Origin of the sequence: Okeania sp. SIO1H4, from assembly GCF_010672695.1 — a bacterium.
Classification (GTDB): domain Bacteria; phylum Cyanobacteriota; class Cyanobacteriia; order Cyanobacteriales; family Microcoleaceae; genus Okeania; species Okeania hirsuta.
In genome coordinates, this window is record NZ_JAAHGB010000037.1 from 1 (window position 1) to 57,671 (window position 57,671).

General features: G+C 34.7%; 45 protein-coding genes, 1 tRNA gene and 5 pseudogenes. 26 read left to right on the plus strand and 25 right to left on the minus strand.

The annotated features are described in order from the left end of the window. Window positions 1-11: 11 nt before the first annotated feature. Both F6K06_RS20935 and F6K06_RS20940 read right to left on the minus strand, forming a co-directional pair. Window positions 12-242, minus strand: a pseudogene (locus tag F6K06_RS20935) (IS1 family transposase); the annotation flags it as partial. Between the two features lie 859 nt (window positions 243-1,101). Further along, entirely contained in the window at window positions 1,102-2,727 is a 1,626-nt protein-coding gene (locus tag F6K06_RS20940) for a hypothetical protein (protein WP_287242942.1), read from the minus strand. A 64-nt stretch (window positions 2,728-2,791) separates the two neighbouring features. Between F6K06_RS20940 and F6K06_RS20945 the strand changes: the two genes are divergently transcribed. Beyond that, window positions 2,792-2,953, plus strand: a complete 162-nt coding sequence (locus F6K06_RS20945) for a hypothetical protein (RefSeq protein WP_161564476.1) — start codon at window positions 2,792-2,794, stop codon at window positions 2,951-2,953. Window positions 2,954-2,986: 33 nt separating this feature from the next. On the opposite strand, the gene F6K06_RS20950 is transcribed toward F6K06_RS20945, so the two are convergent. The 7 genes and pseudogenes from F6K06_RS20950 to F6K06_RS20980 all read right to left on the minus strand — a co-directional run bounded on the left by F6K06_RS20950 (window position 2,987) and on the right by F6K06_RS20980 (window position 8,975). Then, entirely contained in the window at window positions 2,987-3,454 is a 468-nt protein-coding gene (locus F6K06_RS20950) for an RNA-guided endonuclease TnpB family protein (RefSeq protein ID WP_287242944.1), read from the minus strand. A 412-nt stretch (window positions 3,455-3,866) separates the two neighbouring features. Then, window positions 3,867-4,145, minus strand: coding sequence for a CpeR family transcriptional regulator (locus tag F6K06_RS20955; protein ID WP_287242945.1), 279 nt, complete (start codon window positions 4,143-4,145; stop codon window positions 3,867-3,869). Window positions 4,146-4,216: 71 nt separating this feature from the next. Continuing rightward, the gene (locus tag F6K06_RS20960; protein ID WP_124143967.1) at window positions 4,217-4,837 is read right to left on the minus strand and encodes a chromophore lyase CpcT/CpeT; all 621 of its coding nucleotides are present in this window, start codon (window positions 4,835-4,837) and stop codon (window positions 4,217-4,219) included. A 412-nt stretch (window positions 4,838-5,249) separates the two neighbouring features. Next, window positions 5,250-5,967 (minus strand): annotated as a pseudogene (locus tag F6K06_RS20965) (IS1 family transposase). Window positions 5,968-6,299: 332 nt separating this feature from the next. Next, window positions 6,300-6,842, minus strand: a complete 543-nt coding sequence (locus F6K06_RS20970; RefSeq protein WP_124143968.1) for a phycobiliprotein lyase — start codon at window positions 6,840-6,842, stop codon at window positions 6,300-6,302. A 233-nt stretch (window positions 6,843-7,075) separates the two neighbouring features. Next, on the minus strand, window positions 7,076-7,837 hold the full coding sequence (locus F6K06_RS20975; RefSeq protein ID WP_124143969.1) for a phycobilisome rod-core linker polypeptide: 762 nt from the start codon (window positions 7,835-7,837) through the stop codon (window positions 7,076-7,078). A gap of 268 nt (window positions 7,838-8,105) precedes the next feature. Continuing rightward, window positions 8,106-8,975: a phycobilisome linker polypeptide gene (locus tag F6K06_RS20980; RefSeq protein WP_124143970.1), complete on the minus strand. Its 870-nt coding sequence runs from the start codon at window positions 8,973-8,975 to the stop codon at window positions 8,106-8,108. A gap of 417 nt (window positions 8,976-9,392) precedes the next feature. On the opposite strand from F6K06_RS20980, the gene F6K06_RS20985 reads away from it, so the two are divergent. Continuing rightward, entirely contained in the window at window positions 9,393-9,560 is a 168-nt protein-coding gene (locus F6K06_RS20985) for a hypothetical protein (protein WP_192901072.1), read from the plus strand. Between the two features lie 143 nt (window positions 9,561-9,703). Here F6K06_RS20985 and F6K06_RS20990 read toward each other — a convergent pair whose 3' ends face one another. Then, a complete protein-coding gene (locus F6K06_RS20990) occupies window positions 9,704-9,931 on the minus strand; it encodes a hypothetical protein (protein WP_192901073.1) in 228 nt (75 codons plus the stop codon). 161 nt (window positions 9,932-10,092) lie between these two features. Here F6K06_RS20990 and F6K06_RS20995 point away from each other — a divergent pair, with 161 nt between their 5' ends. Both F6K06_RS20995 and F6K06_RS21000 read left to right on the plus strand, forming a co-directional pair. Continuing rightward, window positions 10,093-10,524, plus strand: coding sequence for a hypothetical protein (locus F6K06_RS20995; RefSeq protein WP_124143971.1), 432 nt, complete (start codon window positions 10,093-10,095; stop codon window positions 10,522-10,524). Window positions 10,525-10,750: 226 nt separating this feature from the next. Continuing rightward, window positions 10,751-12,352: an MBL fold metallo-hydrolase gene (locus tag F6K06_RS21000; RefSeq protein WP_124143972.1), complete on the plus strand. Its 1,602-nt coding sequence runs from the start codon at window positions 10,751-10,753 to the stop codon at window positions 12,350-12,352. A gap of 119 nt (window positions 12,353-12,471) precedes the next feature. On the opposite strand, the gene F6K06_RS21005 is transcribed toward F6K06_RS21000, so the two are convergent. The 5 genes and pseudogenes from F6K06_RS21005 to F6K06_RS21025 form a co-directional block, all read right to left on the minus strand. After that, window positions 12,472-12,786, minus strand: a complete 315-nt coding sequence (locus tag F6K06_RS21005; protein WP_124143973.1) for a DUF6679 family protein — start codon at window positions 12,784-12,786, stop codon at window positions 12,472-12,474. Window positions 12,787-12,914: 128 nt separating this feature from the next. Further along, window positions 12,915-13,055: a hypothetical protein gene (locus F6K06_RS21010; protein ID WP_161564400.1), complete on the minus strand. Its 141-nt coding sequence runs from the start codon at window positions 13,053-13,055 to the stop codon at window positions 12,915-12,917. 454 nt (window positions 13,056-13,509) lie between these two features. After that, a pseudogene (locus tag F6K06_RS21015) lies at window positions 13,510-13,770 on the minus strand (IS1 family transposase); the annotation flags it as partial. Between the two features lie 143 nt (window positions 13,771-13,913). Beyond that, window positions 13,914-14,060, minus strand: a complete 147-nt coding sequence (locus F6K06_RS21020; protein WP_124143974.1) for a hypothetical protein — start codon at window positions 14,058-14,060, stop codon at window positions 13,914-13,916. A gap of 79 nt (window positions 14,061-14,139) precedes the next feature. Beyond that, on the minus strand, window positions 14,140-14,298 hold the full coding sequence (locus tag F6K06_RS21025; protein ID WP_161564401.1) for a hypothetical protein: 159 nt from the start codon (window positions 14,296-14,298) through the stop codon (window positions 14,140-14,142). 389 nt (window positions 14,299-14,687) lie between these two features. On the opposite strand from F6K06_RS21025, the gene F6K06_RS21030 reads away from it, so the two are divergent. The 5 genes from F6K06_RS21030 to fba all read left to right on the plus strand — a co-directional run bounded on the left by F6K06_RS21030 (window position 14,688) and on the right by fba (window position 21,035). Beyond that, complete coding sequence (locus F6K06_RS21030; RefSeq protein ID WP_124143975.1) at window positions 14,688-16,445, plus strand: CapA family protein; 1,758 nt, start codon at window positions 14,688-14,690, stop codon at window positions 16,443-16,445. A 112-nt stretch (window positions 16,446-16,557) separates the two neighbouring features. Beyond that, window positions 16,558-16,815 (plus strand): hypothetical protein, encoded by a 258-nt coding sequence (locus tag F6K06_RS21035; RefSeq protein WP_287242947.1) that lies wholly within the window; start codon window positions 16,558-16,560, stop codon window positions 16,813-16,815. A gap of 610 nt (window positions 16,816-17,425) precedes the next feature. Next, complete coding sequence (locus F6K06_RS21040) at window positions 17,426-18,298, plus strand: aldose epimerase (protein ID WP_124143976.1); 873 nt, start codon at window positions 17,426-17,428, stop codon at window positions 18,296-18,298. A 993-nt stretch (window positions 18,299-19,291) separates the two neighbouring features. Next, a tRNA-Lys gene (locus tag F6K06_RS21045) sits at window positions 19,292-19,363 on the plus strand. A gap of 592 nt (window positions 19,364-19,955) precedes the next feature. Continuing rightward, window positions 19,956-21,035 carry a class II fructose-bisphosphate aldolase gene (gene fba / locus F6K06_RS21050; protein ID WP_124143977.1) on the plus strand — a complete coding sequence of 360 codons (1,080 nt, stop codon included), beginning with the start codon at window positions 19,956-19,958 and terminating at the stop codon, window positions 21,033-21,035. 510 nt (window positions 21,036-21,545) lie between these two features. Here the strand turns inward: fba and F6K06_RS21055 are convergent. Together F6K06_RS21055 and F6K06_RS21060 are read right to left on the minus strand one after the other, a co-directional pair. Then, window positions 21,546-23,693 carry a pentapeptide repeat-containing protein gene (locus F6K06_RS21055; RefSeq protein ID WP_124143978.1) on the minus strand — a complete coding sequence of 716 codons (2,148 nt, stop codon included), beginning with the start codon at window positions 23,691-23,693 and terminating at the stop codon, window positions 21,546-21,548. Window positions 23,694-24,181: 488 nt separating this feature from the next. Continuing rightward, entirely contained in the window at window positions 24,182-24,520 is a 339-nt protein-coding gene (locus F6K06_RS21060; protein ID WP_124143979.1) for a hypothetical protein, read from the minus strand. 1,062 nt (window positions 24,521-25,582) lie between these two features. On the opposite strand from F6K06_RS21060, the gene F6K06_RS21065 reads away from it, so the two are divergent. The 12 genes from F6K06_RS21065 (at window position 25,583) to F6K06_RS21120 (ending at window position 42,918) form a co-directional block, all read left to right on the plus strand. Then, the gene (locus F6K06_RS21065; RefSeq protein ID WP_124143980.1) at window positions 25,583-27,397 is read left to right on the plus strand and encodes a fatty acyl-AMP ligase; all 1,815 of its coding nucleotides are present in this window, start codon (window positions 25,583-25,585) and stop codon (window positions 27,395-27,397) included. Window positions 27,398-27,428: 31 nt separating this feature from the next. After that, a complete protein-coding gene (locus F6K06_RS21070; RefSeq protein ID WP_124143981.1) occupies window positions 27,429-29,231 on the plus strand; it encodes an acyl-CoA dehydrogenase in 1,803 nt (600 codons plus the stop codon). Further along, a complete protein-coding gene (locus F6K06_RS21075) occupies window positions 29,203-29,610 on the plus strand; it encodes an acyl carrier protein (RefSeq protein WP_124143982.1) in 408 nt (135 codons plus the stop codon). Before F6K06_RS21070 ends, F6K06_RS21075 begins: the two co-directional genes overlap by 29 nt. A gap of 535 nt (window positions 29,611-30,145) precedes the next feature. Continuing rightward, the gene (locus F6K06_RS21080) at window positions 30,146-31,603 is read left to right on the plus strand and encodes an MBOAT family protein (RefSeq protein ID WP_124143983.1); all 1,458 of its coding nucleotides are present in this window, start codon (window positions 30,146-30,148) and stop codon (window positions 31,601-31,603) included. A gap of 1,105 nt (window positions 31,604-32,708) precedes the next feature. Continuing rightward, window positions 32,709-33,953 carry an NAD(P)/FAD-dependent oxidoreductase gene (locus tag F6K06_RS21085; protein ID WP_124143984.1) on the plus strand — a complete coding sequence of 415 codons (1,245 nt, stop codon included), beginning with the start codon at window positions 32,709-32,711 and terminating at the stop codon, window positions 33,951-33,953. 206 nt (window positions 33,954-34,159) lie between these two features. Further along, window positions 34,160-36,034 carry an HTTM domain-containing protein gene (locus tag F6K06_RS21090; protein ID WP_287242952.1) on the plus strand — a complete coding sequence of 625 codons (1,875 nt, stop codon included), beginning with the start codon at window positions 34,160-34,162 and terminating at the stop codon, window positions 36,032-36,034. Between the two features lie 483 nt (window positions 36,035-36,517). Continuing rightward, window positions 36,518-37,999 carry an MBOAT family protein gene (locus tag F6K06_RS21095; protein ID WP_287242953.1) on the plus strand — a complete coding sequence of 494 codons (1,482 nt, stop codon included), beginning with the start codon at window positions 36,518-36,520 and terminating at the stop codon, window positions 37,997-37,999. A 364-nt stretch (window positions 38,000-38,363) separates the two neighbouring features. After that, window positions 38,364-38,795, plus strand: coding sequence for a hypothetical protein (locus F6K06_RS21100; protein WP_124143986.1), 432 nt, complete (start codon window positions 38,364-38,366; stop codon window positions 38,793-38,795). 39 nt (window positions 38,796-38,834) lie between these two features. Then, complete coding sequence (locus tag F6K06_RS21105; RefSeq protein WP_124143987.1) at window positions 38,835-39,587, plus strand: hypothetical protein; 753 nt, start codon at window positions 38,835-38,837, stop codon at window positions 39,585-39,587. Between the two features lie 26 nt (window positions 39,588-39,613). Beyond that, window positions 39,614-40,864, plus strand: a complete 1,251-nt coding sequence (locus tag F6K06_RS21110) for a hypothetical protein (protein WP_205127286.1) — start codon at window positions 39,614-39,616, stop codon at window positions 40,862-40,864. A 304-nt stretch (window positions 40,865-41,168) separates the two neighbouring features. After that, window positions 41,169-42,137 (plus strand): glycosyltransferase family 2 protein, encoded by a 969-nt coding sequence (locus tag F6K06_RS21115; RefSeq protein ID WP_124143988.1) that lies wholly within the window; start codon window positions 41,169-41,171, stop codon window positions 42,135-42,137. A 115-nt stretch (window positions 42,138-42,252) separates the two neighbouring features. Next, window positions 42,253-42,918, plus strand: a complete 666-nt coding sequence (locus F6K06_RS21120) for a TVP38/TMEM64 family protein (RefSeq protein ID WP_205127287.1) — start codon at window positions 42,253-42,255, stop codon at window positions 42,916-42,918. A 353-nt stretch (window positions 42,919-43,271) separates the two neighbouring features. On the opposite strand, the gene F6K06_RS34610 is transcribed toward F6K06_RS21120, so the two are convergent. Next, a complete protein-coding gene (locus F6K06_RS34610; protein ID WP_192901262.1) occupies window positions 43,272-43,571 on the minus strand; it encodes a hypothetical protein in 300 nt (99 codons plus the stop codon). A 391-nt stretch (window positions 43,572-43,962) separates the two neighbouring features. Between F6K06_RS34610 and F6K06_RS21130 the strand changes: the two genes are divergently transcribed. Continuing rightward, window positions 43,963-44,964 carry a glycosyltransferase family 2 protein gene (locus F6K06_RS21130; protein WP_287242955.1) on the plus strand — a complete coding sequence of 334 codons (1,002 nt, stop codon included), beginning with the start codon at window positions 43,963-43,965 and terminating at the stop codon, window positions 44,962-44,964. Window positions 44,965-45,227: 263 nt separating this feature from the next. Here F6K06_RS21130 and F6K06_RS21135 read toward each other — a convergent pair whose 3' ends face one another. The 3 genes from F6K06_RS21135 to F6K06_RS21145 form a co-directional block, all read right to left on the minus strand. Next, a complete protein-coding gene (locus F6K06_RS21135) occupies window positions 45,228-46,349 on the minus strand; it encodes an alkene reductase (protein WP_287242956.1) in 1,122 nt (373 codons plus the stop codon). A gap of 857 nt (window positions 46,350-47,206) precedes the next feature. Further along, window positions 47,207-48,688: a 2-succinylbenzoate--CoA ligase gene (locus F6K06_RS21140; protein WP_240038843.1), complete on the minus strand. Its 1,482-nt coding sequence runs from the start codon at window positions 48,686-48,688 to the stop codon at window positions 47,207-47,209. Window positions 48,689-49,661: 973 nt separating this feature from the next. After that, window positions 49,662-50,624, minus strand: a complete 963-nt coding sequence (locus F6K06_RS21145; protein WP_124143991.1) for an o-succinylbenzoate synthase — start codon at window positions 50,622-50,624, stop codon at window positions 49,662-49,664. 716 nt (window positions 50,625-51,340) lie between these two features. Between F6K06_RS21145 and F6K06_RS21150 the strand changes: the two genes are divergently transcribed. Then, complete coding sequence (locus F6K06_RS21150; protein WP_124143992.1) at window positions 51,341-51,901, plus strand: EF-hand domain-containing protein; 561 nt, start codon at window positions 51,341-51,343, stop codon at window positions 51,899-51,901. 11 nt (window positions 51,902-51,912) lie between these two features. Here F6K06_RS21150 and menH read toward each other — a convergent pair whose 3' ends face one another. Next, on the minus strand, window positions 51,913-52,743 hold the full coding sequence (menH, locus tag F6K06_RS21155; RefSeq protein WP_240038844.1) for a 2-succinyl-6-hydroxy-2,4-cyclohexadiene-1-carboxylate synthase: 831 nt from the start codon (window positions 52,741-52,743) through the stop codon (window positions 51,913-51,915). Between the two features lie 180 nt (window positions 52,744-52,923). Beyond that, a complete protein-coding gene (locus tag F6K06_RS21160) occupies window positions 52,924-53,100 on the minus strand; it encodes an anacyclamide/piricyclamide family prenylated cyclic peptide (protein WP_287242959.1) in 177 nt (58 codons plus the stop codon). Window positions 53,101-53,136: 36 nt separating this feature from the next. Here F6K06_RS21160 and F6K06_RS21165 point away from each other — a divergent pair. Beyond that, window positions 53,137-53,910, plus strand: a pseudogene (locus F6K06_RS21165) (RNA-guided endonuclease InsQ/TnpB family protein); the annotation flags it as partial. Between the two features lie 221 nt (window positions 53,911-54,131). Here F6K06_RS21165 and msrB read toward each other — a convergent pair. Both msrB and menA read right to left on the minus strand, forming a co-directional pair. After that, entirely contained in the window at window positions 54,132-54,530 is a 399-nt protein-coding gene (gene msrB, locus F6K06_RS21170) for a peptide-methionine (R)-S-oxide reductase MsrB (RefSeq protein WP_124143994.1), read from the minus strand. A gap of 336 nt (window positions 54,531-54,866) precedes the next feature. Continuing rightward, entirely contained in the window at window positions 54,867-55,763 is an 897-nt protein-coding gene (menA, locus tag F6K06_RS21175) for a 2-carboxy-1,4-naphthoquinone phytyltransferase (protein ID WP_124144017.1), read from the minus strand. A 452-nt stretch (window positions 55,764-56,215) separates the two neighbouring features. On the opposite strand from menA, the gene F6K06_RS21180 reads away from it, so the two are divergent. Further along, the gene (locus F6K06_RS21180) at window positions 56,216-57,217 is read left to right on the plus strand and encodes a transposase (RefSeq protein WP_240038845.1); all 1,002 of its coding nucleotides are present in this window, start codon (window positions 56,216-56,218) and stop codon (window positions 57,215-57,217) included. Between the two features lie 12 nt (window positions 57,218-57,229). Continuing rightward, window positions 57,230-57,367: pseudogene (locus F6K06_RS21185) on the plus strand (zinc ribbon domain-containing protein); the annotation flags it as partial. Between the last annotated feature and the right edge of the window lie 304 nt (window positions 57,368-57,671).

The following is a 57,671-nucleotide window of genomic DNA, read 5'->3' on the forward strand; positions in this document are numbered from 1 at the left end:
ACCTGTCGTCACCATCGGATGACGGTGGTATGATGAATTCCTGTTACCCGTTCTATCCCACGAAAACCCATACCATTGACATACATTTTTAGACAAATGAGACGAGCATCGTCACTGTATCCTAGTTAAGTTTGAGGATTCGATACAAATTGGCGACCGCAATTGACACAAATGTGGTTCTGCTGGCCGCGTCTGCGACCGTTCTTACGGATATGTTTAGATTGGCACTCTGGACATTCCACATTTTTTCCCTTTGACTTGCTCTGTCCCAACCTATCATTCATCCCGCAAATCTGCAACGCCTGCAATTTATTTGGGCTTTGGATAAAGTGTAAAATTATCAACAATTAAGCTTTGGTCAAATTGTCATTAAAATAGAAAATTAACTATATTAGTAGACATATCCAAATCTGCCAATTTTGTAATGGTGACGTCAGGGCTTGAGAACCGTTTTTCGAGATTTCTAGTAGGTAGACAAAAATTATTTGTATATTTGCTACTCGTAAGAAATTCACTTTACTAAAATAATATTCAAAAACGAAAGTTAAGATTTCTGCCTAGAGATGATTTAGGCATCTAAATAATATTATGTCCGGTTGAATAGTTATAAATAACGAGAAGAGTAGTCAGGAAGACTGAGTCATGAAGACCGAGTCAGGAGGGAAGAAAAAGAGGATAAATTTTTTTCATCAGTAATTATCCGGACATGATTTAATTAGTTTATTAAACTCTATTTAATATTCAGATATATTTTTTGATACCTTTTTTTCATTTTATAGCAATAGCCAGAGCAGTGAGGACATACACTAATGATGAATCACTAGACAATGTTTTTCCCAGTGTTCCATGTTCCCTGTTCCCTGCTATAAATATTTCACTATTTACCCGATCATGATAAACCATTATGCGACTTGGATTCTCTCCGCTCTTCCTTGTGGAATACAAAGATTTAATCTCTACATTCATCAATTAGCAATTAGCGGAGAGCATTTGTCGCTTGGGAAATAAATAATTACCTTTTTCTCCCTGATTTGTTTTGAATTTTCCCAACTGAAAATTTCAAATTTTGGAATTAATCAAAAGAATCATATTTCTTTGATTTTATCTAGAAAAGGTACGATTTTGCCATCTATTAAGAATGTGATTTTCTGCAATCATAGATGTAGTTTGTAACTCAGAAATTTGCTTTCTTGAAGCCTGTATTGTCTCGACTTGATCGTGAAATTCTTGTTGCAATTTAGTCAGTTTATTTTGATAATCTGTAATTATTTGTTTCTGCAATTCTGACTGTTTTTCTAAAGCTTCATAAGTTTCCTGTGATACCATTGAACCAACTATAGATTCAAGATATTGCAACTTATTGAGTTGCTCCTGTAACTGGTGCTGCAAAGCTTCATAATTTTCTTTTGACACCATTAAATCAGTCTGTTCTTCGAAACTTCGCAACTTATTTTGCTGTTCTTCTGACTGACGCTGCAAAGTCTCATAAACTTCTCTAGAAACCATTGTGGTAATTTGTGCTTCTAGATGTTGCAACTTATCTTGTTGTTTTTCTGACTGATTTTGCAGGGTCTCATAACTTTCCCGCAATACCATTGAAGCTATTTGAGATTCTAGTTTTTGAAGTTGAGCTATTTGCTCTTGTGACTCTTGCTGAAGATTCTGATAAACTTCCTTTGATACCATTGAAGCTATCTGAGATTCTAGTTGCTCAACTTGAGCAATTTGCTCCTGTGATTTGTCTTGCAAAGAATCATAAACTTCCCTAGATACCATCAAAGCAATTTGCTCTTTTAATTGAGCCATTTGCTCTTGTGACTCTTGCTGAAGATTCTGATAAACTTCCTTTGATACCATTGAAGCTATCTGAGATTCTAGTTGCTCAACTTGAGCAATTTGCTCCTGTGATTGGTCTTGCAAAGAATCGTATACTTCCCTAGATACCATCAAAGCAATTTGCTCTTTTAATTGAGCTATTTGCTCTTGTGACTCTTGCTGAAGATTCTGATAAACTTCCTTTGATACCATTGAAGCTATCTGAGACTCTAGTTGCTCAACTTGAGCAATTTGCTCCTGTGATTGGTCTTGCAAAGAATCGTATACTTCCCTAGATACCATCAAAGCAATTTGCTCTTCTAGTTGTTTTAGTTGAGCTAGTTGTCCTTGAGATTCTTGCTGGAGAGTTTTATAACTTTCCTGAGATACCATCAAAGCTACTTGCTCTTCTAGTTGTTTAAGTTGAGCTAGTTGTGCTTGAGACTCTACGATTACTTTTTTATCTTCTTCTAATTGCTTCTGTAAAGTTTCATAACTTTCTCTTGACACCATCGCAGTCATTTGGTCTTCCAAATGTTTAATCTGTGCCATCTGAGATGCCAACTCTTGTTGTAAAGTTTGATAACTTTCCGATAACTGATTTTGTACTTCTACAGAGTCAACTAATGGTTCTGGAACTGTTACTATATCCAATTTTTCATCAGATACTTCATTTGTCTTCAGAGCATTATTTTCTGTCTCCGATTTATTGTCCAAATTTACTTGGATCTGTGCCGCCTCTCTCAAAATTGCAAGGTCTCCTCTAGCAATGCGCTCAATTAACTCAGACCTAGATAGACCAAGTTCAGTTGCTACGTCCTTTAGCCTCTCAGCGCTAGTGGGAGTCAGAGACACACCGACTTTAACCTTGCTTTCTGAATATGAGGTGGCACCATTACGTTTTTTTGCCATTATAAATCTCCTTGGCCACCATAATGTTTCTAGTATACCCTTGAATGGTATTCCTTAAGTAATTATGGTATTCCGCTCTATTAAACTGACCCAAAACTCAGCAAATCTAGACTTAACTGGACGTTATGTAGTTTTGGTGTTAACTTCCTGTTTCAACGTGGCTTTAGTTTGGCAACTAAAGGGTTTGTCCACTCCGCAGGCCATCCCCGTAGAGCTTACCGTTTGACTTGGTAGAGTCGGATGGGAATATTCCTTCAAACTATCGTTCTATATTCTTGCTGGCATTTAAATCTTTGTCCTCAATGTGACCACAATCAGGGCAAATATAAACGCGGTTTTTTAATGGCATCTGATGACGATGATTCCCACAATTAGAGCAAATCTGTGAACTTGGAAACATTCTATCTACAAGCACTAATTGACTTGAGAATTTCTCAGTTTTATATTCTAATTGGCATCTAAATTCATACATCCCACAATCTGCAATTGCACCTGCTAATTTGTGATTTTTTAAGAATGCCTTAATTTGTAAATCTTCTATCTTTATTATGCTGTGGTTTTTAGCAAGATAGGTAGTTAGTTTATGGATAGCGTCTTTACGAATATTAGCTATCCGAGCGTGGATTTTTGCTAGTAGGGATGGCCCTCGGAGCGGCTCTGTCAAAAGCTGGTCTCCTCGCTGGCCGACCATCGACCAAGAGAAGAAAAAATTTTCATTATTAGTCAATCCTCTTATTTTCCAGGAGAGGTAATTATTAATTAGCGCTTGCTGGTTAAATATCAAAGCATTGACTGATATTGGTTTTAGCCTTTTTATGGCCTTTAAAAAGTGCGCTTGTTTCAGTCTAGAACGCTCAAAAAGTTAGTATTTTAGGCGCATAGTTGGGCAGAAAAATCAAAGGATAATTCTTATTCCTACCTCCTCGCCATTCCCATTTCTCCTGTCTCCTGTCTCCTACTATAAAGACTTTTTCAGCAAACCCTAATTATTAATTATCATTTTCTTTGTGGGTTTAATACCCCACCGTCAACGGGGGTGTTCACGCATTACTTGGGGGAGCGAATCCCCATGTAATTTTCCTCCTGTCTCCTGTCTCCTGTCTCCTGTCTCCTTCTTCAATAATTATTAATTGTTGAATCTAACCCCGTTCATCAAACCTTGTATAAAAACCGCCGTTTTTGATCCAGTATTGTTTCAAATCGTGGTGAGGTGTATGGAGACTTGCTCTTGCTTGATAAAGAACTACTTTTCTATGATTACCAATCCAAATTTTCTTAATAGGTTTAACAGATATCAAACTCCCGCCCAATGTTTGAACACATTCTGCAAACCTATCAACAGTAGAATACTCTACTGTCTCAAACAAGAAAAAGTTTCCTGAACAGATTAAATGTCTGCTTCTAATCCAGCTTTGCATTTTTTTTTCTGCTACTGGTGGCAACATTTTCTATTAGTCCTCCCTCAAGACTTTTTGATAATTTGTCACCTTCAATTTTCTATCGGTAATTCATCAGCAAAACTTGTTTGTTTTTCAAACTTTAAACGTCCCGCTTTTGAACCCCAAACCTGTTCGTGTGTATTAACATCCCTTCCTATATCTAAACTTTCCCATGTTTGCTCAGTTAATTCTACTTCACTAACTAGATAAGTCTCACATCCTCTCTTATTGATTAAACATTTATTTCCCGGTTCAACACTCCCTAAAAATTTTTCTCCATCTCGTTTAAAAACCATTGAGCAATGATAACGACGTTCTATATTTTCTGGAGTAATAGTATGTAGAATATCAAGTTCTCTTGCTGCTCCTGCATAGAGAATAGGGTCTTTGAGACTATAATTTTCTATGTAAATATGGTCGCCTTTATCTATAAGTTGATGAACTCCTTGACGATATGGACTCCAAAGGTCATAGTCATAAACTTGCTCTGAATAAAAACCTATACCAGAAAAAAATTGATATGGTAAAGGTCGGAAATAAATATAAATATGAGCATAAAGAACTCGATTGGCAGAAGCTTGTTTTTGGTTACTAAAGCACCCTGCCATCCAACTAGCTAGAGTAATTATATCCTTTGATTTTGTCTGATTTTCTGTATGGGAAATAGTCATATTTTACCTTCCCTTTTTTTATTGATAATTCTTTTTTTTTATTTGATCGTCAGTTTTGACTAACTGAGTCAAATTATATTTTTTTAAAGTATGTATAATCTAGGTTAGGTAAGGTAAATGATAAAAATTTTAGACTAATTGTTCTATCTAATTTGACATTTTGTACCTGATCTGAACAAAATAAGATTATAGACATTTAAAGATTAAGTATCTGGGCAAATTTAATTACAAATGACTTTTGGGAAAACCTTAAAAACTTAGGTAGATTTTGGTTAAATCTATTTTGCTAACCTACCTTATTCTGGTTTTTAGCCACTTATATCATGTCCGGATAAGAGCGTGATAGAACTCCCTTCCGCTTACGCGACCAAAAAACTTTGGTAGTCCTGTATATGCAGTGATAAAATGGTGGTCAGGCGATCGCTTCATTATAATGATCAATAAAATACGCGCGTAGCTCCTAAATGGTTTTCTATCTTTTTAGAAAAGGATAAAGTTTTTCTGACCAACCGAGAAATTCTTTGAAGTCAAGTCTTATTTAATCTTTCTATATAAGATGTTAAACCTGTTTCTTTCCCCACTGATTTATGTCTTGAATTAGGAAAAACAAGATCATCAGCTTACCAAAAATCTGTATAACAAACTGCACAGTGTCTATAGATACCTGGTCATGAATTCCACAATCCTAATGCCCCTTTTTCTCCTCTTTCCCCTAAGTAAAAACCCACAATTTATTTACTGTCTATATCCAGAGCTAACCAGAGCCATTGTTTGTGATTTTTATTACCTACAAATGACCACATTTCATCACATTTGATAGTGAGTTTACCTATTTTTTTTGTACATTTAATAGAGTGTGAAATATGAGTATACTTATTATTGACCTAATTATGGAGCCATTTTTATGACACACCTGTTACTGGAATTATACCAGCCAAACTAATTTTTTCTTGTAATAACTGATCAATCAGTTCTTTGGTTTCATGACTAATATAATTTCTGTGACTATTTTCGACAAATTTTCAGAGACTATTTTGACATTGATATTTTTGTTTTTTGTTGTGAATAGTCCCATTTTTGGCAATATAATTACTACCACAACTAGGACAGATTAATTGATGATTTGACATCTGAATTATAGAGATTTTTTTATTATTACTGTCATAGATAATAGCATACTTTTTTTCAGGGTACTTGGGGTTGATTTCTGATATTTTTATCTCTGATAATATGTAGCGATCGCCGAGACAATAATTTTGATTTTTTTTGAGCAGGAAAAACTTAATATTTTCAATATTAATATCAAAAACTAATAATTTATATTGACTTATCACTACATATACAGGACTACCAAAACTTTCTCCTTTTCCTCCTCTTCTTTCTTCCCTCCTGAGGACTGACTCCTCAGTTGTTTATTTATTAAGTATTCAACCGGACATGATATTACCGTGATAGATAAGACTCATGATTTTTCTTCCATTGACAAAGAACGAATTTCTGATGAAAAAGAGGCAGTTAATACACCATTACCATCACTCGTTTTAATCAAGGATACTCGAAACCTCAGATTGGGAGTACCAAACCAAATTTTTTCTTCTGCAGCAGCACGGTCATACTCTGTATGTAGAACAAAAGTACCATCTTCAGTAATCTGATATTCTCCCACAGCAGCAATAGTTTCTGCATAACCTTGGGAACGTAATAATTTTCCTTTTTTGAGATTATCCAGGTCGGGTATTGGTACTAATACACAACTACCTTCAATAACTTCATCATTATCCCAGTCAGACTCCCCTTGCCAACTCATCTGAAAAGGAGAAACAGCTTGAGCAATATCTACTTCACTAGACTTACACAATTCTATAACTTCTGGAGCCGTTTTTGGTAAAGAGACAATATCTATCGTGGACCGAACTTCCTCAAAATGACTAAATGCTAAATTATGGCCACTACGTTGCGATCGCCAGCGTCCTATAGAGCATTCAACAAATTCTACAACATCCATTATTCCTATCTTGAATAATATTTAATCAGGAACCTGTTAGTTTAAAACAGGTCCCTCTTAAAATAGCAATTAGCAGTCAGCGGTCAGCGGTCAGCTCTCAAGGCATAATATGGGAGATACTCAAGAGAAGTCGCTCCTGGTCTACAAACCCCTAGAACACCCACACCACTAATTTTTCAAATAAGCGTGGAGGACACCGAACCCGCCGATTTTAGCTGATAGCTGATAGCTTGTTAACCAACTTCAGTAATTTTCAGGATTTTACCACCTGTTCTCTGAATGCTGTTAATTTTTGAAGTTAGCTGCTCGTAAGATACTGTATAAGTTGTTTTACTCAGTTTTACAGTAGGACCAATACCAGTTTTAGTCACTAAGATTTGGAAACGTTTGACTGTATTGCTATAAGGTCCACTTAAATATGCAGGTGGAACAATTTTCGTAGCAAGGTTAGTAGCTAAATCTGAAGTAAGTCGGGAAGATTTGTTTCTGTCACTTGTAGCATTTCCTCGTTCCAGAGCAAACATCCGATTGAAGGCCACGTTTTTCATTCCAACTAGACTGCTATTACCCCGTGGGTATGGAACAATGTTTTCCCCAAAGTTTTCAGTATACTCTTCGCTGTATATATAAGAATCAATTTCTGCCTCATATCCTTGTTCATTGTATATAAGGGTATGTTCAGAAATTTCTGCTTGGTCTTCGGGAGGGCGACCTAATAAATGCTTAAAGTTTAGTTCTATGAATCCATAAGGAGAAGATGATTCAAAAAACAAGGTGAAATATAGATCGGATTTAGCAACCATACTAACAAATTGACGGACAGAAATATCCCCATTTCGGAGTAATGATTCCCCGCTAGTTAGACGTTGACTCTCCATTACATGGATATTTCCCAAAACTTGCTTATAAACAGCTCTAATCACTGCTTGTATTTCATCTTCTGTAGCATTAGAACGTAGTTCTATTGGATCTATTGTATCTACCCAAAGTGACATTCTTAACTCCTCTAATTAAAAGATTTTGATTTTTTCTATTGATTATGATTGCAGTTTTCATGGTTAATAGCCATTAATTTAACAAGTATAAACATCATAGCCATTAACCATGAATCACTGCAAAATTATTGAAAATTTTTACCCTTGATTTATCCTTAATATTGCTAAATTAGCACTATTAAGTTGTGATAATTTAACTTTTAGTTATTAGGAATCTAGCAACTAAGCTATTCATGGAAAAGAGTAAATAATTTTCTAATTTTAAGCCCTAGCTAACAGGAGTAATACTGGAAATTACACCACCCTGCTGATGAATCCTTTGGTACTCTTGGGAAAGTTTATCAAAAGGCACCAAAAATACTTGATTGCTACGGCGGAATCTGGAAACACGATTTACTACTTTTGAGCGGTAAGCTGTTACTTCAATGCGGTAAACTTTACCACCAGAATCAGCTCCTACTCCCTGTCTAGTTCTAGCACCTAAAGGTGTATCTTGGAATGACCAACCATCTGAACCACCAGAAGGAGGAACTACCGCTAAAGGTGTTTCCTGAATCACATATTTATTCAAAGCAGGGCTTTTTCCAGACAAACTTCCTTTTAAGTCGCTGCTGGAAGCACCTCGTAATAGTTGGAACATATGAGTAAAACCAACCATTTTTTTGCCGGTTTGGGTTTTATAGCCTCGATAATAAGGAACTATATTTTCCCCATAAGCACTATCATATTCCTCACTATCAATGTAGGAATCAATATCAGCTTCAAAACTTCCTTCATCAAGGACATTGCTATGAAACTTCATATCATCGTAACCATTGGGAGCTCGACCTAAAAAGTGCTTGAAGTTTAATTCAATTGCACGATAGCGGGGGCAACTTTCAAAGAACCGAGAACGATACAAGTCAGAGCGTCCAACTTGACGTACAAATTCACGGACAGTAATTTCGCCTTCTTTGAGTTGGGACTCTGGTACAGAGAGTCTTTCACTCTCCATGACGTAAGCATTGCCCAGAACTTGCTTATAGACAGCTCGAATCACAGTTTCTTTTTCTTCTGATGAGCTTCCGGGCAACAGTTCCACGGGTTCTGTATCTTCAAAAAGGCTAACCCCTAATTGAGATGCTGGTCCAAAAACCATTTGAACTATCTCCTAGGTAAAATCTGGTTTGCTGAAAAAATGTATTTTTTAGTTACAAAACTGAAAAATTTTGGCTCATTGCTACAATCTACTCCTGAACCAGGAACTTAGATTGTATAAATTTATGAGCTTATTTCTTTAAGTTTTCTACTTTTTTGGAATATACACTGCTAGCAAGCTCTTAATTATAAAGAATTATAAACTTTTGTAAATCTACAGAAATATATACTAGATTTCTTCTCATTCAAGTTAAGCTAGCAATAATAATTAAGCTCAAAAATTGTTCAGGAGGAATATATCAAAACTTTTTAACTATTAGCAATGAAATATACATACCAATATCGTATATATCCAGAAACTAGCCAGAACTTAACACTAAACAACTGACTTCGGGTTTGTCGGTATTGGTACAACAGAATGTTAGGAGAACGTTTTAACTGGTGGGAGCAAGACAGATGTCCTATCAATGCTTATCCTCTGATTTCTCATTTACCTGAATTAAAAGACAAACCAAATTATTACAACCAGAAGAAGCAATTACCAGAACTGAAAAAGGCTACAGTAAAAGTCAAGCATAGTAGTTAATATCTGGATTTTTCCCAACTTTACTCAACAGTTTTGCAGGATGTCTGTAAAAGAGTAGAAACAACATTTTCTAGATTTGTAACAGGTGATAGTAATACAAAAGAAGCGGTAAAACTAGGTTTAAAAGTAAATCTAGATATCGTTCATTGAACTTTCAAGAGTTCTAATGATTCTTGGTTAAAATTTTCATCAATCAATGGTAAATGGTTATATATTTTAATCCCTAAAATAGGTTTGATTAAGGTCATAACCCATAGAGCAATACCTGAACTAACCCAAATCAAACAAGTTTCACTAACCAAAGAAACTGATGGCTGGTTGATAAATTTAAGTTTAGAGGATAAATCAATCCCTGAGTTGAAAACTGACAATATTTAACCGACTTGGGAAAACTCTATAGGTTTAGATGCTGTGTTAGACAAAGACATTTATTTAGCCACTTCATAAGGTAATTTATTTCCTTCTCTCAAACCTTTAAGAATAAATCAAGATAAACTAACCAAAGTATCCCAACGCAAGAACAAACGTAAAAATGGCAGTAAAGCCAGACGCAAAGCACGCAAAACGCGAAGGCAAAATCCATCAAAAAATAGCTAGAAGTCGTCAATATTTCCAGTATAAAACAACTTATAAATTAACTCGGACAGGTAAAAAAGTATTTTTCATAGAAAAGTTAAATCTAGTAGGATTAACTTGCAGAAATCAAACCAAACAAGATGAAAATGGAAAGTATTTACCTAATGGTCAATCGTCCAAGTCTAGGTTAAATAAATCTTGGTTAGATGCTGCATTTAATCAATTCTTTCAAATACTAGGTCAGGTAGCCGAAAAAGCTTTTCATGTCGCGAAGCGAAACGCTAGAGTGATAGAATGTAAATCAAATTATACATCTCAATTACTTTCTTATCCTACTTATCCTATCGGAAATAGTGTTTATAGATTGCAGTATCAGAGAATATTTTGATATTGAGGCTACTTTTTAAGTTATTTAATAATAATAACACGTTTTTTTGACTACGGGTTAAAACCCGTCGAGTCGTTTCCATCCACCGCTTAAAAGACGGTGGTTTCCCACTTAACCTATTTTTTATGATGAAGTACTCTACTGATAAGTCTTGCAGTTCAAGATCGCCAAATTTTCAAATTCTTGATAATCAAAATATTCCTGAATGTAAGCAGTTAACCTTGTCATGAATTTAGAATGTTTAGCTTACAGCGTAGGTCATGGAGATGATGGAATATGTATGCTGGTCCGAATAGGTTCACACCGGATTTTATTAGACTGTGGTATTGCAGATATTTCATTATTAACTAGTACTAATGAAAATAAACAACAGGTCCCAGCAGATATTGTCCTATGTACTCACGCACATTCAGACCATGCTCAAGGACTACTTGCACTTCATCAAGCTTTTCCACAGTTACCAATATACGCTAGTGAAGCAACAACTAAACTTTTACCTCTCAATTGGTCAAAATTTACTGTTTCTGAAATCCCTGACTTATGTCAACCTTTACCTTGGCACTCACCAATAGAACTTTGTAGTGATCTAACTGTAGAGCTTTTTCCTGCTGGTCATTTACCTGGGGCAACAGTTTTTCTTCTGACTTATACTGCTGAAGATAATCGAACCTATAAGCTTTTATACACAGGAGATTTATTTTTATCCAATAGTCGTTTAGTTGAAGGTTTACCTTTAGGAGATTTACGAGGACTAAAACCAGATGTTTTAATAATTGAAGGTAGTTATGGTACAGCTCGTTATCCACATCGACGACAGTTAGAAAATCACCTTGCAGAAAGAATATATCAAGCTATTACTTCTGGAATGTCGGTTATTTTGCCTACCCCTGCTTTAGGATTAGGACAAGAATTGTTAATGCTTCTGCGCAGTCATCACTATTTCACAGGTCGCGATCTGGACATTTGGGTTGAGGAACAAGTTGCCCAAGTTTGTGACCTTTATTTACAACTATTATCCCAATTTCCTCCAGCAGTTAAAAATTTTGCTCAACATCAACCTTTATTTTGGGACGAAAAGGTCAGACCGCGCGTGCTTAGGCAGTTGCCAGGAAAATTTCCTTCTGGAGAAAAGCCATATATTCTCATTGCGGACCGGGATACTGATTTGAGTCAATATGTTATGAATCAAGATAATTCTTTTATTGTGTTAGTACCTGAAACACCAGGAAAAATTTCACAAGAGTTGAATTTTGTTCATACTGAAACATATCTTCTGACCGAGCATTGTGATGGACTGGGAACAACACAGTTAATTCACAACCTACGTCCTCAACATATAGTTTTTGTTCATGGCAGTCCTAGTTATATAGCTGACCTGACTAATCTTGAAGAGTTACGCAACCGTTATCAACTCCACTCTCCAGGTAATGGTGTTTTGGTAGAGTTACCAATTGGTGATACATTTATAGTACCTACATTACCTGAAACTAATTATGAGGGAGAATTAACTGAGTTGGAAACAGAGGTAATAGTTTCTTTACCTCAGAGCATTACAAATGATAGTCGTTGGCCAATTTTTGCTGATACAGGTATTGTGGAAGTCCGTTGGCAAGGAGAAGAGTTGGTTATGAGAGGGATTTCTCAACGACAACTTCTTTATCAGACTGGCGATCGCTTTATTTCTCCTGAGTTAGATTGTTGCGGTAATTGTTTATATTATCGAGGACAACATTGCTCAAATCCTACTTCAGCTCTATATGGATTTAGGGTAACATCTGATGGGTACTGTCCTATGTTTAAGTCCCTTCATTTTCCTTCTACTGAATAAACAGAGTAAAATGACTAATTAATCAAGCTATTCTATATACAACCAGTCATTTAAGATATGGTTTTGTATTTAGGGATAAAATATCAGTAAATACATAATTAATATCATATCTTAAAATATTATTCCTGCTGATTTGATTCTGGGTAGTGATTGCGAATCCGTTCAGCTTCTGGACAATCTTCAGATACTAGAGGTTCTATATTATTCCTTGGTACAGATGCTAATTTTTGGGTAATCGCCCCTATACTTTCTAAACGTACCATTTCTTCCCAAGAACAGATTTCATCATCTTCATCTGTTTCATAGCGTATAGTTACTAAATCTCCCTCTATATCTAATATCTTTGCTTTTTCAACCCAACGCTGCTGATCTCGCAAAAAAATACAGACTTCACGACCATCACAACAAATTTGATATATCTTGCGTTGTAGCATTGGCTTTCTATACTCCCAGTCAATAAGTTTGATCAAATATACTTACAGAAGACTATTTACTGAAAATGTTGGCAAAGACAAATTTTTTCTCTAAGCTTGTTTGGTTTAGTGGACACTCAAAACTATATTTAAGGTCTATGACTAGCATGACTACCATCAACACATAACTCCCACCAAGGAATTATGAGAAGAGAAATTAATTTTTCAGCTTGCAACATTAAAAGGTAATAGGAAGTGGTGTTAGTTTGTAATACTACTACATTAAACATTCACTCCTAGAGATATTGTAACTTAAATATCAGTTTTTAGAACAACTTGTTGCCCTGATCTGCAATTTAAGAATATTTACTATACTGTTATACTTAATTTTCATTATTTTTAATTCTACTATACAACAGTAATTGATAATGAAAGTCAAACTACCTACTTCTATTTTAGTCTTATTAAAGCTTTTAGCTGATTAACTCAATTAACTTTAGATAATTTTTTAATTTTTTTTACTAGTCAGATTTTACAAGATGAGGACAACATGGTAATACTTGCATGACTGATGGTCATCATTGCCAATACAATCACTAATTGCTGATTTGTTCATATCTTAAAAATAAATAAACTTAAATTCATGGGCTACTATAAAACTTAAAATTTCATAAGGCATAATTGCCAAATCATCAAAACTATAATTTATAAATTGAAGCTATATATACTTATATTATGGTATTCCTAAACAGGTAAAAATGCATTATGATGAATGAAGTAACAAATCGCTCCAATGTTATTTTCTAGCTTTTTGGAAAAGGAGATAGTCTTTCTGAGCAAGGGAGAAATCCTTTGGCATAAAGTATTATTGAGTAGCTCAATGTAACTTGTTGATCGAGTTTCTTTTCCTAGAGTCTGATGTCCCTTGCTGGGAAAAATCTCTTGATAACCAGACCAAAAATCTGTGTAACAAACAGCACATTGTCTATACACTTGTGGTAGCATATAGACATATCCAGAAAAGAGGCAATAGGCAACAGCTGATCTGGCAAAAGGGAGAAATAACTGATAATTTATGGATAAGAATTGATTTGATTTTTGATTTTTACCATATGTGTAATAGGGCACTCCGCCACGCTTCGCGAACGTCATAATCCTTCTGCCCTCTCAATACCTTGGGAGTCGATATACACTCCTACAATATCTCGAGTCACAAAATCTATAGCTAACCAAACCCATTGCTTTTTTCCTTTATGTCCAACGAATGACCACATATCATCACATTGGATGGTCATATGTCCTTTTTTTGACTCCCACTTCTACCTGTATGGGTACTATTTGGTCAAGGTGATTCACATATCTTTGTAACCAAGGCTAAGAGACTCCCGTGAAGCGAGCAATAGCAGCTAAGGGTAGCAATTCTTGCAAGAGTTGATTGATAAACTCTTTAATTTCTTGGTTAGTCATCTCCTCCTTGGGGATTTTGGACAAATTGTCGGCCAAAGTCTCGGCATCTAAAGTTTTGCTTGCCAACCGTGAATTTTACCGTTCTTGACAATCTGGTTTGAGGTACAGTTGGGACAAGATATAATATTATTGACATCAGATTAACACACTATATTCTGGATATTTTCCTTCTATCCTTACATATTTAGGACTACCTATATTATTTATATCTTTCAGTATCTTCCTGATTTAATTCTTTAAAATATTTTTTTTTGACTTCCATACTAAACTACAGATAATTTTTGTCATAAATATTAAAATTGTTGCTTAACGTATGTCAATTTTACTGATACAGACTTAGGCAAAACTTACAACCGGAGTCAGGATGACATATTTGTTTAGATAAAATACAGTATTGTTGATTTTTTCAAACTTTTGTACCTACTATCTGAAAGCTTTAACTATTAGGTTAAAATATGACTTACACACCTACTTTAACTCCACCATCTCTTTTAGAATTAGCACGATCCGGTGATTTTAAGGCGATTAGTTACTGGATAAATAAAGAATTAAAACCTCAAGGGATATCAGCTCGTGTAGCTAAAGAAACCACTGGATATTTACAAGTTTTAGTAGAGTTTCAGAAGGAACCTCCAACAGAGAAATTAATCAAGTTTATTTGTCAGCAACTTTATCAACTGAATTCTCCTTTGCTAGAAAGAGTAAACATTATAGGACGTTTTAGGGGTTCACCCAATATCCTATGGAAACAATCTGTTAGAATTCCACTAAAAAGAACATTAAATAATCAATCTAATATTCCCACCAAAAGTAATAATTTTAAATTTCAAATATTCCGCTCTTTCATATTAATAGGTTCAGTGGTGGCTACCTTTATATTGGGTTGTTGGGTAAGTTATTATGAAGTGCTAGTGCGAAATTCAATTTCATCAGTGGAAACTGCTGCTGGAAAAGTACGAGTAATTAATAATATAAAACTCACAAACCCAAACGACCCTACGGTTACCTTAATGTTTGGTGGAGATGTCAATTTATCTCATCCAGTTTCTGATGTAGTAAAAGAGGATTATAAGTTACCTTTTGCCAAAATGGATGAGTATAGAAAAGCTGATCTGGCAATGGTTAATCTGGAAAATCCTCTGACTCGTTCTACCATCAATAGTACAAACAGTCAGAATAAACTAGCAGTAGATTCTAACTATGTCAATGTCTTGACTTCTGGAGGAGTGGATCTAGTGAATTTGGCCAACGACCAGAATAAGGCCAATAACCAACAAAGCTTAGTTGAAACAATAGATATTCTAGAGCAGGCAAATATTCACTCTGTAGGAGCGGGCAAAACAAAAGATGAGGCCAGAAAACCCAAGATTATTAAGGTTAAAGGCCAAAAGATTGCCTACCTCAGCTATGATGATACAGATCTTCAACCAAATGCTGGGATAGTAGGAGTTAACAGTCGCCATAAAGACCAGATAGCTACAGATATTCAAATTCTGAGAAAGCAGGTAGACTGGATTATTGTTAACTATCACTGGGGAGTAAAATTATCAGAATATCCTGGAGACTGGCAAATGGATATAGCTAGGTCAACAATCGATCAAGGTGCTGATTTAGTTGTAGGACATCATCCTAAGGTATTGCAGGGGGCAGAAATTTATAAGGGGCAACCTATTATATATTCTTTGGGTAATTTGATTTCTGGAGATACTTCTAATCAAGAGAGTGATTATGAGACAGCAATCTTGAAAGTCTCTTTAAAACCAGGCAAAATGAAGATTGAGTTTTTGCCGATAGTAGTTAGCAAATACCAACCTCAAGTTGTTACAGGAAAAAAAGGAGAGGAAATTCTCAGTCATATTGCTCAAATTTCTAGTGTTTTCCATCAACCCATGAGAACCCCTCTCAAGATAGATAAGATTGATTCTTCTGCAAAGTTTGCTGGTAGTAACTCCAGTCCAAGTAGATCGAACTCTAATATTTTATCAACTCCAACTTTACCTAAGTTGCCACCTAGAAGTACAGAAAATGAGCAAAATTCCACAGATGATTCTCAGAATTTGTCTGAAGGAGAAGCTGGTGTAGATAGTCACAATAGCTTTTCTCTACCACCAATATTGAATCCTGAAGCATCTGCTAAAGAAGAAAGAGAACCTTTTATTAAAGAACCTTTTATCAAAGAACCTTTTATTGAATTGCCACGTTTAAGAATTTAATTAAAATCATACAAACATTAATAACTATAATAACTATGGCTACATACTCTATTTTTTATATTCAATGATTCTGAAGATATGAGGTATCGAATGACGTAGAATAAAGTTCAAAATGAAAATACTATCTAAAAAAAATCGTTGGTACAATAAACAGATATCAACTATCAAAGAAAATCAACCTCAAGGATTTTGGTCAAATAAACTAGCTGTCATTACAGAAAAGCGTAACCGCCAAATGCGTGACAGTATTAATAAAGCAGCCAGAATAGTCATTAATCATTGTTTAAAAAATTCTATTGGTACAATTGTATTTGGTTGGAATAAAGGTCAGAAAAATGAAATAAAATTAGGAAAAAAAAGTAATTCATAATTTGTACCAATTCCTACAGCTAGACTTAAAGAAAGAATAGCTAAATTATGCTCTGAATATGGGATTCTATTTTTAGAAACACCAAGAAAGTTATACAAGTGTCGCTTCATTTTTAGATGGTGAAAATCTTCCTATTGATGGTGAGGAACCCAATGATTGGAAACCGTCACCGAAAAGAATAAAGCGATGCAGCGCCGCCAAAGGGGGTTTCCCCCATGAGCGACTGCATCAAGACAGCGTAGTTTGTATAGGAGTGGTAATAATTGTTTTGTGAATGCAGACTGTAATGGGGCTGCAAATATTATCATAAAAGTAAGCAGAAAGCTAAGTTTAGACTTAAGCCAACTGTGTAGGGGGACAATTTCATTGTGCCCAAAGAATATTCTTTGGTCAGCTAAGAACAGACGGAGTAACACGGATTTATCATGTTGCGTAGTATCTACTTAGAATCCCCGTGACTTGAGTCCGGGGAGTAGTCAATATACTGTAATCATATAAAAACTAGAGGTCTAAATAATGATTGGGCAAATCACCAAGAAAGTAGATTTTTATTTCTAGTTATCATCACCCAATGCCCAATATTAAATAATCAATTCCTGAATTAAAAACTGTGTTTGCCATCGCACTTCAACAAAAACAATACAAGACTTATACCCTCTCTGATTTAGGATTTAATTCTAGTATAAATGTCGTTCCAGAGAGAGGAGGAATAATTACAAGTTGGTGTATTAATAATCAGGAGCTACTTTACTGTGATTCCAAAAGGTTAGAAAATCCAGAATTAATAGTAAGAGGTGGTATACCTATCCTGTTTCCCATTTGTGGCAACTTACCTAATAATATATACGAATATAATGGTAATAGTTACTCTCTCCAACAACATGGATTTGCACGAGAACTACCTTGGGAAGTCATAGAAAAGTCTACTCAAGACCGAGCTTCAATAACTCTAGTTTTAACCAGTAATAGATTCACAAAAACTGTTTATCCCTTCGATTTTCAATTAACTTTTACTTATCAAATCAAAGGTAATTCTATAGAAATATTCCAAGTTTACACCAATTTGAGCAATACACAAAGGATGCCATTTTCGACAGGACTACATCCTTATTTCTTTGCTCCAAACAAGCATCAGCTTCACTTTGATATCCCTTCAATGCAATATGTGGAACCAAAAACAGGAATCGTCCACTATAATAATGGTAAATTTGACCTTAATCAAGATGAAGTGAATGCAATATTTGAAAAATTAACAGGGTTGGCCACTACAGTCTACGATCGAAGTCGTGGTCTCAAGATTCTTCTGAGTTATACATCTTCTTATTCAACTATGGCTTTCTGGACGGTGAAAAATGAAGAATTTTATTGTTTAGAACCATGGACAGCTACTCCAAATTCCCTAAATACAGGTTCTCGTTTAATTGATTTAGAGCCTGGGTCTTCCTGTGAAATGCTAGTTAGGCTCACTGCAACATTTTTGTAATGCTTGCATATTATATATTTGGTAGTGGTAAACAAGTAATGATTTTACCGAAAAATTGGGTTTAAAGCCTTGCCCTTTTAGGGCAACTTTGTGTTATACTAGAATTTGTGTTATACTAGAATTTGTTGGAAGGTATTCAACCACTCTAAAAACCTAGCTACTAATACTAGAACTAGCACCTTAAAACTGCGGTCAGACCCCGCGTCGCCGTCAGGCGCAAGGAAATGTTGACTAAGAGAAGACAAGAGAAGAGTAATAGTTTTTTTACAGTAATGCTTGTGCATGGAAAAACTCTAAGCATCAAGTATCAGAGAACCAAAGTTTTGAGGTTTGAACTGTACCGTAGGGCATAATTCCACAGGATATTGATAGCGCAGCTCCTCCGCAGGAGGCAATAGAGCAAACCCTTGAGGAGAAAACCATCTCTGGCTTAGATATCACTTGCATATCTGATTTAAGTGGACTCATTGTTGGCGTAGCCTTGCTTCAGCAAACCAAGAATCCTGGTTTCAGGAGAATCCCGGCCCCTTCAGGCCTGAGAGGATGTCAAATATTTATAACTATCATATAGCAATTCCCATGCTGATGAGGTATAAAATTCGTTTGTTGCGCGGGAGTAGGGAGCAGGCAGTAGGTAGTAGGTAATAGAAAAGAAGAAAAATAACTGTACTTCAGTAACTTGATAAACGCTATATATAGCGCTGTGCGCAGGCAACAGGCAATAGGGGCAATAAAAAGCCGATAATATAAGAATTTTAGCTATTGGGCAGTTCCTGCAATTTGTAAATATACCACCGCACACTGCTACATTTAATAGTTAGTGAGATTAGTGTTGATTTGTTCCTTAGGTATGAACTTAATTATGTTATATAGAAGAACTAAATTGTCCATAAAGGTTTCACAATATCTCAAATTTTTTTCTGAAAGCTATTGCAATATTAATTATGACTATGCTATAGTTAGTGGAAGTGTGAAATAAAACAAAATTAATAGGGGTCGCTAGCTCAACGGTAGAGTACTCGGCTTTTAACCGATTTGTTCCGGGTTCGAATCCCGGGCGACCCACTAATATTAAAATCTTAAAAATAATTAATTCAGAGCTTCACCACTGCTCTATAAAATTTCTGCCTTTATACTTATCAAAATAATTGGGGCTTGCTGAATAAAGCTAAAAGTCAGGATAGCTAAGGTAATGGAGCTTTTGATATTCAGTTTATCTCCAAGTTTATGGCTCTTATTGGCATCAATTTACTGAAATTTTCTGCTGAAAATCAAGAAGATTTCTTCACATAAAATGGCTGAAAGCATTGCCTATTCCTCCATCTCCGCGTCCCCGTGTCTCTGCGTCCCCATGTCCTACCCCCACCAACCAATTTTTTCAGCAGACCCTAATTGGGTCGCGCAGCCCCGTCTTTTAAGGCGAAATATTTTTGGAGCTTTGCTCAAATCCCCGTTACAAATATAACTTCTGACTTATAAATTATGACTTTTGACTTCGTTAAAGCGGTAGATATTATTTGCCATAATAATTTTTATATCTAAAATATTATATTGATAGACAGAATCTTCAATTTGTCTTAATATTGTCGTAAGATTTAAACTTAAGTAAATCAAATTTACCCATCGGCTAATAACAAAAAATATAGGAGGACAAGGTATGGCTATCGTACCAATGCGGTTATTATTAGACCACGCAGCAGAAAACGGTTATGGAATTCCTGCATATAATGTCAACAACATGGAGCAAATTCAGTCCATTATGCAGGCGGCTGATGAAACAAACAGTCCTGTAATTCTCCAAGCTTCTCGTGGAGCGCGTAAGTATGCTGGTGAAATTTTTCTACGTCACTTAATTATAGCCGCCGTAGAGACATATCCTCATATTCCCATCGCCATGCACCAAGACCATGGTAATGCACCCTCTACTTGCTATTCTGCTATGCGCCATGGTTTCACTAGCGTGATGATGGATGGCTCCCTAGAGGCAGATGCTAAGACTCCTGCTAGCTTCGACTATAACGTTAATGTTACTGCTGAAGTAGTTAAAGTTGCTCACTCCATTGGTGTAAGTGTAGAAGGAGAACTAGGTTGCTTAGGTTCTCTAGAAACTGGTATGGGCGATAAAGAAGATGGTCATGGTGCAGAAGGCGTCCTTTCTCGTGAACAACTTTTGACAGACCCAGATGAAGCAGTAGAATTTGTAGAACGTACCCAAGTAGATGCTCTAGCAGTTGCTATTGGTACTAGCCATGGTGCTTACAAGTTTACCCGTAAGCCTACAGGAGAAATTCTAGCTATTAGCCGTATTGAAGAAATTCACCGTCGCCTACCCAATACTCACTTGGTTATGCATGGTTCTTCTTCTGTACCTCAAGACTTGTTGGAAATGATCAACAAATATGGTGGTTCAATTCCAGAAACCTATGGTGTACCTGTAGAAGAAATTCAAAAAGGAATCAAGAGTGGTGTTCGTAAGGTAAACATCGATACTGATAACCGTTTGGCCATTACTGCTGCTATTCGTGAAGCTGCTGCTCAAGATCCTTCTAACTTTGACCCTCGTCACTTTATGAAGCCTTCTATCAAGTACATGAAACAGGTTTGTGCTGATCGCTATCAACAATTTGGTACTGCTGGTAACGCTAGCAAAATTAAGGTTCAAACCTTGGATGAGTTTGCTGCCAAATATGCTAGTGGAGAATTAGCTGCTACTACTAAAAAAGCAGTAGCAGTGTAGTTTATAGCACAATCAGAATTCTACATTTGAAGCTTCTGAAATATTTAATTAGTTTAGTTGATGAGAAGCCCTGAAAATAATTAGGGTTTCTCATTTTTTTTTAGCATTCTTAACTGCTCGATCGAGAAACCCACTACTTTAATTTAATTATTGCTCTGCTGATTAAATCTAAAAGCATTGACATATAAAGAAAAGTGTCTTTTTGGGGTCGAATTGCAGTGCAAATTTTTCAGCTATTGATGCTCAAAAAGTTAGTATTTTAGGCTCATAGTTGGGCAGAAAAATCCCAAATTGACAATTTTTACTCCTACCCCCTCGCTCCCGACCCTTTTCTCCTGTCTTCCCCTCCTGGGAGGGCGAGGGGCGAGGGGAGGGTTGTCTCCTGTCTCCTGTCTCCTGTCTCCTGTCTCCTGTCTCCTGTCTCCTGTCTCCTGTCTCCTGTCTCCTGCCTCCTGCCTCCTGCCTCCTGCCTCCTGTCTCCTGTCTCCTGTCTCCTGTCTGCTACAAACCCTAATTATTCGTACATTGCTCGTGAATTCCCCCCTGTTTACAAATGTAATTAATTTGATTAGGATCTAAGTTTTTGGCAAAATTAAAATTAACTCCCCTTAAATAATCGGATTTGAATGTCTCAAGTGGACTTGCCAAAAATTGGTCTAATTGAGCCGGTTTTGGAGTTACTAATTTGGCTCCTTTTAAATCAGTTCCACTCAAATTTGCTCCTCGTAAATCTGCCAAACTCAAATCTGCGTTTCGTAAATTAGCATTCTGTAGTTGAGCATTCCGAAAATTAACATTTGTTAGTTGGGCTAAACTCAAATCTGCTTTTCTCAAATTACTTTTACTGAAATTTGCCCCTGATAAATTTGCTCCTTGCCAATTAGACTCCATTAAATTAGATGATTGAAAGCTAGCTCCTTCAGCCTTAACTTTACTTAAATGAGCTCTGCGTAAATTAGCTTCTGATAAATTAGCACTTCCTAAATCTGCACCAGTCAAACTTGCTTCTGTTAAATTTGCTCGCTGTAAATCAGTTTCAATTAACTTAGCACTGCTTAAGTTGGCTTCTGTCAGAATTGAATCAGGCATTTTTGCTTTATTTAGAATTGCTCTAAATAAGTCTGCACGTTTCATCACCACTGGGCCAAATGTCGCACCCGTTAAATTGGTTTCTATCAGATTTGCTCCACTCAAATCAGCAATCAAATCGTCAAAAGTTCCTAAACGATTATCTTTTCCTGGTCCATAAAAGCGACTATTCTTAAAACTAGCCTGATTAAGAGTAGCGCCTCTAAATTTCACTCCAGACAAATCAGTATTTTCTAATATCAAAGTAAAGCTAGCAGGGCCAGAAGTTATCTGACCTAAATCAACGCCACTTAAGTCAGCCTCTTTAACCGACCCACTGTAAACTTTGAGAACTTTAGCGATCGCCTTTTGAGTAGCTCGTAGTCGCAGAGATACCAGAAGCTGTTCTTGAGAGTTGCCTCCATAGCTTAGAGAATCTAGATCATTTTTGAGGGCTTGATTTAAGCGACGTAGTTCCGGTATTACCATTGGTCCAGCACTAACTAAAGATTGTTGAATTCCATCAAGTATACTTGATTCATTTTCTTGCCCCAACAAATCTACTAACAATGGTATGGCACGAGGATCTTTAGTAGAACCCAAAGCTAAAACTGCCACTTGTCGTTGCTGAGGTTTAGTCGAAGTCAGGGACAACTTATTCACAAGAGCCAGAAACATATCATTATCTTGTTGTTTAAACTCCCGCCAATTTGCTTGATTTTGAATATAAACATGAGTGCCAAAAATTGTCCCCAAAACCGAGACCATACCTAAAGCAGTTATCATCAGTAAAGTCATACCTGGATTTTTTCGCATCCAAGGCCAAAGATGAAAACCTTCTGATTTTTTGTGAGTAGTAACAATTGCTGCTATTGAAGCTTGTGTCTGAGTATCGATAAAGTTAAAAGGATTAGAATCTAATTGGCCAGAGCGAGCATCTACAACAAAAGTGTCTACTAATCGATCGTGTCCTGTGCGGCGTAGTTTATTGAAACGAATCAAAGAAATATCACCTAGTAATGCTAACCCTGACAATGCTAATAGAATTGCCAAAGAAGGAAATGCCCCAGTTAGATACCAAATCAAGTAGGCAGTTCCCATAGGTAATCCCCATTTAGCAAAACCCTCACGGACTAGGGTTCTTCTCAAGCCTGGAGAAGTTCCTAAAGCTGTCACAACTCTGATTTCAAACCAACGCTTAGGCAATGTTTGACCTGTTCTAGCTAACAAAAATAATTGCCAACCTACAATTGCTAAAGGAGCTAATAATGCTCCAGACCAAAATAGATTAGCCAGAGGTGTTACTTTCTGATAACGGTTTCGTAAAGGAATTCCTAAAGTATTGGCAATTGCTTCTGTGGTGGTTGCTACTACTGGGTTGAGAGGAACAGATTTGTTGCCTATATTACCCAAGTGACCAAGCCAAAATGGAACTATTCCACTAAGAACAACCAGGGATACTTCTGTAGTCCAAGCACCACATCTACGGACCCAGATAGGTAATTGCTGGGATTTTTGTTGCCACGATGCCTCTGTGTTATTACTATTATTGATATCTGAAATATCTGAACCAAAAGTTGGGCTTGTCATATTGATGTGCTTACTCTAGTATTCTCAACTTTTAGACTAATTATTTTGCACCGTTAAGTATGGTATTACTATTAAGGCCACCTGTTTTCACCCTTTTTTTTAGTTTCCTAACTAGGAACAAATAAGGAGCTAATATCACATTTAAGCTGGTTCTATATTTATTTTCCCATACTTTCCAAACTTATCCGTTATGTCTAAATTTTGTTAACAGATAAAACCTGTAATCAATTCATACAGTGCTGGTAACCGATCGCAGAAATACTATATACTATTATTGTTTTGTGGTCAAACTAATTTTGATACTTTATTTCACACTACACTAGGTAAATACTATAACTAATCTAATTGAGCAAATTTTACTCAGACTAAGACTGCCAATAAATCTAGTATTCGTCTTTATTTATATATTTTTTAATGTATTAATAATATCTATATTTAATATCTATATTTTTGAGTATTTATTAATAGTTTGCAGCAATAATCATAATTCATTTCTGTCTTTCACCTTCATCTTTACCTGTTTCTGAATAATTAGGTAAGAATAAAAATTTATATCCTATATAAATCGCTCCTCCAAACACAGCTATAGTAATTAACAAAGAAACTAAACTGATAATCGCCTCTAATATCTTGATTATGAATAGAGGAATAATAATTAAACTTATAATTTTTGCCCATTGAGGAAGTTCCTTAAACCATTCTAACAATTGGTAATAAAAACCTTGAATAGACTTAAAAATATTAGATAGAGGGTTCAAGACATTTGGTACATATCCCTCGTCTACTTCGGGATTTTTTTTAAAGTTATTATTGTTGTAATTATTCATCTAAAAAAAGTTTTACTTTAACTCATCAAATTATAGATAATATTTGCTCAGGAATAATTATATACTAGAAGGAAGAAGGAAGAAAAAAGGAAAAATCTTACGTTGTCTGAGTTTTAAGCTTTTGATCTGTCCTAACCTTTCCTTCGACTACTATAAATTCTCAATATTCTATATTTTTATCTAAAATAATATAGAATATTGAGATGATTGACCAACTATAGCCCTACGCGCAAGTCAGAAGTCAGAAGTCAGTACGGGTGAATGGCCATTCGCCCGTACATACGTAATCTATGACTGGGTTGGAGCATTTAGGAATGTCCTAAGTTCTGCTTCGACTGCTACATCAGGAAATAACAAAAAATTAAATCTCCAATTTTTGGCATAGCTGTTTCATTAAGGCTGAAACTTATTGGGGGGAGTGAGTTTGGGAGGTATGGGTTGGTGGGGGATATGGGAAAATGCAAACCCCCAAACAGTTAATTCAACCCATAAAAAAGTTGTAGTTTTTCTCTACACTTCCCATACTCCCAACACCCAGGTAATCTATAAAGAATGAAATAGCCCTGGATTTTTGGACTGCCTCCTTACTTGGTCAAACTTACGGCTCCCCTACCCTGCTCTTCTGCTTTCAGTTGAATCGGATTTTTTGATTTGGAAGCCAAAGTTAAGTATTTAACCACTCTTGCTCTTGCCGTACTACTTTTAGTATTAAAAATTGACCTTCAAAAGGTCGAAGTAGGATAAAATTCTCTGCAAGCCTATCCGATTACTTAAAGATTCTGTAAAGAACCAACCTAAAAGTTGCAATCGTCGATCAACTTATGCCAAAATAAAACAGATTGGCTAAGAGTATAGTAAAAAAAATTACCACCTCATAGTTGAAAACCCACTTATTGCAGCGCTTTATCAAGCTTTGAGGCTCAAGCAAAATAAGTAAATGTCACTAAAATTACATTCTAATAGGTGTATTACTCAGGATAAATAATCTAAAGTAAAATCCTAAGTCCAATCCAGATAACCAAATAATATCTGAATATACAAGCCAATACTTCTCCTATTCTAATGAGTGAGACAGTGAAATATTCCACCCTAATAGACCTACTTCAAACTTTATCAGCAGAACAACCAGAAAAACTAGCATACACTTTTTTGGTTGACGGCAAAAAAGAAGGGGAAAACTTTACTTATGCTTCACTAGAGCATCGAGTACGAGCTATTGCAGCATTGCTACAAAAACATCAAGTCAAAGGAGAACGAGGCTTACTACTCTATCCACAAGGACTAGAAGCAATAGCAGCTTTTTGTGGTTGTCTATACTCTGGAGTAATCGCAATTCCAGTACCTCCTCCAGAAGCAGGTCGTCTCAAACGAACTTTGCCTAGACTTAGAGCCATAGTTCAAGATGCTCAAGCTTCCCTGGTGCTAACAACGGCCACAATTATTTCCCTTGTAGAAGAAGTGGCTGATGAATTTCCTGAGTTCGAGACAATGCGCTGGATAGATACTGAATCTGTTGATTTAGAAATAGCTCAGGAATGGAAAGATCCAGGTATTACTGGCGATACACTAGCGTATTTGCAGTATACCTCTGGTTCTACTTCTACTCCAAAAGGGGTAATGCTGACCCACAAAAATTTGATTCATCACTTAAGCTATCTACAGAGAGCTTGTGGGTACACACCAGAAAGCAAAACTATTACCTGGATGCCTTTCTTCCACGATTATGGGTTAGTGGAAGGAATGATGGAACCCCTATATAATGGAACTCCATGCTACATAATGTCCCCATTTTCATTTGTGAAGCAACCCCTGAGATGGCTGCAAGCTCTGTCAAATTACAAAGCGACCCACTCTCAAGCACCTAACTTTGCTTATGACCTTTGTGTTCGCCGAGTTAAGCCAAAACAACTATCTACTTTAGACCTTAGTAATTGGGAAGCAGCAGGTAATGCAGCAGAACCTATTAACCCAAAAGTTATGGAGAGTTTCTACAAAACTTTCTCAGCTTGTGGTTTTCGTTGGAATGCTTTTGCTCCATGTTATGGACTAGCAGAAGATACTTTACTGGTTTCAGCCAAACCTAAACTCACAGACCCAGTACTTTGCACTATAGATGCAACAGATCTAGTAGAAAAAAATAAAATTGTAGAAGTTTCTCCTGATGCGACAGGGGTAAGAGCTTATCCATCTTGTGGTCGCTTAGTTTGTGAAACTCAGGTAGCTATTGTCAATCCAGAAACTTTAGCAAAATGTGCTACTGATGAAGTGGGAGAGATTTGGGTATCAGACCCCAGTGTAGCTCAAGGCTACTGGGAACGTCCAGAAACTACTAAAGAAACATTCCAAGCTTACATCAAAGATAGTGGGGAAGGTCCGTTTTTGCGGACTGGAGACCTAGGATTTATGAAAGATGGTGAGCTGTATATTACAGGTAGGATTAAAGATTTAATTATTATCCGAGGTACAAATCACTATCCCCAAGATATTGAGTGGACAGTACAACAGGTTCATCCGGCACTTCGTCCAGATTATGGTGCTGCTTTTTCAGTCGAAGTTAGGGGTGATGAACATTTAGTCATTGTTCAAGAGGTAGAACGTCGCACTCAAGATTTGGATACGGAGAAAGTCATCAATGATATCCGCCAAGCTGTTTCAGAAGACCATGAATTACAAGCTTATGCTGTAATTTTGGCTAAGTCAGGAAATATTCTTAAGACTGCTAGTGGCAAGATTCAACGTCGTGCTTGTCGTTCCAATTTTTTGGCCGGAACCCTAGACGTGATATCTGACTGGAGTGAAAATCCTCAACTAACCTCCAAGTATCGAAAGTTACAAGAAGAAGTTGAGTCATTAGCATCCCAAATGAAAAATAGCTAGAAATTTAACCTAGATAAATAGGAGATTTAGCATGGATAAACTCAAGCAATATTGGGTAGCTGAAGAGTTAGAGCGTGCTCTTGGCGATCCACAAAATCCAGACAGTACAATGTCTTTCAAGAGAGTAATTGAAATTGATGAGAGTGAAGAATTTCCACATCAGGAAATTGAGTGGCTCTATAATTGGAAGTTACAACACCACTATATCCCTGTTAATTGTGGGGGGGAGTTTACTTCTTTTGAAGAGTTTTTGGCCTTTGTTAGAGTTTTGTGTAGACGCGACCAAACAATTGGAATTGCTTTTACTACCTTATTTTGGTCTTTTATTACCTGGATGGCAGGTACAGACGAACAAAAGCAAAAGTTAGCAACCTATATTAAAGATGAACATGGGGCAATGTGCCTTGGTTACTCAGAGAAGGAACATGGTGCTGACCTAATTGGTGGAGATTTGAACGCAACAAAAGTTCCTGGAGGTTATTTACTGAATGGGGAAAAGTGGCCGATAAATCGTGCAACTATTTCTGGAGTTTCTTATATATTAGCAAAAACAGACCAAGAGGATGGAGGAGCTAGAGGTCTGTCTTTATTTATGGTAGAAAAAAGCCGACTAGACCCAGCAAATTACTACAATTTACCAAAAATCCTTACCCACGGAATTCGTGCTTCTGATATGAGTGGGATAGGTTTTAAGGATTGCTTTGTTCCTGAAGATATGTTGATTAAGGGAGAAGGATCCGGTCTAGAAGTAGCTCTGAAAGGATTTCAAATTACCAGAACTTTGTGTGCAGCTTTTTCTCTTGGAGCTGCTGACACAGCCTTAAGAACTACATTAAAATTTGCGATCAATCGAGTTGTTTACAACAAAAAAGTTTTAGATATTCCTCAACCTCGCAGAACTTTGACTGAAGCCTTTTTAGACATCTTAATTGGTGATTGTGAAACAATTGGAGCAGCGAGAGGATTTCATGTTGTTCCTGGACAATTTAGTGTCTGGGGTGCAGTGGTGAAATATTTTGTTACTACTCAGCTAGAAACGATGATTAATAATATTTCAGTGGTGTTAGGTTCTCGTTTTTATATGCGGGAAGAACATGACTGGGGAATGTTTCAAAAAGTGCTGAGAGATAACTCAATTATTAGTGTATTTGATGGTAGTACAGTTGTTAATTTGCATTCTCTAATTTTACAGTTTCGTCAGTTAACAAAACAACGTTCTAGACGGAATTATGCTAAGATGGAAGCAATTAAATCTCGTCTGGAAATAATCTTTTCCTTGGAGAAACAATTGCCTACTTTTGAACCAGAAAAACTGGAAATTGTAGGACGGGGATCTGATGATGCTTTACAAGGATTAGAAATTGCTTTAGAACAGTTAAAAGCTTTAAAAACTGCTAACATAAATACTAAAGTTTTAGAGCAAATTACTACACTGACTGAGTGTATTATTGAAGAAGTAAACGCTCACGACCAAAAAATTGCTAATTCAGCATTTGAGTTTGGTCACGACCAGTCACCAGAATTATTTGAAATAGCTAAAAAATACTGTGCTTTACACGCTGCTGCTGCGTGTTTGCATATGTGGATTTATAACCGCGAAATACTGGGTGAGTTTTTTGCAGGTGGTGAGTGGTTGGTACTATGTTTAAATCGTCTACTGCAACCTTTTGGGCATTCACGAAAAGTAGACCAATTATATTGGGAAAAAGTTACTCAAGAAATGCTCAAACTTGATAACGAAAATAAAATCTTTTCTATTGTTCCTTTTCAACTAGCACAAACTAAAAAACAGGAGAATAAAATAAATGCAAGTTCAGAACTCCAGCACGCTTAATACTGAAGCAAAAACAGAAAATTCCCCCTTAGAAATCTTACAAAAGTGGATTGCTGAAAAGTTAGCAGAACAATTGTCTGTTGACAAAAGTACTATCGAATTTACCGAACCTTTAACTCGTTATGGTTTGGACTCAATTGATGCAGTAACTCTAGTTGGTGAGCTGGAAGATGAACTAGAATTAGAGTTACCTTCTACTTTATTTTGGGATTATCCAACTATAGAAAAATCTGCTCAATATTTAGTTTCTGAATTTGATATTTCTGAGGCATTAGAAAATTTGGCAAGCTCTGAAGAAAAAACAGAAGAAGCGGAAGAAACTGCTGAAAAATCTGGTAAAGGTTGGGGTGGTTTTTGGAAGGGAGTAAGTGGTTCATAAAATAACTGAAGAACCCCCGGAGAAAATTCTTAGTTATGTGAGGATTTAGCTATGAGCAGTCAGCAGTTCCCTGCGGGATGCTACGCAAACAGCAATATAGCAGAGGGCAGAAGGCAGAAGGCAAAAGGAAAAATCTTACACCTGGTCTAAGTTTTAGACTCTTGAGCTGTTCTAACCTTTGCTTCAAGTGCTATAAGACCCTGCTTTTGAGGATAGGGTTTAAATTTAAATAGACTTAACGACTTTTGTAGTAAGATTTAATCCGGGCTGAATTAATACAGCTTTGAATGTTTACCAAAAGTAATAGCAGATAGCAGATAGCTGATGGCTCACGGCTGAATTTTTACTTAGTTATACTAATGATTTTTAGTATATATTAAGACTTGATCTTCATAAAATTAAAAATCTTAGTTACCAATAATAAAATTGCTTTTGGTAACTAAAAAATATTTCAATATTTCAGAGATTGACAAATACCTCATACCATAATTTATTGGGATAGGTTGCTATCAAGTATAGAGGAGGAAATAGTTAATTGAATTTTTCGGATTTTTCCTTCTGGTGGGTGCTGCTGATTTTTAGTGTGCCTTTCTTCACCATCCGCGCTCTAGGAAAAAGGTTAAACTTCTGGCAAGATTATTTTGATACCATTGGCTTGATGGTATTATCACTAACATTATTTTTAAATGCTAGTTTAAAAAGTTTTGCCGTATTTATATTTGAGGTGATTTTCAACTACATAATGGTGCGACTAATGTTGCAAAGGCGTGGTTGGGAGTCAAGGGCGATCGCTACATTTTTAATAGTATTTGATGTAGCAGTATTAGCATACTTTAAATATCTCACATTTTTTGTAGAAGATGTAGTAGGTTTAGTGGTAGGAATTCCGAATAATTGGCAACAAAGTTTTCCTTTACCTGTATATAAGACTATTCCACCAGGGATTTCTTTTTATACTTTTCAGATGGTGGCATTTGTTGTAGATTCTTTTACAGCGAAAAAGAAAAAGCCAATTAATTTCATAGATTACGTCAACTTTATCGCATTTTTTCCCCAAATTGTAGCAGGTCCAATCGAAAGACGCAAACAATTATTACCCCAGTTAGAATCTTTTAAATTCAAATTTACTGTAGAAAACTTTGAATTAGGTTTGCGATGGTTATCTCTAGGTTTATTTATGAAATTTGTTCTAGCAGATAACATTACTCCATATATAGACCTAGAGCAAGCAACAAATGCTTTGTTAGTTTGGTTTCATGCCTTTTTGTTTACTTTAAGAATATATTTTGACTTTGGTGGTTACAGCTTTATGGCTGTTGGTATCGCTAGATTTGTGGGAGTTAAACTAGAATTAAACTTTCTGGCACCCTACACTTCTGTCAGTATCCAAGAATTTTGGCGACGTTGGCACATTACTCTGAGTAACTGGTTTAGGGACTATGTTTTTATTCCTTTGATGGGTGCAAATAAACAATGGGCACCATTTTATTTATTTATAACATTTACTCTTTCAGGCTTTTGGCACGGGGCAGCCTGGAATTTTATTTTATGGGGAGCTTACCACGGAGCATTACTATTGGCAATCAGATATGCCGGGAGACCTTTTCAGAGGTTTGTGGGTAGATGGACTTCTAGAACTGATTTAGTTTCCTGGGCCTTGACGTTTATGTCCGTGACTCTAGGCTGTTTATTTTTTATGGAAACTAATATTAGTAGGTTGGGTACTAAGTTAGTAACTTTAGTTACACCTGGAGCTTATTCACTTTCAGGGGTGATCGATGCTTTTAGCTCTTATAGCATAAATGAGGCTTGGGCTTTAGTTTTTACTTTAGCTGTGGCGATCGGGGCATTATTTTTAGAACATTTGGCAGTTTGGCAGCAGCGAGATGAGTATGAGTTATTGCTATCTCCTTGGATATCTAGGGGTCTGCTAGGTTTAACTATTTTACTGGGGGCAACTATTCCTTCTGAATTTATTTACTTTGAGTTTTAATAGAACTCTTTTCAACAATTAATAATTAATAATTAATAATTACCTCTCCTTTAAAACGGATAGGATTGACTCAAAGGAAAATTTTTATTTTTATCCCCTTAAAAGAGAAGGGTTTGAACCACAAATTTTCGGTAAAAGTGTTAATTAAATCAATTTAAGATATCAAATCAATAATTTCATCTCCCTATTTCCAATACCCTATTCCCTGACTTCTGCAAGATGTCTAATGATTAGATTTAAAACATTTGTTCCGGAAGAATATTTTGGATTTACAAAAATTTTTGGGGCGTGAAATACAATGGTTAACAGATTAAATGCGATCATATTGATTTTAATTTGGAGTGTTGATGTATATCGGTTGAAGAAATATTTCAGTAAAACCAAACATGCGGTCGATGGAGGTTAAAACAAGCTCTACTATCATATTAAAACTTTGGGTTAGGTGTTAGGGTATGAAAACAATAGTGGCAAGGAGAATTCTGAATAGTAAAATTGGTTAGGTACTAATACATTTTGCTCTGACAAAAAGTTTTATATGACTTGATTCAAAAATATAATTATAGCAATGCGCTTTCAGGTACTTACAACTTAGAGTTATTAAGTGCAATCTAGAAAAGATGTACAAAAAATAATGCGTAAATATGCCAGAGTAAATTGCTATACCTGTAAAAATTTTGAAGTTAATTTAAAAAAAATTACCGAATAATTAAGATTTAAAGCCTCTCCTTTAAAGGAGAAAAAAGAAAAAAAATTATTTTGAGTTAATTCTCTTTTTTTCAAGGAGAGTTAATAATTAATAATTAATAATTAATAATTAATAATTAATAATTAATTGTTGAAGGCTGCTTCCTGAAAATTTTCATATCGGGATTTGTCAGGAGTAATTTTTATAGAATAGGTAAAAAATCGGCGCTGGTAAATTAGGGTATGATATTAATCTTAATTATTTAGGAGTCAGGAGTCAGGAGTCAGGAGTCAGGAGGGAATAAAGAAAAAGAAATAAGGAATAGAAGGGGAAAGTTTTTTGTTCGCGCTCTTATCCGGACAAGATATCATACCTCTTTTCACCAACGCCAAAAATCAATAATTATCAATATTAAAAGCTGTGGAAACTGGAAAAATATCTGAAACAGTCGAAGGAAGTAATGTAGCTACAAAAATTTGTATTTTAGGCGGTGGCTTCGGCGGTCTTTATACAGCATTGTATTTACAAAGCTTTCGGGGATTTAAACATAAAAACTGTCAAATAATTTTAATAGATTCACAGGATCATATTGTGTTTACTCCCTTACTTTATGAGGTGATTACAGATGAACTTAAAACTTGGGAAATAGCTCCATCTTTTGATAAATTACTCAAAAATAAAGACATTCAGTTTTGCCAAGACACGGTTGAAGATATTGATTTAAAAACTAGTCAAGTTAAACTTTTAGAGGGAGGAAATTTGCCTTATGATTATTTAGTTATTGCTGTGGGTGTCACTAATGGAAAAATACCAAATGGTGCAGAAAATGTTTTGACATTCAGAACTTTAGCTGATACTCAACGCCTCGAACAAAAGTTACAAAGTTTGGAAAATTCTAGCCAAGAAAAAATTCTGGTAAGTATTGTAGGTGGGGGTCCGAGTGGGGTAGAGTTAGCAGGAAAAATAGCAGATAGATTAGGGAAAAGGGGAGAAATACGTCTGATAGAAAGAGGAAAGGAAATTCTGAAAAGTTTTACTCCTGCTACTCGGAAAAATGCTCAACGAGCTTTAGATAAAAGAAATGTTTTAATCAGTTTACAGACAGGTGTGAATGCTATTGAAACTGACAAAATCACTATTTTGCAAGCTGGAGAAACTGCTGTTATCCCCACCGATTTAATATTATGGACTGCGGGAACTCAAATGAGAGAGTTGGTGAAAAATTTGGATTGTTCTCATAATTCTAGAGGTCAACTTATTTGTGAGCCAACTTTACAGTTAGTGGACTATCCAGAAGTATTTGCATTAGGAGATGTTGCGGAGATTTCATATCCCAATAATCAACAACTTCCAGCAACAGCTCAAGTTGCTTATCAACAAGCAAGTCAAGCAGCAAAAAATCTGTGGAAAACTTTAAATAATAAACGCCCAAGACCGTTTCATTATTTACATTTGGGAGAGATGATTACTTTGGGGATGAATACGGCAGCTATTTCTAGTTTTGGTATTAGTTTATCTGGCTCTTTTGCTGCTTTGGTTAGGTTAGGAGTTTATATTCAAAGATTACCTACTTTATCTCACAAATTTAAAGTTATTCGCCATAGATTACAAGTTTGGTGGCAACATTTATTTGGCAAATCAGCTAGTCACAAAAAATTGAGATAAATAGATAATTTATAATTTTAATACAGTCAATAACTATAGCATTTTCAAATGATATGTCAAACAAGAATTAGTTATTTGCTAACAGTAAAAAGTTCGGCAAACCTTCTTACCTGTTGCCTGTTGCCTGTTGCCTGTTGCCTAAAAGCAACCATGTTTTTTACGCAACTCAAATGAAATTACTATAAATAATTAAAATGACAGTAAGTATGGAAAAGGAAAAAAATAATTTAGGTGCCACACTGGAAAAATTGTTTGGTTTAGATTTGCGATCGCTTGCCCTATTTAGAATAGGGTTAGCGTTAATAATTATCACAGATTTAATTATCCGTGCTGGAGATTTAACAGCTCATTATAGTGATGCTGGAGTATTGCCTCGAACATTACTCAAGGAAATTTCAAGTCCTTTGTATTGGTCAATAAATTCAATTAGTGGTGCAGCTTTTGTACAGGGGTTAATTTTCTTATTTGCAGGATTAATAGCTATAGCTTTGTTAGTAGGATATCGAACTAGATTAGCAACTATTGCTATGTGGGCGTTTATTATTTCTATTCATAATAGAAATCCTACCCTGATTTTTGCTGGAGATGATGTATTAAGGGTGCTACTTTTTTGGTCAATGTTCTTACCATTGGGAGCAAACTATTCAATTGATAGTGCATTGAATTCATCAACAGAAAAATTACCGAAACGTATTTGTTCTGCTGCTACTTTTGCATTAATGGCACAAATGGTGCTTATTTACGCAGGTTCAGCAGCATATAAAACAAAAAGTGAATTATGGTGGCCTGATGGAGATGCTGTCTATTATTCTTTGAGTTTTGATGGGTATGCTACAACATTCGGGCAATTTTTACTAAGTTTTCCTCAGCCTATATTAAAGTTACTAACCTGGGCAGCTCTTTGGTTTGAATGGTTAGGACCTTGGATGATTTTTATTCCTTTTGGAATTACGTTTTTCCGTTCCTTTGCTGTTGTTTCATTTATTCTTTTACATATTACTTTTGGTTTGTGTTTTACTATAGGAATATTTCCTTTTTTAAGTATTGTTAGTTGGTTGGCTTTGATTCCTACACCAGTATGGGATAATTGGCAGGAAAAAATTAAGACAAATGAACGGCAAGGATTAAAGATTTATTATGATAAAGACTGTGGATTTTGTAAGAAAGTTGTTTATCTGCTACGCACTTTTTTGATTTTACCGGGAACGCCATTAACGACTTGTCAAACTGATGAATCTATCTATGCTGATATGCAGGATAAAAATTCTTGGGTAGTGGTAGACTGGCAAGAAAATCGACTTTTTAAATGGGAAGCTTTAGTTTATGTATTTAGTTTGTCTCCTATATTTAAACCTTTGGCTTTTGTGATGGGATTACCATCAATCATGCCAATTGGAACTAAATTTTATGAAACTATTGCCAATAATAGAAAATTTGCTGGCAACTTTACTAAACCTCTTCAATTTCGTCCTTTAAATATACGTCCTTATCGCGGATTAAATATCATTATATTTTTACTAATTATTTATACTTTTATTTGGAACGTTAAAAGTTTTGTCAAACAAACCTATCAAAGAAGAAAAGTACAAAAGCAAGATTTAATTACTAAGACTCACAAATTATTTCAACGTCGGATTGTACAAAGGTTAGATGTTTTTGGTAAGGTGACAAAATTAGATAAATCTTGGAGTATCTTTGCTCCTGCTCCACCTAGAGATGATGGTTGGCATGTTATTCCTGGTAAGTTGAAAAATGGTAAAGAAGTTGATGTTTTGTATAAAAAAGGAGAGCCTTTAAGTTGGGATAAACCAACTCTAAGAGAATTTAATAAATTGTATTCTAATATGCAGTGGCGGACTTATTTCCTAAATTTCAATCGAGCTATAGGTAAAAAACTTTATCCTTATTATGCAGACTATGTTTGTCGTGAATGGAATAAAAAGAATGAAGGTTCGGAAAAATTAGAAAGTTTCGATATTTTCTTTATGGATGAGAGAACTGTACCACCAGGGGAAACACAAACTGTGGAAAAGAAAAGTGTCATGCAAAAATCTTGTTCAGATGACCAAGAAAATAATTAGGGTTGATTAACTATTGTTGATTTGCTAATATTTATTCACATAAATTCATATACGTTGATATAGTTATACCGATATAGTTGCATAGATTGTGCTATAATCATGTGCAGACAGAGTAGTTTGTGGTGCACGCACCAGGCCACTATGTAACCGCTATCCTGATAAGTTACCCCTAGCATGGTCAAGTAATTAAAACTTCTGCGAACGTCGATAACCAAGACGATGTAAGTGTTTAAAAAGCGTCTACAGGTTTTCTTGTAGACTTTGGGAGATACCCCCTCAGCAGGCTATCTTGCTGTGCATTGTTAACATTTGTTAGCAAAATCGTATCGGAGAAAGTGATTAGGTATCTTAATTCAGGGAAAACGCATCTAAATTCTGGAACCTTCTACCGTTAAGCTTTAGAAGAGTAATGAGTATAAATACTTAGAACCATTACATCCTTGCCCTACAAAAACTTCAAAAATAAGATGTGTTTGCCCTGGTATGTTATTTAACTCTTATATTTTTATCTTTGGTTTTTTACCTTTAACTCTGATTGTATTCTTTGCCTTAACCAAGTTTGGTTTAATTAAAGCTGCTAAGGTTTGGTTGACTGCTAGCTCTTTTGCTTTTTACGGTTATTGGAATGTTGCTTATTTGCCTCTGCTGATAATTTCTATTTTGTGGAATTATCAAATGGGTAAATTTATTGCTGAAGCTAAACCGGAAAGTAAGCGAGCAAATATTTTACTTTGGGTAGGTATAGCTCTTAATTTAGCAATAATTTCCTATTATAAATATGCGAACTTTTTCTTGGATACTGTTAATTCAGTAGTTTCTACAAATTTGAATGCTGGGCAAATTATTTTGCCTTTGGCAATTTCTTTTTATACTTTTACTCAGATAGCTTATTTAGTAGATGCTTATCGTGGGGAAACAAGAGAGACTAATTATGATTTACTTACTTATAGTTTCTTTGTGGTTTTCTTTCCCCAATTAATTGCCGGACCTATTTTACGCCATGATGAACTTATTCCTCAGTTTCGTCAATTGCGTAATTTTATTTTTTCCCAGAAAAATATGGCTTTGGGTTTAAGTCTTTTTAGTTTGGGATTGTGTAAAAAAGTATTGATAGCTGACACTATATCGCCTTGGGTTTCAGGAGCTTTTAATAATGCTTATGAGTTGAGTTTTATTGAAGCTTGGGTAGGAGCTTTAAGTTACACCTTTCAGCTATATTTTGATTTCTCTGGTTATTCTGATATGGCGATAGGTTTGGGGTTGATGTTTAATATTAAATTACCGATTAATTTTAACTCTCCCTACAAGGCTACTTCTATTAGTGATTTTTGGCAAAGATGGCATATTACTTTATCCAATTTTCTGAGAGATTATTTATATATTCCCCTGGGTGGAAGTCGTCGTGGAGAAGTACGTAGTTATAGTAATCTTTTGACAACAATGCTGTTAGGTGGATTATGGCATGGTGCAGGTTGGACTTATGTAATTTGGGGAGGTTTACACGGTACATATTTATGTATAAATCATGGTTGGCGAAAGTTAAATATTCCGATGCCGAAAGTATTGGCGTGGGTAATTACTTTTGTTGCTGTTATTGTTGGTTGGGTGTTATTTCGATCGCAAAATATTCAAGATGGTCTAGATATTTTACAGACAATGGCAGGTCTAAATGGGGTTGTTATACCAGGGGAAGCTAAAGATAAATTATCTGTGTTAACTAATTTTGGTTTTCAGCTCAAATCTTGGTCGGATATGAATTATTTGCCGGAATTTTTGGGGAGTAAAATTTTCTCAATTTTGGGTTTAATAGGTTTAACCTTTTCTGTAAGTTTCCTACCAAATACTCAGGAAATTTTGGCAAAGTTAAAACCTACTTGGTGGTGGGCAGTTTGGATTGGTATTTTGACAAGTTTAGCTTTATTATCGCTGAATCGTGTGTCTGAATTTCTTTATTTCCAATTTTAAATTGTTTGGATAAATTATGAGCATAAATAATCAACTTAGTTCTACATACTCCCAAGCTTATCCTCCCAAAAAAACAGATAATTCTTATTACACTCCTAAAGTAAGGAATTTAATTTTGAACAGGCTTATTTCTGATAAAGAAGAATAATTTTTAGAGGATTTTGGAGTTTTAATTAATCGAGAAAATATTGAATCACATTTAGCAAAAATTCCTCAAGACCGAGAAAATTGGGCGAAAAATAATCCTGATGAAGTGAAGTTAGTAAAAGAAATTAAACAAAAATATGATGTCTCACTAAACTAGATAAAAATTATGTTTAAGATATTAAATTAACTAAAATCTACTTTGATTTGGATATAAAATATGAGTTCAAATAATCAACTTAGTTATAGTTTATATCAACCTTTAACTGCTAAAAAATTAGAAAAATATATGGTAAATAGAAAAAAATATCGTCGATATAATTGGCTATTTTTAGTATCAGTATTTCTCCCTGTAGTTACTGTGGGAGTATTTAATATTATTGTCGATCCTTATGATGTATTTAATACTCCCAATTTCTTAGGAATAAATCATTCAAAACCTCGGAAAGATAATAGTGATAGCCTCTTTAAAGCAACTGATGTTATCCGCATTAAACCTGTAACAGTTTTTATGGGTTCATCGAGAACAAAACGCGCTATAGATCCTAACTATCTAGCTTTAAAAAATTATAAGCTGGCTGATAATTTAGCACTTACTAAGGGAAATTTCTATGAGTTACGACGCTATTTAGAACACGCGATCGCTAATTAGAAGGAATTAGACTTAGTTGTTATAGGCTTAGATTTTTTTATGTTTAATTCGTTGATAGGAACCAGGCAAAATTTTTCTGAGCAGAGACTAGAAAAAAAATATATTCTCTTGGAAGACTTGCTTAATATTACTTTCTCTTTAGATGCCTTTTTGGCAAGTCAAGAAACATTAATTGATAGTAATAAAAATCTGCCAAATAATATTTTTGATGGAGAAAATGGATTTATACCTTATCTAAATGTTGACCCGAAAAAAACTAAGTCTAGATTTGAAAGAATTATGAATAATTATTATGTAGGTTACTCTACAATATTTCAAGTATCTCCTCAATTACTAGATGAATTCAAAAAAGTAGTCGATTTATGTAAAGAAAATCAAATTAAATTAATATCATATATTTCTCCTGCTCATGCAACTCAATGGGAAATTATTAAAAGTTCTGGTCAGTGGTCAACTTTTGAAGAATGGAAACGTAAAGTTGTAGAAATTAGTGATGTCTTTGACTTTTCTGGATATAACAGTGTCACAACTGAAGCTATTCATAATAATATGGAAAATTATACAGAGAATTCTCATTACACTCCTAAAGTAGGGAATTTAATTTTGAACAGAATCCTGTCTTACAAAGAAGAAGAAGTTCCAAAGGATTTTGGAGTTTTAATTAATTCAGAAAATATTGAATCCCATCTAGAAAAAATTCGTCAACACCGAGAAGTTTGGGCTAAAAATAATCCTGATGAAGTGAAGTTGGTAGAAGAAATTAAACAAAAGTATGATGGGGCACTAAACTAGATAAAAATTATATCTGACATATTAAATTGACTAAAATCTACTTTGACTTGGAGCTACATATGAGTATCAATAATCAACTTAGTTCTACTGCTTCTAATTCTTCATATCCTCAAAAATCAGAAAAATATGTGGCAAATAGAAAAAAATATCGCCGATATAATTGGATGTTTTTCTTGTCAGTATTTCTCCCTATAGTTACTGTAGGAATATTTAACATTGTTGTCGATCCTTATGATGTTTTTAATACTCCCAATTTCTTAGGAATAAATCATTCAAAACCTCGGAAAGATAATAACGATCGCCTCTTCAAGGCAACTGATGTTATTAGGATTAAACCTATTACTGTTTTAATGGGTTCATCTAAAACTAAACAAGGTTTAGATACTAATTATCCAGCTTTAAAGAATGAACAACCTGCTTATAATTTAGGACTAAATGCTATAACTGCTTATGAATTACGACGTTATTTAGAACATAGTATTGCTAACCAACAAGAATTAAGTTTGGCTATTATTGGCTTAGATTTTTTGATGTTTAATTCATTTACTAAGCGTCGAGGAACCTTTGCTGAATACAGGTTAAAAAAACAGTATATTTCCCCGAAAGATATAATTCATGTAGCCTTGTCTATGAATGGAGTTTTAGCTAGTAAAAAGACTATAATTGATAGTAATAAAACTTCCCTAGATGATATTCCTTATGAAGCAAATGGATTTATGCCAGTTCTAAATCCTGACCCAGACAAAACTAAAGATAAGTTTCAATATGGTATCAATAATTATTTTAATGATCATGCTAAGTATAAATTATCTACTCCATTAATTGAATTAAAAAAAATAGTAGATTTATGTCAGAAAAATCAAGTTAAGTTAATTGTATTTATTTCTCCCTCTCATGCAACTCAGTGGGAAGCAATTAGAGCAACAGGTGAGTGGTCAACTTTTGAAGAATGGAAACGTGAAGTTGTAAAAATTACTCCAGTATTTGATTTTTCTGGATACAATAGTATCACAATTGAACCAATCCATAGTGGTATGGAAAACTATAGAGATAATTTTCATTACACTAAGAAAGTTGGGGATTTAGTTTTGAATCGAATTTTATCTTACAAAGAAGAAGAAGTTCCAGAGGATTTTGGGATTTTAATTAATCAAGAAAATATTGAATCCCATCTAGAAAAAATTCGTCAAGACCGAGAAGTTTGGGCAAACAATAATTCTAATGAAGTGAAGTTGGTAGAAGAAATTAAACAAAAGTATGATGGGGCACTAAACTAGATAAAAATTATATCTGACATATTAAATTGACTAAAATCTACTTTGACTAGGAGGCAAATTATGAGCATTAATAATCAACTTAGTTCTACTTACTCTCAAGCTTAATCTACCCAAAAATTAGAAAAGTTTTTGACTATAGACATATTTTTACTATATTTTCTGATGGAAGTAAAAGCCAAATAATAGAAATACTAAATTATATAAGTACCTGATAAAAATTAATTAATATTCGATATCAGGGGGAATAGCATAAATTTGTTGTTGGTATAATCTGGATGGTCACGACTTTATATTTGCTTTTAATATGCTTTCAGAAGAAAAGAAAGTACAACTTTCCATAGTCATTCCTTTTTATAACGAGGAGCCAAATATTGATTATTTGTTTGAACGGCTAATATCAGTGCTAAAGCCTCTAGAAATGACTTATGAAATAATATGTATTAATGATGGTAGTAAAGATAATACTCTAAAGTTATTAGTAGAATATCATCAACGCAATTCCTTAATTAAAGTAGTAAACTTTTCCCGTAACTTTGGTAAAGAAATTGCTATAACAGCAGGTATTGACTATACCGTAGGCGATGCAGTTATACCCATAGATGCCGATCTACAAGACCCACCAGAATTAATTGTGGAAATGATAGCCAAGTGGCGAGAAGGATATGATGTGGTCTACGCAACTAGGCGATCGCGCCAAGGAGAAAGTTGGATCAAAAAATTCACAGCCCAAAGATTCTATCGTACAATTCAACGTTTGACCCCTGTAGAAATTCCGCCCGATACTGGCGACTTCAGGTTAATGGACCGAAAAGTTGTAGAAGCTCTCAAAAAGTTACCAGAAACTAACCGTTTTATGAAGGGTTTATTTTCCTGGGTAGGTTATCAACAAACTTCAATATTATATGACCGAGGTCTTCGTTTCAAAGGTGAAACAAAATGGAATTATTGGCAACTCTGGAATTTAGCAATTGAAGGTATCACTGCTTTTAGTTCAATACCTCTCAAAATTTGGAGCTATATTGGGATATCAATTTCTTTAATTTCATTTATTTATGCTAGCTTTTTAGTGATTCGGACTTTGATATTTGGAATTGATGTTCCTGGTTACGCTTCATTAATAGTAGCGATATTATTTTTAGGTGGAATGCAGTTATTATCTCTAGGAATTTTAGGTGAATATTTAGGTCGCGTTCATGAAGAAGTCAAGAGAAGACCTCTTTATTTAGTCAGAGAAAGTTATGGATTTGAAAATCAGATGACTAGGAGTGAATAATCTCAAAGTTTTTGTCATTAAATCAAGAATACTAAAGCAGTAATTTTGGGTCGGAGTAGAGATTTAATGTTCAATCTTAAAACTGGTATTTTTCTCCTGACAATTATTTGTATAATTGCCACTGGAACAGCAGCTTATTTATGCAGCTTATTTATTAGGTGGTTTACCTCCGGAACAAGTTCAAAGTTGGCTAGAACGAGCAGGTATTTGGGCACCAATAATCTATATAGTTATTTATACAATAGCAACTATTTTAGTTTTACCTTCTACAGCACTTAATCTGGCTGGAGGCGCAATTTTTGGACCCTGGATCGGTACATTATGGACAAGTTTAGCAGCAATTATTGCTGCAATTATCGCATTTTATTATTCTCGTACTGTAGGTCGAGAATGGATTTCTCAAAAGTTGGCTGGAAGATGGCAAGCAATGGATGCTGAAATGCGTCAGGGAGGATTATTTTATATGTTTGCCATTCGTTTATTGCCAATCATTCCTTATGGTTTAGTAAATTTTGCTGCTGGTTTAACATCTGTTAGTTTTAAAGATTATCTATTAGGCACTATCTTGGGAACTTTACCTGGTGTTTTGCCTTTTGTAATGTTAGGAAGTTCTGGTTTAACAGCATTAAAAACAGGTGACATTTTGCCTTTAGTTGGAGCGTTAAGTCTCATCGCTATGTTAGTAGGAGGTGCAACTTGGTATCGTCGTCGTCGCAGTCTGCCAAAGAAAGTTATAGAAGAAATGAAAGATTCATCTTCATCAGATTTTTTTGATAATTAAATCTCTTTTGGTTAATATCCAAAAATAACCAAATAACAAAAATGAAAAGCAAGTTTAAATTAAGAGTTGATTCATCAAATTAGTTTCAACTATTATGTTATGTCACCTATATCTTAAGAATTAATGCTCTATTGACTAATCATGAAAATTTTGATTTATTATCACCTTAAAAGTGGAGGCTTTAAACCACAATTTTTCGGTAAACAAGAGCGTCGTTTATTATAAAATTTATTAATGGCTTTTAATGGTCTGCCTTTAATCAAAAGAGGTAAAATTACTGTTTGATTTGTCGTTACAGCTATTAAATTATTTACTCCTAAATATACTCCTGCTATTTGTTGATTATTTGTTGTTTACTCCGATTTTTCATAGACTATTTCTATTATATAAAAGCTAATTTTGGGGATAATTCTTGCCTCTATTATTTCTGTCTGTGAAGTGGGAATTTTTATTTCACTCATCGGCAGATGAAAAATTCCTTTTTTTAATGCTTTTTTGTAAATTGGGTAGTGCAGAGCGCAAAGTGTGGGATAAGTAATTAAGTCATTCCAGTTCCAAGGAGCGATCACTAAACCTGCCCTTTGTGCTGATGTATTTTCAAATGCGACTATGAACCCAAATCCAATTGAAATAGGCGATATGCCTGACGCCACGCTCCGCGAACGCCAATCTCACGATTATCATGGATATACAACTGAACAAACTTACTCATTTTAGTTTTATAGCTATAATTATGAGTAATTTTGAGAGACTTTAGAGGTTGTTTGTAAAGAATTATGAAGTGTTTTTACCCCTCGCAAATTGGGTATTTCAGCCTATAAATCTGGGATAAATAACCAATTTGTACAGTTTAAAGGTCAATCATTGTATATTACAAAACTTTACAAACAGTCTCTTAGACAAGTTTTCGCTTTCTGTATTTACCCCTAGAGTAGTCTTGGTTAAAATTATTACTAATTTTGCTGCTACGAATACTCAGTCAAAAATTCAAGTTGTTATGATAAACTAAATAAAATAAAGATTTATCCCTAGTAGCTAATCAAAATGAGTAACTATTTATCCACTCAAGAGATAGGAGTAAATAAAAGTTCTCCTACTCTATTAGATATATCTATTGTGACACCTATTTACAATGAAGTTGATAGTATTCCTCAACTACTGGAAACAATTTCTACTAGTTTAAGGGAAAATCAGCTTACCTACGAAATTATTTGTGTAGATGATGGATCTCGGGATGGTTCGACAAAACTACTAACAGAATTAGCTCAAAAACGTACAGATTTAAAAGCAGTAATTCTCCGCCGAAATTATGGACAAACTGCAGCTATGGCAGCAGGGTTTAAGTATGCTACGGCCAAAGTAGTTGTCACTTTAGATGGAGATTTACAAAATGATCCGGCTGATATTCCACTATTATTATCTAAGCTCAATGAAGGTTATGACTTAGTTAGTGGGTGGCGAAAAAATAGGCAGGATGATGCTGTTACACGACTACTTCCTTCTAAAATTGCTAATTGGATAATTGGTAAAGTTACAGGGGTAAATTTACATGATTATGGTTGTTCTTTAAAAGCTTATCGTTTGGAATTGGTTGCTGATATGAACCTTTATGGTGAATTACATAGATTTTTACCAGCTTTAGCTTTTATTGAAGGAGCAAGAATTACAGAAATACCTGTTAACCACTATGCTCGTCGCTATGGTAAAAGTAAGTATGGTTTAGGGCGAACTTTCCGAGTTGTGATGGATTTATTAACAGTATTTTTTATGAAAAAATTCCTCACTAGACCGATGCACGTTTTTGGAATGTTGGGTTTTATTTCTGGGGGAGTTGGTCTATTTTTGGGGATTTATTTAACTATCCTCAAATTTGGCTTTAATGAACAGATTGGCGATCGCCCTCTACTAATTTTAATTGTTGTGTTATTACTTGCAGGTTTACAATTATTTAGTTTTGGTTTATTGGCAGAATTACTGATGCGAACTTATCACGAATCTCAAGAACGACCTATTTATCGAGTTAGAGAAATTGTTGGTAAAAATTAATAGAATAAGGAATAAGGAAGAAGGCATTTAAGCCTTGCTGATTTGATATATGAAATTCAATTAGTGGTAAATTTTCACCCAAAACAATAGTGGGAATTATACCTATTTTTGACTCTAAAGTTACTGAAAAACTCTTTTCTACCTACTGACTCCTGACTCGGTGACTCCTGACTCCTGATCTAAATTTGATATGAATTTTCCCCCTGACAAAGGGGGAATAATATAATTTTCAATAGATTTTTGCCAGGTACTTATCTACTAAACTAAGAAACTTTTACTGGGGATTGTTGATAAGTGGGAAAATCAATATATCCTTCTTTGTCAAATGAATACCAAATTTTTACATCAGCAGGTGGATTAAGAGGATAGCCATTGGTAAAACGTTCTACTAAATCTGGATTACTCATAAAGGGTCGTCCAAAAGCAATTAGATCGGCATTTCCAGCTTGAATTGCTGTTTCAGCAGTTTCTTGAGTATATCCACAATTTCCGATAAGAGTGCTGGTGAATACCTCTCTAAATTCAGCCAAAGTCATCGGTTCACCTAATTCGTGATAACCAAAAGCTAAACCATCCATAACGTGAAGATAAGTTAACCCATAATTATTTAACTGTTGCGCAACATAAATAAAAGTTTCCCGAAAATCTGGCGAACCCATATCGTTAAAATTACCATTAGGAGAAATTCTTACCCCAACTCTATTAGCAGGCCAAACAGTTAAAATAGACTCTACAATTTCTTTGAGAAACTGAAATCTGTTTTCCAGACTGCCACCATAGCGATCGCTCCGATGATTGGTTTTTGACTGTAGAAATTCGTCAATCAAATAGCCATTTGCTCCGTGAATCTCTACTCCATCAAAACCAGCAGACTTTGCACGTTCGGCAGCCAAACGATAATCTTCTACAATTCCTGGAATCTCTTCTGTTTCTAGAGCGCGAGGAGTTTCTAATGGTTGTTTGCCAATGGGAGTATGAACGTATTCTTGATTCAACTTAATAGCAGAGGGGGCCACGGGCAATTGACTATTTTCGTGAAAGCTACTATGAGAAGCTCGTCCACAGTGCCAAAGTTGAAGGAACATAGGAGTGCCTTTACTATGGACGGCATCTACAACTTGTTTCCAAGCTTCTGTCTGTTCGTCTGAGTAAATGCCTGGTGTATTTAGCCAACCATTAGCTTGTTTGGAAATGACAGTTGCTTCTGAAATGATTAAACCTGCCCCAGCTCTTTGAGCATAATATTCGGCCATCATCGCATTGGGCATTCGCTCTGTGCCTGCTCGCGATCGGGTCATTGGAGCCATGACAACTCGATTTTTTAGGGTTAAATCTCCCATCATTAAGGGAGTTAGTAGGGTTTGTGAATTTGTTTGAGTAGTCATTTTTTTTATTGCTCAGTTTCTAGGATGATAATTTCATATTCATTGGTTTATTTTACCTGGAATTAAACATAGATTGAAGTTATCAAAAAATTATAATTTTGAGTAATATTTAACTATCTATAGCTATAGATTTAGTATTAAATAATTTTGCTTAATCAAGAGCAAGATTATGTAAGCATTCAGCATTCAGCAGTCAGGTGTAAGTTTGATTAGAGCTTGAATTAGTATGAGTTAAAAAGTCAAAAAGGAAAGGTTCCGAAATATCAAAAGTTTAAAATTTAGACAATGTAATATTTTCTTCGGGTGTATCTCAATGAGTGAATAAAGCTAAAAAATTATTGCTTTTAGGCAACAGGCAACAGCTCATCTGGCAACAGGGAATATATAGAAACAAAGTATTTTTGCTTGCTATGAGATGCACTCTTTTCTTCTCTCCTAGATAACTAAAGCCTCCTTCTTTCTTCTTCCTTCTGAAAAGTAATTCGGATTCTACGAATTAGTTAATAACTGAAGTATTACGCAACCATAGCACTAATGCATGATAATTGGTATAAAGTCTTCTTCTTTCTTCTTCCTTCTTCCTTCTTCCTTCTGAAAGAAAAGATGCCGAAATATCAAAAATTTAAAATTTAGACAATGTAATATTTTCTTGTCTCCTAGATAACTAAAGCCTCCTTCTTCCTTCTGAAAAGAAAGATGCCGAAATATCAAAAATTTAAAATTTAGACAATGTAATATTTTCTTGTCTCCTAGATAACTAAAGCCTCCTTCTTCCTTCTTCCTTCTGAAAAGAAAGATGTCGAAATATCAAAAATTTAAAATTCAGGCAATGTAATATTTTCTTCTATCCTAAATAACTAAAGCCTCCTTCTTCCTTCTTCCTTCTTACTTCTTACTTCTTCTTTCTGAATTGCTATTTCTTTTAACAATTCACGATTAATTTTACCCTGATAATTACGAGGTAAATTTTTAACTTTAACCCAAGATTTAGGTTGTTTAAACTTACTCAATTTTTCATTAATAGTAGCCATAAACTTTTCTACAGAAACTTCTAAGTCATCAGAAACATAAACAGCAGTCACAATTTCACCCCAATATTTATCGGGTAAACCTATTACACAAACATCAGTAACTAATCCAGTTGCTAAAATAGCTGCTTCTACTTCTGCCGGAAAAACATTTTCCCCACCAGTAATAATTTTTTGACTACGACGACCTACTATATTTAAGTAATTTTGATTATCCAAAAATCCTAAATCATCCGTCACAAAACTTTCAGAAGAATTAAATAAGTTGGGATAATATCCTAATGCTAAAGAATGAGCTTTGATGTTAATAATTCCAATTTTATTTTTGCCTAAAATCTCCCCATTTTCACTTTTAATCATAATTTCTGCGTGGGGTAAAATTTGACCGTTGCTATTATTTCCTTTCAAAAAATCTTTGGGTTTAAGAGTAGCAATTTGAGCAGCAGTTTCAGTCATTCCGTAAGTAGGTGCTAATCTAATCTGATATTTTCTAGCTACATCAAATAATTCCTGCCAAGCAGGTGCGCCACCTAAAAGCACTGTCTGAAAATTAGATAACCATTTTGCTGTTTCTGAATTTTGTATCAGCTTTTGTAATTGAGTTGGTACTAGGGAAATAAAAAATTTATTGGGATTAATATTCCATTCCTTTTTGTCGAAAATTTCTTTATATGATGGCAAAATTACTAAATTTCCTCCAGTAATAAAGGAGCGCATGAATTGCATTAAACCACTGACGTGATATAAGGGTAAAACACAAAATGAGTTAATTTTTTGTACTTGGAAATATTTTTGGAAGCCTTCCACAGATGCTATTAATGTTTCCCATGTATGAATGGTAAATTTAACTTTTCCAGATGAGCCACCAGTAGGAATCATAATCAAATTTTTTGGAAAAAATTCCTTGGTATTATTATTAGTATGTATTGGTTTTAGAGAGATGCTATTTTGAGGAGATACATCATTTTTGTATATATCTGCTCCTAGAAAATTTTCGTCGGGAGTATTTCCAAAAATTATATCTGGTTGTACTAATTCTAATACTTGTTCCCATTCTTGTTTCCCCCAATTTGGATTACATAGAAAGACTTGAAAACCAGTAGCAACAGCAGCAACAAAACTGGTAATAAATTCTGTTGGTTTTGATTCTGATATAAATATCTTTGGTGCAGATTCTGGGTGAAAATTTTCGTTCAAGTAATCAAACTTTTTTTGACTAATAGAGTAGATATAACTACTTTCATTACTAATTAGTAAATCACTATTTGCACTCAGATAGTTAAAAATTTGGTTCATAAATTGTCTTGTCATATTTTCTCTTGTTCATTAAATCAATGGGGAATTACAAAACCAAAAGCACAATTTTTGAGTAGATTTTGTTGTAATTATGTTCCAAGTCATAGTGCAGTTTTTCTAATAACTTTTGTTTCAAACACTCAATAGAATAAAGAGGGCAGGTTTTGAGAACTAGATTCTCTTATCTCAAGGCTTTTAGTTAAACCCGCACCTACTTATTACCAATTAGTAAATCTCTACTTTTACTTAGATAGTTAAAAATTTGGTTCATAAATTTTCTTGTCATATTTATTCTTATTCATCAAACTAATGAGTAATTTCAGTTATTACTTATCAGTTTCTCAGTAAATCACTACTTAGGGCTTGCTGATTAAAGATAAAAGTCTTGATATATAAAGGTTTTTGCCTTTTTAGGTAGTAAAAAAGTAGCAGGTTTTTGCCTGCACATTGCTCAAAAAGTGAGTATTGGGGCAAGATAGAGGCAGAACAATTTGGGGATAATTTTTCCAAGTAGTTCCTCTACGACTCTTTCCAACTCTTGACTCTTCACTACTCCCTACTCCCTACTCCCTATCTCAACAAAAAGACTTTTTCAGCAAACCCTACTTATACTTAGATAGTTAAAAATTTGACTTATAAATTGTCTTGTCATATTTCTTCTTGTTCATCAAACTAATGAGTAATTTCAGTTATTACTTATCAGTTTCTCAGTAAATCACTACTTTTACTTAGATAGTTAAAAATTTGACTTATAAATTGTCTTGTCATATTTCTTCCTGTTCATCAAACCAATGGGTAATTTCAGTTATCAGTTTTTCGGTAAATTACTACTTGTACTCAGATAGTTAAAAATTTGGTTCATAAATTTTTTTGTCATATTTATTCCTGTTCATCAAACCAATGAGTAATTTCAGTTATCAGTTATCAGTTATTACTTATCAGTTTTTCAGTAAATCACTACTTGTACTCAGATAGTTAAAAATTTGACTTATAAATTGTCTTGCCATATTTCTTCTTGTTCATCAAACCAATGAGTAATTCCAAAACCAAAAGCACGACTTTTAAGTATATTTGGTTGTAATTCTGTCGCGAGTTGTAGTGCTGATTTTCTACCAATTTTTGTTTCAAATACTGAAGAAAAAACTACATCAATAATATGATTTTGGCAAAAATTACGGAGTTGGGAAGGCGAACCAAAAATAGCAGGTTTTATCGAAAATATTCCTCGCCAACCCTGTTGATAATATTGTTGCATTTTACTGAAGTTAGCAACAGATTCATCTAAAGCAATAGGAGTCAAGTGTTGATGACTTAATTTCAACATTTCCTCAAATTTATCGACAGATAAAGGTTGCTCTATAAATTCAATTAAATTGAGATTTTCACATATTTCTAACCATTGTTTTGCCTCCTCAAAAGTTAATCCAGCATTAGCATCTAATCTGAGATTTGCTTCTGTAGGAAGTGCTTTAACTAACTGCTGAAAAATTTGGATTTCTGTTTGAATTTTATTAACTCCTATCTTCCATTTAAAAGTACGATATCCTTCTTGCCATAGTGGCTTCCAAATTTCTATAGCTGGCTCTCCTTCTGGTAATAAAGCACTGTAAAAATTAGAGTTTTTCAATTCTTCTTTCTTATCTATTTCTCTTTCTCTAAGATTTTCCCAAGCCGACTCAAAACCAAACTTACAAGCAGGTAAATTTTCAGGAATAGATAAAATTGTTTCTACTGTAATTTCTGTTGGTAAGTGGTGACAAAAATCTAAAGCTTCCGACAAAGTTTCAGAGCAAAACCAACTCAAAGGAGCAATTTCACCTAAACCTATTTTTCCAGTTTTGCTGGTTAGTTGTAAAATAATTCCTTCTCTAATATTCCAGATACCATGGCTGGTTTTGAGAGGTTGTTTGAAGTTCCTTTTGTAGAGGAAAAATTTTAGTTGATAGTGCATAATTTTTGTGGAAGGTTTTCTTTGAAAAATTCAACCTCCTAGTCTATTTTTTACAAGGTATAGTAGTTTCAAATAAAAATGAGACGGATAAATCCCTTATTTTTAAGGATTATATCAAGGTTAAGTGTCTCAATCTTAATTGGAATGACTATATAGCAACTGCTACAGCGGTTAGGGCAGAGAAAAATATCAAATTATTAGACCATCTCATAGAGACGATAGCTATGTTTGTCTTTTATGTCCTAAGCTCCTTGGTGACTGCTATAAAATTTATAGTAGTGTTTATTAAATTAGTCTACATCTATAAAAGTTGATAGTACATAATTTTTGGGGGAAGATTTTTTTGGAAAAATTTAACCTCTTTGCCTTTTTATTGCAAGGTAAGGATAAAATTTATAGCAGTTTTAATTAGATTAGACCACATCTATAAAAGTTGTATTTTTGCTGTCTGATTTATTTAGCTGAAAATCACAATCATCGGGTGCATCTCAATTTTGAATAAAGCTAAAAATTTATTGCTTTTAGGCAACAGCTCCGAAAGGCAACAGCTCATCTGAGAATATATAGGAAAAAAGTATTTTTGCAAATATGATATGCACCCCAATCATCCTTATATTTTCAATTTATCAGCTAATTTTAAATCTGACTCTTGAAAATTACTCGGCAATCAATTATAGTCGTGACATACCTATCTTGTTCTTTCTCAAGGGAAAAAAATGCTTACTGAGTTGTTGACGAAAAAACACACTAAGAATTTTTATGTATATGACGTTGATGGTAGTGGCTATGTAGAAGAAGCAGACTTACAAAGGTGGGCAAAAAATCTTGCTCAATTGCGAGATTGGCAACCTGGAACATTAGAATTTGAAAATATTCTTGCTAAGTTTAAGGATATCTGGACGAATTTTTGGCAACCTGCTGATATTAATGATGATGGAAAAGTGAGTCTTCAGGAATACTTAAAAGTTGTCGAGGTATCTGTTGATAATTTTCCTAATTCACGAGAAATGCAGGAATCTCATACTGCTAAAGCTAATACTATTTTCAGTATCCTTGATGCGGATAATGATGGAACTATTTCTCAATCTGAATACATACAATTTTGCCGAGCTATTGGTTTAGATGAAGCAACTGCTAAATCTGCATTTATCAAATTAGATGGGGATGGAAAAGGGTATATTTCACGAGAAGAATATCTTCAACGAAGTCAAGATTTTCATGTCAGTAACGATCCTGATGCTTTAGGCAACTGGCTTTATGGTTCCTATGAAATTTAGCTTTTCTTGAATTACTTCTTCTTCCTTCCTTCTGCCAAAAAATTTATTACATTTTCAATCCATTCTCTAGGATTTTCCCAGTGAATATTATGACCAGATTCAGGAATTATTTTCATATTAGCAACTTGACATAATTCTGCTATTTTTAAATTAATAGCTTTAAATTTATCATCAGATTCTCCCACCATTAATAAAGTAGGAATCTGATGATTTGATAATTTATCCCAGAGAGAAGGTTGATTGCCTATTCCCAAATTTCGGAGAGACTTTGCTAATTCTAATGGTTTATTTTCTAACCGTCTTTCTATGACTTTCTCAAAACTATTATTTTGCCTCAAAGATTTAAATAATCCTTGACTATACCAATTAGATAAAAATTCTTGAAAATTACTGTTTTCTAATTTATCAGCTAACTTTAAATCTGATTGACGACGGAGCGATCGCTCAACTTCAGTCTTTAATCCTGGCGACGCTGATTCTAATATTAATTTATTAAATCTAGTGGGAAAACTAATGGTCATATATAAAGCTAATCTGCCACCCATTGAATAACCAAATAAATAACAATTATCAATTTTCAACTCATCCAATAAATGAATCAATGCTATGGCAGTATTTTCCATATCGTAATACTCATCACTGCCAGTAACTATAGTTTTTCCATGTCCAGGTAAATCAACTGTTAGACAACAAAAATATTCACATAATTGGGGAATGAAATCGACAAAATCATTACTACTTCCCATAAATCCATGTAGTAATAGAATAACAGGGTTATTAGTGTTACCTGTTAAATAATAGTTGAGTTGATAATAACGAGATATTTCTGTCAATTTTGTCAAAAAAAAACCCTAGATAGGGTAAGAATAGGCGGTAGATTATTCACAGATATTTAATTTTTTACTACCTTTGTTATTTGCCTCTAGCCTCATTTACTTTGACATCATTTAAAATCAATGAAAACTGATGAACTTAGAGAAAAAATTTTGAAGTATTCTGAGATATGCAATTATTTGAGAGCTTTACTCTGCATCATCTCCTGCAAAAGTTAAGTAAACTCCGCTACCACGCTCCTCAATACCAAAGATAGATGAAGCTATGCCATTATTTGAGCTTTGAGCTGTTACTTCTTGACCTGTGATTTGTCGCTGGACTGGTGCAGATATTTGAGGTAGAAGATTTTTCTTTTCTTTTTTCATTGTGCTTTCTCCTATTATCAAGTTAGCTCATCAAAGAAGGGCTATCCTAAGTTTAAAAAATACCAGGTCAGAGCCTCGGTTGAATATAAAACCTCTGGTTGAAAACTTTCAGAAGATAGACGTTATTTGACTTTAACGGATAAATTTGAAGTTGGTACTTTTAAACTATGGGGAAGTCGCAACCTTCATTATTATCAACTCAAACAAATTAAACGAGTCAGAATAATTAGAAGGTATGACGGTTATTATGCTCAGTTTTTGATTGACCACACCAGGGAGAAAAAAAAAGAATTAACAGGAAAACAAACGGGATTAGATGTAGGTTTAAATCATTTCTACACCGATTCTGAAGGTAATCAAGTCGATAATCCTCGGTTTTTCAGAAAGGATGAGCGCCAAATCAAAAAGCTACAGAAGCGTTTATCTGGTACTAAAAAAGGTAGCAAAAACAGGATAAAAGCAAGAAATCGGTTGGGTAGAACGCATCTCAAGGTATCACGCAGACGTAACGATTGGGCTGGCAAAGCAGCACAGCACGTCATCCGGTCTAACGACTTGGTAGCGATAGAAAACCTAAAAGTGCGTAACATGGTTAAAAATCATCATTTAGCCAAGTCCATTAATGATGCTGCTTGGTACAAATTTAGGGAATGGTTAGAGTATTTTGGCAGCATTTATGGAGTTCCAGTTATCGCAGTTGAGCCATTCAATACATCTCAAAACTGCTCGAACTGCGGTAAAAAAGTAAGCAAAACTTTAAGCACTAGAACCCATAAATGTCCCCACTGTGGTTATGAAGCAGATAGAGACGTTAGCGTAGCTCCGACCTAGGAGGCAAATGCTGCAATCAACATTCTCCAATCTGCTCTCAAGCAACTATCAACTACCCCGGGGCGCGGGGAAAGTAACATCTCTGGAGAGACTGGCCTCTGTCTGGATGGGGAAACCCAAACAGATAAGCCGACTCGACGAAAGAGAAAGTCGAGCATAGTGATATTTAGAATCCTCTTGCCTTTAGGCAGAGGAGAACGTCAATCAGACTTAACAAACTTCAGCGCAGCAGAATTCAAACAATAACGCAATCCAGTTGGTGGAGGACCATCAGGGAAAACATGACCGAGATGAGCATCACAATTACTACAGAGAATTTCTGTTCTTCGCATAAATAAACTCCAGTCAGCTTCTTCTTTGATATTATCCTGATTAATCGGTGCCCAATAACTCGGCCAACCTGTGCCAGAATCATATTTCTCTTCGGAACTGAATAAGTCAACACCACAACAAACACATTTGTATATTCCTTTTTCTTTATTGTTGTGATATTCCCCTGTAAATGGTCTTTCAGTTCCCTTTTTTCTAGTTACATTGAACTGTTCTGGTGTGAGTTGTTCTTTCCACTCTTTTTCGCTTTTTTGAACTTTACTAACCATACTTTTAATATTCCTATTCACAGATTATTTTTGAGCACAACACCTAATTTTTAAGTGCTATATATTGTCATGCTTGACTAATTGTAACATATTGTTAAGCATTCTGAGGATTGTTTTTTTCCTTGGGCAGAAAATTATATAGAAAATATGGACGTTGAATCCAACGTCCCTACAGAGTAGATGGAAATAATTGATGATTTATCTACGATAATTGATTTTATTTTTTATTATTGGAGATGTCTATTAAGAGTGACAATCAATCTTAGACAGGGAAATATTTTTCCCACTGTTTTCTGTTCCCTGTTTCCTGCTCCTCATATTTCCCATATATCATGTTTAAATAATAAATCCCAAACCAAATAATAATCCACTAAAAAAATGTAGATAAACAGCAATAAATTTACAGTTACTAACTTTTTCTGGTTGGTCGTGATAATTACCAACATGGCGACATAACTGAATAGCAAATGGTAAACCACCAAAACTTAACAGAGTCCAAACAGGGAAAATTCCTAAACCTACACAGATAGAAATGAGTACAAAAACAATACCACAAGACCAACTTAATAATTGAGAACCTGCTTTAGTTCCCATTCTCACAATAGGCGATAGCTTCCCTGCTGCTAAGTCATCTTTTACTTGGTGAAAGTGAGAACAAAAGAGAATAATAGTAGTAGTAATTCCAATAATTATTGATGCGGTCAAACTTATCATTGAGCAACTTTTAGTTTGACTATAATAAGCAGCAGAAATTGCCAAAGGACCGAAAGCAAAAAAACAGAGAATTTCTCCTAAGCCTTGATATCCTAATCTAAAAGGAGGACCTTGATAAATATATCCCAAAAAACAGCACAACAATATTAATCCAATCACCGTTAAATCTTTTTGCCACCAACTAATTCCTGAAATTCCTAAAATTCCCAACAGTAAAAATAAATTACTCAGGACGAACATCAAAGATTTATTTCCTGTCAAATTTACTAAAGAATGGTGTTTATTTTTATCGATACCTGTTTCTGAATCAAATACATCATTACTAATATTTTCCCAGGCCAAAATTAAAATTGCTGATGTAAGAAATGTTGAAAAAATCGACCAATTAATCGAATTTTTTTCCCAGAAAGCTATTGCAGTTCCCACCCATATAGGCATAATAGCTACACTATACATAGGTGGTTTGATGGCAGCTAGCCATAATTTTTTTTGAGATTGATTTATTGTTTGAAATGTCATCTTAATTTGATAATTAATCTTTGATTGTGGCAATAGTTATGCTCGTTGATTGTCATAGTTTAATCAGTTGTGACAAACTTCTCAACCCTAAGTATAGATAATGATAAACATACTTCAGAAATATTTTTCGCTCACAACAATTGTTCATCTCTTAAGACTTTAATTTCCGAGTTATGCAGAAAACTTAACAAAAAATTATGTAATTTATTTTTCCTTTACATTTGATTCAATTTGGCCTTTCTAGTTGTTCTGAATAATCCTCTATCAGAGAATGTTGAAAGAGGACTCCCGCTAAATCAAAGATTATAGCGGTGAGATGAATTACAAAAACGCAAATTAATTGAGCGGTAGCGAATCCTTTGATCTAGGTTTTTGAGATATTTAATAAGGTTTGTAATTAATAATATTGTGTGATATTATTAATAGGTTAGGAAACAAAAAAAACCGTCAACGTGATTACTTTAACTTACCAGTATAAACTCAAAACTACAAAACAACAAGAAGCAGAAATTAATCAGATTCTTGATGTTTGCAAAACTGTATACAATTATGCTTTGAGAGAGCGGAAAGACTGGCTAAGTTCAAGAAAATCACTGATTAATAGTTGTTCAATTATTTCTGAATATATTATTCCTGCTGATGCTCCCTACCCTAATTATAATTGTCAAGCTAAAAGTTTAACAGTAGCTAAGAAAACTAATCCTAGGTTAAAGTCAGTTAATGCTCAAGTATTACAACAAACTTTAAAAACTTTAGATAGAGCATTTGTTGATATGAAAAGTTTAGGAAGAGGTTTTCCTAGATTCAAGAAGAGGATGAGGAGTTTTGTCTTTCCAGCAATGTTAAAGAATTGCTTGGGTAATAACAGATTTAAACTACCTCAGTTAGGTTGGATTAAATTAAGGCAAAGCAGACCATATCCAGAAAATATGGTAGCTAAACAAGCTAGGATAGTTAAAAAAGCTAGTGGTTATTATTTGATGGTTAGTTTCCAATCATCGGAGTTAGTTCCAGATAATCCAGTAGGAAAAAAGTCTTTAGGGATAGATGCAGGAATAGAAAATTTTGTAGCAACTTCTACAGGTAAATTGTTTACATCACCTAAGTTTTTGTTAGGTCAACTACGCGAGCTTAAATTGCTGCAACGTAGACTTAAAAATAAAACTAAAGGGTCAAATAATTGGTTAAAGCTTCAGAATAAAATAGCTAGCTTACATGAAATAATAGCTAATACTAGACGTGACTGGCATTTTAAATTAGCTCATCAACTTTGTGATTTAGCAGATAATACTTTTGTTGAAGATATTAACTTTACTTCCTGGTCTAAAGGTATTGTTAGAAAGCAATCTCTAGACTCTGGAATAGGTAAGTTTATTAATGAAATATTACCTTATGTTTGTTGGAAAAGAGGTAAATATTATGCCAAGGTTGATAAGAATTATACATCTCAATAATGTCCAAATTGTGGTTATTTAAACAAGAAAAAACTTGCTGAGAGAAAACATAATTGTAGCAACTGTGGTTGTCAGGTTAATCGTGATGTAGCTGCTGCAAAAGTAATCAGAAATAGAGGATTAAGAGCGGTGGGGCACACCGTTAAATAAAAGCGCACCGCCTGCGCTGAGGTTCCCTCAGCGTCAAGACGGAGCAAGAGAGCTTGTGGAGACGGTCTGACGGGGGTACAATTCAGCTTATTTGATTTGTTACCTAGTTAAGAGTCATTAAATCAAGAATCCCCCGTTATAATCTTTGATTTAACGGTGGGAGTGTCAAAAAACCAAACTTAAAGCTCTTGGCAATAGCCTGGCGCTAACTATATGTCAAAGTCTCAAAAAGAAAACAGAAAAGAGAAATGCAAAAAAAGGAGGGAAAAAGATTTAATTTTGACCATAACTATGGGGTCTAATA

Coding starts and splice junctions, on each gene's coding strand:
- F6K06_RS20940 (WP_287242942.1), bottom strand. CDS start 2,727: ATGGCAAAAAAACGTAATGGTGCCACCTCATATTCAGAAAGCAAGGTT.
- F6K06_RS20945 (WP_161564476.1), top strand. CDS start 2,792: ATGGTATTCCGCTCTATTAAACTGACCCAAAACTCAGCAAATCTAGAC.
- F6K06_RS20955 (WP_287242945.1), bottom strand. CDS start 4,145: ATGCAAAGCTGGATTAGAAGCAGACATTTAATCTGTTCAGGAAACTTT.
- F6K06_RS20960 (WP_124143967.1), bottom strand. CDS start 4,837: ATGACTATTTCCCATACAGAAAATCAGACAAAATCAAAGGATATAATT.
- F6K06_RS20970 (WP_124143968.1), bottom strand. CDS start 6,842: ATGGATGTTGTAGAATTTGTTGAATGCTCTATAGGACGCTGGCGATCG.
- F6K06_RS20975 (WP_124143969.1), bottom strand. CDS start 7,837: ATGTCACTTTGGGTAGATACAATAGATCCAATAGAACTACGTTCTAAT.
- F6K06_RS20980 (WP_124143970.1), bottom strand. CDS start 8,975: ATGGTTTTTGGACCAGCATCTCAATTAGGGGTTAGCCTTTTTGAAGAT.
- F6K06_RS20985 (WP_192901072.1), top strand. CDS start 9,393: ATGTTAGGAGAACGTTTTAACTGGTGGGAGCAAGACAGATGTCCTATC.
- F6K06_RS20995 (WP_124143971.1), top strand. CDS start 10,093: ATGGCAGTAAAGCCAGACGCAAAGCACGCAAAACGCGAAGGCAAAATC.
- F6K06_RS21000 (WP_124143972.1), top strand. CDS start 10,751: ATGAATTTAGAATGTTTAGCTTACAGCGTAGGTCATGGAGATGATGGA.
- F6K06_RS21005 (WP_124143973.1), bottom strand. CDS start 12,786: ATGCTACAACGCAAGATATATCAAATTTGTTGTGATGGTCGTGAAGTC.
- F6K06_RS21010 (WP_161564400.1), bottom strand. CDS start 13,055: ATGTTTAATGTAGTAGTATTACAAACTAACACCACTTCCTATTACCTT.
- F6K06_RS21020 (WP_124143974.1), bottom strand. CDS start 14,060: ATGACCATCCAATGTGATGATATGTGGTCATTCGTTGGACATAAAGGA.
- F6K06_RS21030 (WP_124143975.1), top strand. CDS start 14,688: ATGACTTACACACCTACTTTAACTCCACCATCTCTTTTAGAATTAGCA.
- F6K06_RS21035 (WP_287242947.1), top strand. CDS start 16,558: ATGAAAATACTATCTAAAAAAAATCGTTGGTACAATAAACAGATATCA.
- fba (WP_124143977.1), top strand. CDS start 19,956: ATGGCTATCGTACCAATGCGGTTATTATTAGACCACGCAGCAGAAAAC.
- F6K06_RS21055 (WP_124143978.1), bottom strand. CDS start 23,693: ATGACAAGCCCAACTTTTGGTTCAGATATTTCAGATATCAATAATAGT.
- F6K06_RS21060 (WP_124143979.1), bottom strand. CDS start 24,520: ATGAATAATTACAACAATAATAACTTTAAAAAAAATCCCGAAGTAGAC.
- F6K06_RS21065 (WP_124143980.1), top strand. CDS start 25,583: ATGAGTGAGACAGTGAAATATTCCACCCTAATAGACCTACTTCAAACT.
- F6K06_RS21070 (WP_124143981.1), top strand. CDS start 27,429: ATGGATAAACTCAAGCAATATTGGGTAGCTGAAGAGTTAGAGCGTGCT.
- F6K06_RS21075 (WP_124143982.1), top strand. CDS start 29,203: ATGCAAGTTCAGAACTCCAGCACGCTTAATACTGAAGCAAAAACAGAA.
- F6K06_RS21090 (WP_287242952.1), top strand. CDS start 34,160: ATGGAAAAGGAAAAAAATAATTTAGGTGCCACACTGGAAAAATTGTTT.
- F6K06_RS21095 (WP_287242953.1), top strand. CDS start 36,518: ATGTTATTTAACTCTTATATTTTTATCTTTGGTTTTTTACCTTTAACT.
- F6K06_RS21100 (WP_124143986.1), top strand. CDS start 38,364: ATGAGTTCAAATAATCAACTTAGTTATAGTTTATATCAACCTTTAACT.
- F6K06_RS21105 (WP_124143987.1), top strand. CDS start 38,835: ATGTTTAATTCGTTGATAGGAACCAGGCAAAATTTTTCTGAGCAGAGA.
- F6K06_RS21115 (WP_124143988.1), top strand. CDS start 41,169: ATGCTTTCAGAAGAAAAGAAAGTACAACTTTCCATAGTCATTCCTTTT.
- F6K06_RS21130 (WP_287242955.1), top strand. CDS start 43,963: ATGAGTAACTATTTATCCACTCAAGAGATAGGAGTAAATAAAAGTTCT.
- F6K06_RS21135 (WP_287242956.1), bottom strand. CDS start 46,349: ATGACTACTCAAACAAATTCACAAACCCTACTAACTCCCTTAATGATG.
- F6K06_RS21140 (WP_240038843.1), bottom strand. CDS start 48,688: ATGACAAGACAATTTATGAACCAAATTTTTAACTATCTGAGTGCAAAT.
- F6K06_RS21145 (WP_124143991.1), bottom strand. CDS start 50,624: ATGCACTATCAACTAAAATTTTTCCTCTACAAAAGGAACTTCAAACAA.
- F6K06_RS21150 (WP_124143992.1), top strand. CDS start 51,341: ATGCTTACTGAGTTGTTGACGAAAAAACACACTAAGAATTTTTATGTA.
- F6K06_RS21160 (WP_287242959.1), bottom strand. CDS start 53,100: ATGAAAAAAGAAAAGAAAAATCTTCTACCTCAAATATCTGCACCAGTC.
- msrB (WP_124143994.1), bottom strand. CDS start 54,530: ATGGTTAGTAAAGTTCAAAAAAGCGAAAAAGAGTGGAAAGAACAACTC.
- menA (WP_124144017.1), bottom strand. CDS start 55,763: ATGACATTTCAAACAATAAATCAATCTCAAAAAAAATTATGGCTAGCT.